The sequence below is a fragment of the Streptomyces sp. TRM49041 genome (assembly GCF_008271805.1).
Lineage (GTDB): Bacteria > Actinomycetota > Actinomycetes > Streptomycetales > Streptomycetaceae > Streptomyces.
In genome coordinates this window covers 1-57,671 of the sequence record NZ_VSRY01000146.1, presented here as the reverse complement: position 1 = coordinate 57,671, position 57,671 = coordinate 1, and the positions used below count along the sequence as shown (strand labels likewise).

General features: G+C 69.6%; 56 protein-coding genes, 1 tRNA gene and 3 pseudogenes. 45 read left to right on the top strand and 15 right to left on the bottom strand.

Annotation, left to right across the window (positions count from 1 at the left end):
* Window positions 1–74: 74 nt before the first annotated feature.
* From FVS66_RS20550 to FVS66_RS20395, 31 genes and pseudogenes are all read left to right on the top strand, one after another.
* Window positions 75–1,547 (top strand): SCO6880 family protein, encoded by a 1,473-nt coding sequence (locus FVS66_RS20550; RefSeq protein WP_149182646.1) that lies wholly within the window; start codon window positions 75–77, stop codon window positions 1,545–1,547.
* Between the two features lie 77 nt (window positions 1,548–1,624).
* A complete protein-coding gene (locus tag FVS66_RS20545; protein WP_149182645.1) occupies window positions 1,625–2,089 on the top strand; it encodes a DUF6238 family protein in 465 nt (154 codons plus the stop codon).
* Window positions 2,090–2,117: 28 nt separating this feature from the next.
* Window positions 2,118–3,632, top strand: coding sequence for an ATP-binding protein (locus FVS66_RS20540; RefSeq protein ID WP_149182644.1), 1,515 nt, complete (start codon window positions 2,118–2,120; stop codon window positions 3,630–3,632).
* 7 nt (window positions 3,633–3,639) lie between these two features.
* On the top strand, window positions 3,640–4,620 hold the full coding sequence (locus FVS66_RS20535) for a hypothetical protein (RefSeq protein WP_262387109.1): 981 nt from the start codon (window positions 3,640–3,642) through the stop codon (window positions 4,618–4,620).
* 212 nt (window positions 4,621–4,832) lie between these two features.
* Window positions 4,833–5,831, top strand: a complete 999-nt coding sequence (locus FVS66_RS20530; RefSeq protein WP_262387108.1) for a hypothetical protein — start codon at window positions 4,833–4,835, stop codon at window positions 5,829–5,831.
* 8 nt (window positions 5,832–5,839) lie between these two features.
* Window positions 5,840–6,388, top strand: coding sequence for a hypothetical protein (locus tag FVS66_RS20525; RefSeq protein WP_149182643.1), 549 nt, complete (start codon window positions 5,840–5,842; stop codon window positions 6,386–6,388).
* Between the two features lie 687 nt (window positions 6,389–7,075).
* Window positions 7,076–7,760 (top strand): annotated as a pseudogene (locus FVS66_RS20515) (glycosyltransferase).
* Window positions 7,753–8,865 (top strand): hypothetical protein, encoded by a 1,113-nt coding sequence (locus FVS66_RS20510; RefSeq protein ID WP_149182642.1) that lies wholly within the window; start codon window positions 7,753–7,755, stop codon window positions 8,863–8,865. The pseudogene FVS66_RS20515 and the gene FVS66_RS20510 overlap by 8 nt, the downstream one beginning before the upstream one ends.
* Before the next feature lie 40 nt (window positions 8,866–8,905).
* Window positions 8,906–9,364, top strand: coding sequence for a hypothetical protein (locus tag FVS66_RS20505; protein ID WP_149182641.1), 459 nt, complete (start codon window positions 8,906–8,908; stop codon window positions 9,362–9,364).
* Window positions 9,361–10,545 (top strand): hypothetical protein, encoded by a 1,185-nt coding sequence (locus FVS66_RS20500; RefSeq protein WP_149182640.1) that lies wholly within the window; start codon window positions 9,361–9,363, stop codon window positions 10,543–10,545. The genes FVS66_RS20505 and FVS66_RS20500 overlap by 4 nt, the downstream gene beginning before the upstream one ends.
* 27 nt (window positions 10,546–10,572) lie before the next feature.
* Window positions 10,573–11,865 (top strand): MFS transporter, encoded by a 1,293-nt coding sequence (locus FVS66_RS20495; RefSeq protein ID WP_262387107.1) that lies wholly within the window; start codon window positions 10,573–10,575, stop codon window positions 11,863–11,865.
* A gap of 29 nt (window positions 11,866–11,894) precedes the next feature.
* Window positions 11,895–12,392 (top strand): hypothetical protein, encoded by a 498-nt coding sequence (locus tag FVS66_RS20490; protein ID WP_187645624.1) that lies wholly within the window; start codon window positions 11,895–11,897, stop codon window positions 12,390–12,392.
* Window positions 12,393–12,492: 100 nt separating this feature from the next.
* The gene (locus tag FVS66_RS20485; protein ID WP_149182639.1) at window positions 12,493–12,918 is read left to right on the top strand and encodes a hypothetical protein; all 426 of its coding nucleotides are present in this window, start codon (window positions 12,493–12,495) and stop codon (window positions 12,916–12,918) included.
* On the top strand, window positions 12,915–13,772 hold the full coding sequence (locus FVS66_RS20480) for a relaxase/mobilization nuclease (protein WP_149182638.1): 858 nt from the start codon (window positions 12,915–12,917) through the stop codon (window positions 13,770–13,772). Before FVS66_RS20485 ends, FVS66_RS20480 begins: the two co-directional genes overlap by 4 nt.
* A gap of 13 nt (window positions 13,773–13,785) precedes the next feature.
* Window positions 13,786–14,484 (top strand): hypothetical protein, encoded by a 699-nt coding sequence (locus FVS66_RS20475; protein WP_187645623.1) that lies wholly within the window; start codon window positions 13,786–13,788, stop codon window positions 14,482–14,484.
* A gap of 22 nt (window positions 14,485–14,506) precedes the next feature.
* Entirely contained in the window at window positions 14,507–15,256 is a 750-nt protein-coding gene (locus FVS66_RS20470) for a hypothetical protein (RefSeq protein ID WP_149182637.1), read from the top strand.
* 268 nt (window positions 15,257–15,524) lie between these two features.
* Entirely contained in the window at window positions 15,525–15,932 is a 408-nt protein-coding gene (locus FVS66_RS20465; RefSeq protein ID WP_149182636.1) for a hypothetical protein, read from the top strand.
* Window positions 15,933–16,213: 281 nt separating this feature from the next.
* Complete coding sequence (locus FVS66_RS20460; RefSeq protein ID WP_149182635.1) at window positions 16,214–16,594, top strand: hypothetical protein; 381 nt, start codon at window positions 16,214–16,216, stop codon at window positions 16,592–16,594.
* Window positions 16,591–17,394, top strand: a complete 804-nt coding sequence (locus FVS66_RS20455) for a DUF317 domain-containing protein (protein WP_149182634.1) — start codon at window positions 16,591–16,593, stop codon at window positions 17,392–17,394. Before FVS66_RS20460 ends, FVS66_RS20455 begins: the two co-directional genes overlap by 4 nt.
* 29 nt (window positions 17,395–17,423) lie before the next feature.
* Window positions 17,424–17,780 (top strand): hypothetical protein, encoded by a 357-nt coding sequence (locus FVS66_RS20450; protein ID WP_149182633.1) that lies wholly within the window; start codon window positions 17,424–17,426, stop codon window positions 17,778–17,780.
* The gene (locus FVS66_RS20445) at window positions 17,771–18,613 is read left to right on the top strand and encodes a DUF317 domain-containing protein (protein ID WP_149182632.1); all 843 of its coding nucleotides are present in this window, start codon (window positions 17,771–17,773) and stop codon (window positions 18,611–18,613) included. The genes FVS66_RS20450 and FVS66_RS20445 overlap by 10 nt, the downstream gene beginning before the upstream one ends.
* A gap of 50 nt (window positions 18,614–18,663) precedes the next feature.
* Complete coding sequence (locus FVS66_RS20440) at window positions 18,664–19,212, top strand: hypothetical protein (protein WP_262387106.1); 549 nt, start codon at window positions 18,664–18,666, stop codon at window positions 19,210–19,212.
* A 2-nt stretch (window positions 19,213–19,214) separates the two neighbouring features.
* Entirely contained in the window at window positions 19,215–20,000 is a 786-nt protein-coding gene (locus FVS66_RS20435) for a DUF317 domain-containing protein (protein ID WP_149182630.1), read from the top strand.
* Window positions 20,001–20,034: 34 nt separating this feature from the next.
* A complete protein-coding gene (locus FVS66_RS20430) occupies window positions 20,035–21,822 on the top strand; it encodes a type IV secretory system conjugative DNA transfer family protein (protein ID WP_149182629.1) in 1,788 nt (595 codons plus the stop codon).
* 65 nt (window positions 21,823–21,887) lie between these two features.
* Window positions 21,888–22,748 carry an alpha/beta fold hydrolase gene (locus tag FVS66_RS20425; protein ID WP_187645622.1) on the top strand — a complete coding sequence of 287 codons (861 nt, stop codon included), beginning with the start codon at window positions 21,888–21,890 and terminating at the stop codon, window positions 22,746–22,748.
* On the top strand, window positions 22,705–23,277 hold the full coding sequence (locus FVS66_RS20420) for a hypothetical protein (RefSeq protein WP_187645621.1): 573 nt from the start codon (window positions 22,705–22,707) through the stop codon (window positions 23,275–23,277). Before FVS66_RS20425 ends, FVS66_RS20420 begins: the two co-directional genes overlap by 44 nt.
* 481 nt (window positions 23,278–23,758) lie before the next feature.
* The gene (locus FVS66_RS20415; RefSeq protein WP_187645632.1) at window positions 23,759–24,622 is read left to right on the top strand and encodes a hypothetical protein; all 864 of its coding nucleotides are present in this window, start codon (window positions 23,759–23,761) and stop codon (window positions 24,620–24,622) included.
* A complete protein-coding gene (locus FVS66_RS20410) occupies window positions 24,619–25,890 on the top strand; it encodes a DNA cytosine methyltransferase (RefSeq protein WP_149182627.1) in 1,272 nt (423 codons plus the stop codon). Before FVS66_RS20415 ends, FVS66_RS20410 begins: the two co-directional genes overlap by 4 nt.
* The gene (locus FVS66_RS20405; RefSeq protein WP_149182626.1) at window positions 25,890–26,999 is read left to right on the top strand and encodes a DnaB-like helicase N-terminal domain-containing protein; all 1,110 of its coding nucleotides are present in this window, start codon (window positions 25,890–25,892) and stop codon (window positions 26,997–26,999) included. Before FVS66_RS20410 ends, FVS66_RS20405 begins: the two co-directional genes overlap by 1 nt.
* 65 nt (window positions 27,000–27,064) lie before the next feature.
* Window positions 27,065–28,432: a DUF317 domain-containing protein gene (locus FVS66_RS20400; protein ID WP_149182625.1), complete on the top strand. Its 1,368-nt coding sequence runs from the start codon at window positions 27,065–27,067 to the stop codon at window positions 28,430–28,432.
* 1,022 nt (window positions 28,433–29,454) lie between these two features.
* Window positions 29,455–30,294 carry a hypothetical protein gene (locus FVS66_RS20395; RefSeq protein WP_187645620.1) on the top strand — a complete coding sequence of 280 codons (840 nt, stop codon included), beginning with the start codon at window positions 29,455–29,457 and terminating at the stop codon, window positions 30,292–30,294.
* On the opposite strand, the gene FVS66_RS20390 is transcribed toward FVS66_RS20395, so the two are convergent.
* The 4 genes and pseudogenes from FVS66_RS20390 to FVS66_RS20380 form a co-directional block, all read right to left on the bottom strand.
* Entirely contained in the window at window positions 30,282–31,091 is an 810-nt protein-coding gene (locus tag FVS66_RS20390) for an aldo/keto reductase (protein WP_149182624.1), read from the bottom strand. The two genes, FVS66_RS20395 and FVS66_RS20390, sit on opposite strands and share 13 nt — an antisense overlap.
* Window positions 31,001–32,212 (bottom strand): JmjC domain-containing protein, encoded by a 1,212-nt coding sequence (locus FVS66_RS20385; protein WP_149182623.1) that lies wholly within the window; start codon window positions 32,210–32,212, stop codon window positions 31,001–31,003. The genes FVS66_RS20390 and FVS66_RS20385 overlap by 91 nt, the downstream gene beginning before the upstream one ends.
* Before the next feature lie 9 nt (window positions 32,213–32,221).
* Complete coding sequence (locus FVS66_RS35145) at window positions 32,222–32,398, bottom strand: hypothetical protein (protein ID WP_187645619.1); 177 nt, start codon at window positions 32,396–32,398, stop codon at window positions 32,222–32,224.
* A gap of 418 nt (window positions 32,399–32,816) precedes the next feature.
* Window positions 32,817–33,704, bottom strand: a pseudogene (locus tag FVS66_RS20380) (DUF5655 domain-containing protein).
* Window positions 33,705–34,051: 347 nt separating this feature from the next.
* Between FVS66_RS20380 and FVS66_RS20375 the strand changes: the two are divergent.
* From FVS66_RS20375 to FVS66_RS20335, 8 genes are all read left to right on the top strand, one after another.
* Window positions 34,052–35,395, top strand: a complete 1,344-nt coding sequence (locus FVS66_RS20375) for a DUF4241 domain-containing protein (RefSeq protein WP_222946961.1) — start codon at window positions 34,052–34,054, stop codon at window positions 35,393–35,395.
* Window positions 35,396–35,592: 197 nt separating this feature from the next.
* Window positions 35,593–36,366, top strand: coding sequence for an NYN domain-containing protein (locus tag FVS66_RS20370; protein ID WP_149182621.1), 774 nt, complete (start codon window positions 35,593–35,595; stop codon window positions 36,364–36,366).
* 614 nt (window positions 36,367–36,980) lie between these two features.
* The gene (locus FVS66_RS20365) at window positions 36,981–38,003 is read left to right on the top strand and encodes a hypothetical protein (RefSeq protein WP_149182620.1); all 1,023 of its coding nucleotides are present in this window, start codon (window positions 36,981–36,983) and stop codon (window positions 38,001–38,003) included.
* Between the two features lie 226 nt (window positions 38,004–38,229).
* A complete protein-coding gene (locus FVS66_RS20360; protein ID WP_149182619.1) occupies window positions 38,230–38,604 on the top strand; it encodes a hypothetical protein in 375 nt (124 codons plus the stop codon).
* A 291-nt stretch (window positions 38,605–38,895) separates the two neighbouring features.
* Window positions 38,896–39,915: a DNA-directed RNA polymerase subunit alpha gene (locus tag FVS66_RS20355; protein WP_149182618.1), complete on the top strand. Its 1,020-nt coding sequence runs from the start codon at window positions 38,896–38,898 to the stop codon at window positions 39,913–39,915.
* A gap of 289 nt (window positions 39,916–40,204) precedes the next feature.
* Entirely contained in the window at window positions 40,205–41,722 is a 1,518-nt protein-coding gene (locus tag FVS66_RS20345) for a hypothetical protein (RefSeq protein WP_149182617.1), read from the top strand.
* 144 nt (window positions 41,723–41,866) lie between these two features.
* Window positions 41,867–42,130 (top strand): CopG family transcriptional regulator, encoded by a 264-nt coding sequence (locus FVS66_RS20340; RefSeq protein WP_149182616.1) that lies wholly within the window; start codon window positions 41,867–41,869, stop codon window positions 42,128–42,130.
* The gene (locus FVS66_RS20335; protein ID WP_149182615.1) at window positions 42,127–42,540 is read left to right on the top strand and encodes a PIN domain-containing protein; all 414 of its coding nucleotides are present in this window, start codon (window positions 42,127–42,129) and stop codon (window positions 42,538–42,540) included. The genes FVS66_RS20340 and FVS66_RS20335 overlap by 4 nt, the downstream gene beginning before the upstream one ends.
* Window positions 42,541–42,637: 97 nt before the next feature.
* Here the strand turns inward: FVS66_RS20335 and FVS66_RS20330 are convergent, their stop codons facing one another.
* The 4 genes from FVS66_RS20330 to FVS66_RS20315 all read right to left on the bottom strand — a co-directional run bounded on the left by FVS66_RS20330 (window position 42,638) and on the right by FVS66_RS20315 (window position 47,898).
* Window positions 42,638–44,557, bottom strand: a complete 1,920-nt coding sequence (locus FVS66_RS20330) for a hypothetical protein (RefSeq protein ID WP_149182614.1) — start codon at window positions 44,555–44,557, stop codon at window positions 42,638–42,640.
* Window positions 44,554–45,132: a hypothetical protein gene (locus FVS66_RS20325; RefSeq protein ID WP_149182613.1), complete on the bottom strand. Its 579-nt coding sequence runs from the start codon at window positions 45,130–45,132 to the stop codon at window positions 44,554–44,556. Before FVS66_RS20325 ends, FVS66_RS20330 begins: the two co-directional genes overlap by 4 nt.
* The gene (locus FVS66_RS20320) at window positions 45,122–46,210 is read right to left on the bottom strand and encodes a dsDNA nuclease domain-containing protein (protein WP_187645617.1); all 1,089 of its coding nucleotides are present in this window, start codon (window positions 46,208–46,210) and stop codon (window positions 45,122–45,124) included. Before FVS66_RS20320 ends, FVS66_RS20325 begins: the two co-directional genes overlap by 11 nt.
* Window positions 46,211–46,527: 317 nt before the next feature.
* Complete coding sequence (locus FVS66_RS20315) at window positions 46,528–47,898, bottom strand: tyrosine-type recombinase/integrase (protein WP_149182611.1); 1,371 nt, start codon at window positions 47,896–47,898, stop codon at window positions 46,528–46,530.
* 258 nt (window positions 47,899–48,156) lie between these two features.
* On the opposite strand from FVS66_RS20315, the gene FVS66_RS20310 reads away from it, so the two are divergent.
* The 4 genes from FVS66_RS20310 to FVS66_RS20295 all read left to right on the top strand — a co-directional run bounded on the left by FVS66_RS20310 (window position 48,157) and on the right by FVS66_RS20295 (window position 51,061).
* On the top strand, window positions 48,157–49,557 hold the full coding sequence (locus FVS66_RS20310) for a hypothetical protein (protein ID WP_149182610.1): 1,401 nt from the start codon (window positions 48,157–48,159) through the stop codon (window positions 49,555–49,557).
* Window positions 49,558–50,396: 839 nt separating this feature from the next.
* A tRNA-Arg gene (locus tag FVS66_RS20305) sits at window positions 50,397–50,495 on the top strand.
* Between the two features lie 56 nt (window positions 50,496–50,551).
* Window positions 50,552–50,776, top strand: coding sequence for a hypothetical protein (locus FVS66_RS20300; RefSeq protein ID WP_149182609.1), 225 nt, complete (start codon window positions 50,552–50,554; stop codon window positions 50,774–50,776).
* Window positions 50,777–50,833: 57 nt separating this feature from the next.
* Window positions 50,834–51,061, top strand: a complete 228-nt coding sequence (locus FVS66_RS20295) for a hypothetical protein (protein ID WP_149182608.1) — start codon at window positions 50,834–50,836, stop codon at window positions 51,059–51,061.
* 637 nt (window positions 51,062–51,698) lie between these two features.
* On the opposite strand, the gene FVS66_RS20285 is transcribed toward FVS66_RS20295, so the two are convergent.
* The 5 genes from FVS66_RS20285 to FVS66_RS20265 form a co-directional block, all read right to left on the bottom strand.
* Window positions 51,699–52,286, bottom strand: a complete 588-nt coding sequence (locus tag FVS66_RS20285; protein WP_149182606.1) for a class IV adenylate cyclase — start codon at window positions 52,284–52,286, stop codon at window positions 51,699–51,701.
* Window positions 52,287–52,309: 23 nt separating this feature from the next.
* Window positions 52,310–52,957: an SAM-dependent methyltransferase gene (locus tag FVS66_RS20280; RefSeq protein ID WP_149182605.1), complete on the bottom strand. Its 648-nt coding sequence runs from the start codon at window positions 52,955–52,957 to the stop codon at window positions 52,310–52,312.
* Window positions 52,875–53,513: a hypothetical protein gene (locus FVS66_RS20275; protein ID WP_262387105.1), complete on the bottom strand. Its 639-nt coding sequence runs from the start codon at window positions 53,511–53,513 to the stop codon at window positions 52,875–52,877. The genes FVS66_RS20280 and FVS66_RS20275 overlap by 83 nt, the downstream gene beginning before the upstream one ends.
* Entirely contained in the window at window positions 53,506–54,408 is a 903-nt protein-coding gene (locus FVS66_RS20270) for a radical SAM protein (RefSeq protein WP_149182604.1), read from the bottom strand. Before FVS66_RS20270 ends, FVS66_RS20275 begins: the two co-directional genes overlap by 8 nt.
* 108 nt (window positions 54,409–54,516) lie before the next feature.
* Window positions 54,517–55,209, bottom strand: coding sequence for an HAD hydrolase-like protein (locus tag FVS66_RS20265; protein ID WP_149182603.1), 693 nt, complete (start codon window positions 55,207–55,209; stop codon window positions 54,517–54,519).
* 98 nt (window positions 55,210–55,307) lie between these two features.
* On the opposite strand from FVS66_RS20265, the gene FVS66_RS20260 reads away from it, so the two are divergent.
* Both FVS66_RS20260 and FVS66_RS20255 read left to right on the top strand, forming a co-directional pair.
* On the top strand, window positions 55,308–56,081 hold the full coding sequence (locus FVS66_RS20260) for a helix-turn-helix domain-containing protein (RefSeq protein WP_187645616.1): 774 nt from the start codon (window positions 55,308–55,310) through the stop codon (window positions 56,079–56,081).
* Window positions 56,068–56,535: an NUDIX domain-containing protein gene (locus FVS66_RS20255; RefSeq protein ID WP_149182601.1), complete on the top strand. Its 468-nt coding sequence runs from the start codon at window positions 56,068–56,070 to the stop codon at window positions 56,533–56,535. The genes FVS66_RS20260 and FVS66_RS20255 overlap by 14 nt, the downstream gene beginning before the upstream one ends.
* Here the strand turns inward: FVS66_RS20255 and FVS66_RS20250 are convergent.
* Window positions 56,523–57,086, bottom strand: a complete 564-nt coding sequence (locus tag FVS66_RS20250) for an HD domain-containing protein (protein ID WP_149182713.1) — start codon at window positions 57,084–57,086, stop codon at window positions 56,523–56,525. The genes FVS66_RS20255 and FVS66_RS20250 overlap by 13 nt on opposite strands.
* 328 nt (window positions 57,087–57,414) lie before the next feature.
* Window positions 57,415–57,671: pseudogene (locus tag FVS66_RS20245) on the bottom strand (hypothetical protein); the annotation flags it as partial.

The following is a 57,671-nucleotide window of genomic DNA, read 5'->3' as shown; positions in this document are numbered from 1 at the left end:
CCCGCTTCCCGGGGGCGGGACGCACCTCCGCGCCCCGCCCCCGGGTTCCCGCCCGCGCCTCCAGGACCCGCCCCATGACTGACCTTTCCGTCGCCCCGGTCACGGTGAAATTCCCGCACCGGTCCCGTCGCGGCATCCTCCTCGGCCTCTCCCTCCCCCAACTCGTCCTGGTGTCGTGCACGTTGGCCCTGCTGCTGATGACGGTGGTCTCCACCGGGCTGCTCGGCGCCGTCGCCCTGACCCCGCTATGGGCTGCATCGGGTGCGCTCGTCGCGATCCGCCGGCACGGCCGCTCCCTGATCGACTGGGCGCCGATCGTCGCCCGCTACGCACAGCGCCGACGCACCGGCCAGACGCTCTGGCTCGCCCGGCCCGTCACCCGGCCCCGGCAGGAAGGCGTCCTTCACCTGCCCGGCACCGCCGCCTCCCTCAAGGTCGTCACGCCCGGCGACTCCGCCAACGGCGCCGCGGCCGTGCACGACCCGCACCGCCAGACCCTGACCGCCATCGCCCGCGTCACCTCCCGCGCCTTCGCCCTCCTCGACCCCGCCACCCAGAACCACAACGTCAACAGCTGGGGACGCGCGCTCGCTGGCATCGCGCGGAGCGGGCACATCGCCACCGTGCAGGTCCTGGAGCGCACCGTCCCCGACAGCGGTGACACCCTCACCCGCCACTGGACCCAGAACGGCCAGCCCCAGACCCCGGTCGCCGGACAGATCTACTCCGAACTGGTCGCCTCGGCCGGCCCCGCCGCCGCCCCGCACGAGACCTACCTCGCCATTTCCCTCGACCTGAAAGCCGCCAAACGCCTGATCAGCCAGGCCGGCGGCGGGCTGCCGGGCGCATTCACCGTCATGGAACAGACCACCGCGTCCATCGCCCAGGCCGCCCGGAACGCCGGACTCATGGTCACAGGCTGGCTGACCGCGCGGGAGATCGCCGCCGTCATCCGCACCGCCTACGACCCGAAGGCCCTCGCCGCGCTCCAGCAGTGGTCCGAGACCGGCCGCGCCGAGGCGGACCCCGCAGCCGCCGGGCCCATCGTCCAGGTCGAGGAGTACGACCGCCTCGCCACCGACTCCGCCCGCCACGCCACGTACTGGGTGGAGAACTGGCCGCGCACCCAAATGGGAGCGGGCTTCCTGCACGGGATCATGTTCACAGCCGGAGTGCGGCGCAGCCTGTCCCTTATATACGCGCCCCAGGGGCTCGAGTCCGCACTGCGGGATGTCCAGCGGAAGAAGGCCGCGATCATCGCCGACGCGAACGAGCGAGCCCGCCGTGGACAGGTCGACAGCGAGCAAGACTCCGTCGAGTACGCCGACGTCAAAATGCGAGAGCGCCAGCTCATCGCCGGGCACGCGGACGTGGCCCTGACCGGCCTGGTCACCGTCACGGCCGAAACCGACGCCCTCCTCGACGCCGCCTGCGCGCAGATCGAGACCAGCGCCGTCACCTCCGGCGTCGACCTGCGACGGCTCAACTACCAGCAGCCCGACGCCTTCACCCTCACCGCTCTGCCGCTCGCCCGCACCGCCCTGTAACCAGGACGCGTACCTCCGCCGGCCCGAGCGGCGCCCCCTGCCCGCCGCCCCTGCCTCGGCAGGAAGGACCACCACCTTTGACCCCTCCCACGCGTCCACAGGACGCGCACCCCTATCTCCGTGCCGCGAGCGCCGGGGTCCGCCACCACACCCGTGCTCTGGCACGGCCGGACGCGAACTTGCCCACCCCGGCGGACCGCCTGCACCTTGACGTGCTGCACGCCCACCTCACCGCCCTGCACCAGCTCCTCGACCGGCTCGCCGAGTCCACCCGGCCACCGCACCCCGCCGCCGGCCGCCACCTCGCCACCGCCCACACCCGCATGTGGCAGGCCACCGCCGAGATCCACTCGGCCTTCCACCTGCTGCCCAGCAACGCAGCGGCAGAAGGCGCCGAGGCGAGCGCGTGCCACCCGGAACGGCTGCCCGAGGGGCCGCCCGTGCTGACCATCTGCCAGCGCCACCTCACCGCCGGACACATCATCCGACGCAAAACCACCCCCACCGACCTCCGGACGCACACCACGGCCTGCGCGCGATGAGCACCACCCGCAGAATCGAGGGCCCCCGATGAGCCACCGGCCCGCCCGCCGCGCCCGCCGCGCCTCCGCATCTCCGCTGTTCACTCCCCACGGAACCGACCGGGCCAGCCGCAAAGCCGCCCGCCGCCAGCTCGCCGAAGCCACCGCCAAGGCCCGCGCCGAAGCCACCACCCACCAGGCAGACAGCACACACGCCGAGCACGAGACGCCCGCTGCCCTCTACCCCCCGAGCGGACGCCCCGGCCCTGCCTCGGCCCGCAAGAACCGGCTGAAGCTCCCCGCCCACCGCATGACCACCGCCGTGGCCGCCGGCGCGTACCCCTTCCTCGCCGAAGGCGGCCTCGGCGCGGAGGGCATTTACATCGGCCGCGATGTGCACGCCGAGGCGTCGTTCGCGTTCGACCCCTTCGCGCTGTACGGCAAAGTCGAGGGCTTCACCAACCCCAACATCCTGCTGGCCGGCGTGATCGGCCAAGGCAAGAGCGCCCTGGCCAAGTCCTTCGCGCTGCGCTCGGTTGCCTTCGGATACCGCGTCTACGTTCCGTGCGACCCCAAGGGCGAGTGGACACCAGTGGCGGAAGCCCTCAGCGGCCGATCCGTCGCCCTCGGGCCCGGACTGCCCGGCAGGCTCAATCCCCTGGACGCGGCCCCGCGCCCGACGGGCGTCACGGAGACCGACTGGGTCGGCGAGATCCGCAAACGGCGCCTTCTCCTGCTCGGCTCACTAGCCCGTACCGTCCTGGGCCGGGACCTGATGCCCATGGAGCACACAGCCCTGGACATCGCCCTCGACGCCGTCGTCACCCGCGCCGCCCACACCGGCACCACCCCGCTCCTCGGTGACGTCGCCACCACCCTCAACAACTCCGGCGCGCTCGACAAGGCCGCCGGGATGGTATCGGGACAACTCGGCGACGCAGCCCGTGACCTGGCCCACGCCATGCGCCGCCTGATTCACGGCGACTTGGCCGGCATGTTCGACGCCCCCTCCACCGTCGCCTTCGATCCCAGCGCACCGATGCTCACCATCGACCTGTCCCGACTCGGCGGCTCGGGCGACGACACGGCGCTGGTCCTGGCGATGACGTGCGCCTCCGCCTGGATGGAATCCGCCCTCTCCGACCCGAACGGCGGCCGACGCTGGATCGTGTACGACGAGGCGTGGCGCCTGATGAGGCACGCCGGCCTCCTCCAGCGCATGCAGGCCCAGTGGAAACTGAGCCGCGGCCTCGGCATCGCCAACCTCATGGTCATCCACAGGCTCAGCGACCTGCTCACCGCCGGCGACGCCGGCTCCCAGGGTCGCGCTCTCGCCGAGGGCCTCCTCGCCGACTGCAGCACCCGCATCATCTACCGCCAGGAGACCGACCAGCTCCACGCCGCGGCCTCCTTGCTCGGCCTGACCTCCGTCGAGATGGACGCCATCGCACACCTCAACCGCGGCAGGGGCCTGTGGAAGGTCGCCGGACGATCTTTCATCGTGCAGCACCTCCTGCACAGCCACGAGCTGGCGCTCTTCGACACCGACGCACGCATGCACTGAGAGGCTCATGGATCCCGACATCCAGCGCGAGTTGATACCTCGCGACGGTGACGATGAGGACACACCGGACACCCCCGACCCGGGCACCCGCCGCACGCCTGTCGCGGCTTCGCTCGCTCCGCTTCCTGACCACCGCAACGTGAACACCAGCTGGTGGCAAGAACTGTGGCGTCGCCACGCGCACATCACCACGCCCCTGCGGCAGCGCGGGCTGGAGTGCGACATCGAGTTCGGACTCAGCGCGTACATCGTGCACGTCGCGCTCCCCGACGGCAGCTACCTGATCATCGGCCCGCCACAGGAGCCCTCCTCCGACCGTCCACCGGGGAACCCCGAGGGATGGATCGTGACCCGCCAGCGCCCCGATGACCATGCCATGTTCGAGGTGATCTACGACTCGACCGCCTCGACCGGCCCCGGTGCCCCTGAGCGGCCCGAAGCACGTAACGGCGGCAACGCCACCCACGTGGTCGAGGCCATCGACCAGCGGCTCACCCAGCTCGGGCTGCTGCCCGTTCCTCGCTCGTCCATTGGAGGCCCGCCCGTGTCCTCAGCCCCACAGCCCCGCGCACCAGAGTTCCCGGACCGCTCCCGCAGCGCGGACCCCACCCCGTATGTCTACGGCGACGCCCTCCTCGCTCTCACCGACCGGCTCAACGGGACCGAGTCGCATGCGGACGCCGCCGCCCTTCTGCACCAGATCCTCGAACCGACCGAGGGCCTGCTGGAGCGGCTCGGCGAGTTCTTCGAAGCAGCCGGGGAGAAGGCCAAGGAAGCCAACCAGGACGACGGCTTCGACTTGTCGTACGACCTCGCCGACGCCGCAGCCGAGATCCGCAACCTCGGGGAAGTCCTGCACGTTGCCGAGGACCGGATGCGGGCGCTGAACCCTCCACCCTCGGCACCCCGGCCGTCAGCGGCCCCGCCCCGTACGTCGCGCCTTCCCCTACCTGTCCTCCCGCCGGCACAGCCGCGGCAAAGACGCTGATGCCCGGGTGCCTCGCCGCGAGGCGGGCCGGTGCACCCCCCGACGTGGTCGCGCACTGCGTCAGCGACCGCGCCTCGCCCCTCGTCCCGCCGTACCGCCAACCTCGTCCACCCGTACGCGCTGACCTCCCCGCCCCGAGCACCACTGGAGCCCCCATCCGCATCACCCGCCACACCCTGCCGCTGATCGCCGGTGCCGCCGCTTGTGTCACCTTGGCCCTGACTGGCTGCACCAACGACAGCGGCACCGCCGAGTCGAAGCAGGCCCCCGGAGCCAGCACTGCGCCGAAGCCGACGCGGGTCCCTTCCCTCACCCAGGCGCAGGCGCGCGAGGCCATCACCCACTACTCGCAGACCAACAACCTCGCTCACCAGAGCCAGGACCGCGCCCTTCTCGACACCGTCGAGGGCGGGCCCCGATACGCGATGTCGCTGGCCGACATCAAGCAGGACGAGGCCCTGCCCAAGGCCGATCGTGAGCCGTATCGACCGTGGTCGTACGACCTGTCCGCCACCGACCTCTACATCCCGCGCCTGGCGGATGGACAGCAGCGGTGGTTCGCCGCCGTCACCCGGGCCGGCAGCCAGCAGCAGTACGCCCGCGTCCTGATCCTGGCGGAGAGTACGAAGTCCAAGCAGCAGTGGGAGATGGTCGCCACCGTCGACATCGACGATCCGAAGCAGCTCCCGCAGATCGTGCTCGACAACGATGGGTACGCCACCGCGGTCGACGCCACCTCGCAGTCCCTGGCCGCGCCGGTCGGCGTGCTCCGCTCCGCCGTGACCGACAACTTCGCCACCGGAGGCGAGACAACCGGGAAGAAGGTCTTCAACCCGTCGAAAGCCTCCCAACGGCAGATCAAGGTCCACGACGAGACGACCCGGAAGTTCGGCCCGCGCGGCACCACCCGCTTCGCCACCGCCGACCCGCAGTTCGCCGACGCCTACGCGCTGAAGACCACCACGGGCGCACTCGTGATCTTCTCCCACACCCACACCCAGCACGACGCGGTGACCGCCCCGGGCCTGGGGATCGTGCCGGAGAAGCAGGACCGCGCCTGGCTCGGCACCAGCCCCAGCCTCGCCTTCACCTACACGTTCACCTGCTCCGACATCGCCGCCGTCCCGAGCGTGCCCGAGCCGTCCAGCCTCCTGGGCTACGGCTGCCGCCGCACCGACGCCAAGGCCGCTGGCTCCAGCACCTCCGTCTAGAAGGACCCGTGCCCCAAGACCCCGACTTCGAGCTGTACGACAACGTCGGCCGCGACGCCGAGCAGATCGCCGCCGCACGCTACGGCATCGCCACCCGCGGTGATCTGCTCCGGTGGGCGAGGCGGGACTCCGAAGCGTTCCTCGCGGAGCATCCGCTGCCGGACAAGCCCCTGCCCAGCCCTGACCTCGCCCCCTACCTGGCCGCGCTCACCGCAGCGGAGACCCCTGCCGAGGTCAGCGCCGTCACCCAGCGTCTTCTGGATGCCGCCGAACCCGCACTCCGGGCGGTGAGCGACTACCTCTTCGCCGCCGCCCAGTGGCGCGGCCAGCACCGCGGCGCGGCGAAGGGCTCGCCGCCCAAGCTCCTGATGGAGGCGGCCAGCCGCAGCCTGTCCGTGGCGGCCATCGCGGACGAGGCCGATCTCAGAACTCTGCGCGCTGCGTACGACCCGGCGCCGACGCTGGACCTCCCGCCGCCGGGTCCGGCACGAGCCTCGACGGCACTCCCCCCAGCCCCGCCGCACGTCCCGCCCGCCGGCCCGACACCCGGCCGGTGATCCTGAAACGCCCTGGAGGCCCCTCCTGTCGACCGGTTCCTTCATCGCCCGCCCCACCGAGACCGGCTACACCGGCATATACGTCCATCTCGACGGCCAGCCGAGCGAGAAACTGCCCATCCTCCTCGCCGCCCACCGGTACCGGTTCGGCCGTGACGTCGAGGCCATGGTGCGGCATCTCGTGGACGGCGTCGCCGTGGGATGGGACGAGCTGGGCACTGATCTCCTGGACGGTGCCCGCCCGAGATCCTCTCGGCGCTGACCGGCGGTGAACAGTGGTCCAGCAGCACCCTGGACCACCTGGTCACCCCCGACGGCTCCCCGCCGGTCCGCATGACGTCACCGAGAAGACCGCCGCCGATCAGGACGTGCAGTGGGGGTACATCCTTCGCCCCCACGGGATCGAAGTGATCAGCGTGCTGCACGCCGCCGCCGGTCCCGTCGTGGCGTGGGGCACCGACCCCCGCGCCCGCTTCAGCAACCACCCGGCGCACTGGTCAGCCCCCGCCCCGGCCGCGGCGCCACCGGCCCGTCCCGCCCCCACCTCGCCTTCGGTTGGTCCCCGCACCGCTGCCCGCCGCTGACCCTTCCCGCCCGCGCTTCCCGGAGATTTCCCTGTCCACGCCCCCGATCACAGTCGTCATCGCCAGCCGCCTGCGCGAGGACCGCCTCGATTACCTGACCGCCATGCACGCCAGCCTCACCCGGCAGTCCGTGCCGTGGGAGGCAGTGATCGCTCTAGACGGCGCCGACCCGAGTCGTCTGCCCGCCCCTCTCGCGGCGGACCCGCGCATCCGTACCCTCACGCTTCCCCGCCCGGTCGGCGCCGCCTGCGCCCGCAACCTCGCCCTCACCCAGGTCCGCACCAAGTTCGTGAACTGGGCAGACGATGACGACGAGTTCACCGACGGCGCCATGACGGCACGGCTGTCCGCCCTCGAATCCACAGGGGTGGGCTGGTGCGCCGGCTGGAGTGAGGACCTGCACCCCGACGGCTCGACCACGCTGTGGCGCTGCCCGACGCCGCCAAGCCGACACGAGGCCGGCGACGTCATGAACTACTGGGCACGGCCGCAGGACACGATCCCGATCGGGCCGACCACGATCCTCGCCCGCACCGACCTCGTACGAGCGGCCCCGATGGGCGGCCTCGTCCAGGGCGAGGACTACATGGCGGCCGTCGGCGTCACGGTCCTCGCCCCGGGGATCCTGCTGCGCCTGCCGGTGTACCGGTACCGCAAGCACCCGGGGCAGATGACGCAGCAGGCGTCGTACGACCAGCTGGAGGCGGCGGCCCGCGAGCACGCGCACGGCTACGGGACTCAGCCTGCGGGCCGCCCTTCGTAGCCGCGAGGCCCTCGCCCGTGGCTGACGCGCACATCGTCCTCGCCTACAGCCGGGATGCCGGCATCGTCGCCATCGTCGGCGGCGAGCAGTACCCCTGGGCCCACACCGCGCTGGAGGAGTCCGGCTTCCGCCGTGGCGAGGCAGGCGTCTACCGCCTTCCGGCCGACGACGCGGATGCCTCCCGCGCCATTATGGCGGGCCTGATCAGCTGCGCCGAGCGGCACCGCACCAGCGTGTCCACCAGCAGCCGGCGCTTCATCGGCGACGCCGCTCGCGACATCGCGCGCCTTCTGCCCGGCCAGTGGAGCGCGACGGTCGAGATCTACTCCCACCCCGTCTGGCAGGAGGACCTCGTTCCCTGGATATGGGACAGCGGCGAACTCGGCCGCACCCTCCAGACCGAGCGGATCCCCTACGCCGCCACGCTCACAGACATGGTGCACGGCACCACCCTGTTGCTCACCGAGCGCCCAGGACGCCAACTCGACTACCTCATCGGGGCCTTCGCACCGAAGGGGCTGGAGGAGGGCTACGGCGATCCGCACGCCCCGCGCAGCATCGTCCTGCCGCCACTCCCCGGACGCGCGGCCCAGGCCGTCGCCGACCGGTACCTCCCTTCCTACGAGCAGGCCGTCCATGCCCGCCGGACCGCGGCCATCTCCGCCGTGCTCCAGCACATCCGCTCCGAGCGCGACACCTGGCAGGCCATGGCCGCCTCCGCCCGCTACAGCGACGCCACCCCCCTCAGCGTCAATGCCCTCGGCACCGCGACCGAGGAGTTCCTCGACCACTCCTGGCGCAGCTTCCTCACCGTCGTGGACCACGCCCCGACCCTGCTCGACCGCTGCCGACCCGCCCGCAGCCCATGGCCACAGGACGCCGCCGCGCTCTCCCGCCTGGCCGACGCCCTGGCCGACGCCGAGGTCCTGCTGGAGGAGGCGGTCCACAGCGCGCCTCTCCCACCCCGGGAACGCCAGGCGCGGGCGTGGTCAGCCATCGAGACCTGGCTCACCGATGGAGAAACCTTCCTGCGCCAGGCCCGCGTGAGCGCACCTCACCGGCACCCGGCCCTCGCGGTGTCCGCGCCGCCGCGTCCCCTGCCTGCGGCGCGTCCGGCACCCCGCCGCTGACCTGCTCCACCACCGACCTCGTGAGGAGTTGCCCGCCCTCTTGGAACCCGGCACCCACTTCGTCTTCGGCACCCACAAGGAACACGGCTTCGTCGCCTCCTTCACTTCCTCCATGCCTTCGCACCTCGCCCAGTGGTTCCTGCTGCGCGAAGAGTTCGAACCCGTCCCCAACAAACCCGGGCTGTTCAAGCTCAGCGAGCCGGAACGGGACGGCCCTCGCCGCACCCGCCAGGCCGTCCACGATCTACGGCGCCAGGGCTACGCCGTGCACGCCGACATAGCTCTCGACCCCGCCGCTTCGGCCAGCCCGCCGCGCCCCGTCCTGCCGAACGGGCTCCTGGAACGCCGCAGCCGTCTCGCCCAGGCCGCCGCCGGCCGCACGACACAGCGCGGCACGGCGCCCACCACCTCACCTCCGTCTGCCCGGCCGATTCCGCCGAAGCCCACCTACGCGCCGACCGTCCACCTGACGGCCTCCGGTGGCGGGCGATCTCGATGACGCCCGGAAGCGACCCGGCCCCCGAAAGCCCGCTGCCCGCGGCACCCGACCTCGCAACTCACGCACGCAACTTCCGACTACGGATGTCCGTCATCGCCCGCGAGACCGAGGGCGCGCTCGACATGACCCGCGACCGCTACGGCCGCACCGTCCACGAAGGCGCCGCGGCAGCCGCACGCGCGCACCGCGACAAGGCGGCCGTGGAGGCGTACGCCACGCACCTCGCCCCGTACGTCGATGCACTGCTCGATGCCGCCCGCCGTGCGCTCGACGAGCTGCCGCCCGCCCGGCACCTCACCGGGTGGCGCACCGTGCTGGACGGCCTCGCCGCGTCCGCGGCCGAGATCCGGCAGGCGCTCGACCGGCCCGCCGCCCCCGGTTCCGCCGTACGCACGCAGCATGCGGCCTTGTGGCCCCACCTCGCCGCCTGGGCGGACCACGGCTCCATTGCCGCCAACCTCGCCGATCAGAACCAGCACCAGCACCACAAGGCCCCGCTGACCGACGAAGAACAGCAGGCGTGGACCGAGCGGGCCCAGGCCGCGCAGAGGCGAGGCGAGCTAGAGCTGACCGAGTCGTGGTACGCCACTGACGGGCATCCCATCACCCTCGCCCATCTGATCGAGGACGACGACTCGAGGGTGGTCGCCCTCAGAGGTGACCCGGACGCCCCCGGCTGGCAGGTGATCGGGCACTTCGCCCACGAATACGAGGCCGGGCAGGTGCTGCCCGCCGCGGTCCCGCCCGGCGTGCTGCGCGCGGACGTCTCGGAGTTCAACCGCCCCGTGCCCGCCCCCGAGGTATCGCTGCAGGAACTCATCCGGGACGTCATCGAGGCCCAGCACGCCGGCGACGCGTCCAACGCGCTCCTCGGCGCCACCCAGCGCGGTTACAACGCGGGCCCGATGATCCGCCTCCAGGAACTCCTGGAGACGGCAGGCCAGTTCGCCAGCGCACTGGAGACCGTCCAGGGCCGGCAGATCGCCGCCCGGCTCACCGCACTCGGCCGGCAGATCGACTTCCTCACCCGCGAAGTGCACGACGCGGCCGAGGACCTCGGCGCGACCGTCGCCGTCCTGCCGCCGCACCGCACCCCCGCCCTACGGGTCCGCCCGCGCCCCGCCGTGGACACCACACCGCCCACGCCGCCACCCCGCACCACCCCCGCCCGCCACCGCTAGGCACCGCTCCCCGAGAGAAAGCACCCGTTGTCCCTGACCGCACCCCCGGCCCCGGCACCGCGCATCACCTATGGCGCGGTGCTGGGCAGCCCGTACGTCGCCCGCCTGCTCGGCGGCACCCTCACCGGCCGCCTCCCCAACGGCATGGCGCCCGTCGCCATCCTCCTGTGGGCCACCGCGACCGGAGGCAGCATCGCCTTCGGCGGACTGCTCAGCGCCCTGTACGGGCTGTCCTCCGCACTGTCCCAGCCGGTCAAGGGACGCCTGATGGACCGCCACGGACAGACCGCCGTGCACCTGCCCGCCGCCCTGCTCAACTCCGCCCTGCTGGTGACCCTGCCTGCGGTCGGACCCCAAGGAAGTCCGGCCCTCACCACGGCAGTCGTCGTCGCAGCCGGCCTGACCACGCCGCCACTGGAGGCCGGGCTCCGGGCGCTGTGGCCCAGCGTGCTGCCCAACCCCCGGCTGCGGCACGCCGCGCTCGCCCTCGACACCGGCACGCAGGGCCTGCTGTACATCGTCGGCCCCCTGCTGGTCGCCGCGCTCGCCTCCGCGTACGGCCCGTCCCTCGCGCTCGCCGTCACCGCTGCCCTCGGTCTCGTCGGCACCGCAACCGTCGCCTGTGCACCGCCCTCCCGGCGTTGGCGTCCCGCGCAGGCGACGAGCAAGGACGGCGGGCCCGGGCGGCGGCTGACCATCCCTGGCCTGGTGCTGCTCTTCGTCTCCCTCGCCGGCGTCGGGTTCGCGATCGGGTCCATGAACGTGTGGTCGATCGCCATGGCCGAGCACCACGACCAGGACATGCTGTCCGGGATCCTCCCCGCCGCGTTCTCGACCGGCAGCTTCCTGGGGGGCCTCGTCTACGGACGCCGCACCTGGACCAGCACCACCACCGGCCGACTGATCGCTGCCGGGGCCGCGTTCCTGGCCGGGTGGCTCACCCTGCTTGCCCTTCCGGGACCGTACGCGGCCACCTTCGCGGTCATCGTGCCCGGTGCGTTCCTCACCGTCGTGGTCGCCTGCGCCTACGTCACCACCGACGCTCTCACCCCCGCGGGCCGCACGAGCGAGGCGTACGCGTGGCTGATCCTGTCGATCGGTGCCGGCCAGTCCGCCGGCACCGCCCTCGCCGGACGCCTCGCCGAGCAGCCCTTCGCCAGCGCCGCGCTCCCCGCCGCCGGCGCCGCGTTCGCGGTCACCGTCCTGCTCGCCGCGCGCCCGCACCTCGGCCCCGCTGGCCGCCTCCCCCGGGCCGGCAGACACCGCCGCCCACACCGGGGCCGGCACAAGGCCCCCATGAACAACACCGCAAGCCTCTGACTTTCATACCTATTTGAGGAGATTCATCTATGGCTGTCCGTACGCAGTGGACTGTGGAGCACTCCTGCTCCCACGAGGTCGTCCATGACCTGTCCAACCGTCCCGCCGACAAGCGCGCCGGATTCGCCCGCTGGCTCGCCGGCCGGGACTGCACCGACTGCTGGAAGGCGGCTCGCGATGCCGACACAAAGTCCACGAAGGAGTGGCTCGCCGCCAAGCGCGCCGAGGAGCAGCAGGCTGCCGTCGAGTGGGCGGAGAAGTTCGACATGCCGCAGTTGGAGGGTCCGGAGAAGGCCCTCGACTGGGGCGGGCGATCCCGCCACCAGCTGATGACCTCCTCGCACACCGCGCTGGTCGTCGAGGGGTCCTGGGACGAGGCGGACTGGGCGGAGCTGGAAGAGAAGGCGCGCTCCATCACCCGCGCCGGATGGTGGATCGACCAGCGGGACGCGGAGGGCACCGACCTGCTCGAACTCCTCGACGCCGCCGGCGAAGACGACCGCGGGACGGAGAACCCGTTCCGCTGACTGGGGCGGAACATAGCCGAGGATCGCCGGTTAGCCAAACCGGCGATCCTCTGGACCATTGTTCCTCCCACCGCCACCCGCCCCGCGTGGAAGGAACCGCATGTCCCAGCCCCCGCCCACTCCGGCGTTCGCTCCGACACCCGACCCGCTCACCCCCAACCGGGACATCACCCACGCCCACTTCCAGGCCGGCGACACGGTCGTCGTCCTGAAGGGGGTCGCCGGCGGAGAACTGTGGGGAGACGCCATGCGCGTGGTCGCCCCGTCCTGGCACACCCCGACCGACGAGGACGGATGGCGGCTGCGCGATGCGACTGGCGGCGCACAGACGTACATCACCGCCCACCCCCGCTACCTCGTGCACCTCTCGCGTCGCTGCCCGGACTGCCTGATCCATCTCCGGGCCATGGAAGATGCCCTTCTGTCGAAGTACACCGACGACAACACCCTGATCGACTGCGGCTGGTACACCACCACCGCCCTCAACCAGTTGGTGCACATCGCCGATGCCCGGGGCAGCCGGTGATTCCCCGTCTCCACGAGCGGACCCACACGCCGAACGACGTGCTCACCGAGGCGCTGGGACGTCCGGTGTCGCCGGACGAGGGGCTGACCGAGCACACCGTCGTCGCCCACTGGCCGGGCCTCGACTCCTACACCTTGGACGACGAGCAGAAGATCTGGACGTCCCTCCAGTGGGCTGAGCACCTCGAAGAGCCGCTCATGGAGCACCCGTTCGCCGCCAGCGCGAACGGCGACCGGCGCGCGATCTTCCACCTCGACGTCCGGCTCCGCCCCGACGACCGTGAGCTGACCGGCCCCGAATGGGCTGAAGTTGCCCACCGGCTGGCCCGCGCCGCGGGCATCGAAGTCCCCGGCGAGCCGAACGGCTGCCGGTGGATCGCCGTCCATGCCCAGCCTGGACGCCTCGACCTGATCGCCAACCTGATCCGCCTCGACGGTTCCTGGCACACGCAACCTGCCGCGGTCCTGCGACGCCTCTCGGCCGAGTCCCGCCGCATCGAGCAGGACCTGCGCCTGATGCCCGTACGAAGCACTCCAAGGCCGCCAGCCCTCGCCCGGTCCGCCTCCACAGCATCAGCCCAGCTCGCGGCCATCCTCTCGCAGCTCGCCGACGAGCAGACCGGCCCGTTGGCCACAGTGCGCGGACTCGTCGAGCACACCGCCCACCGCATCGCCCACCAGCCCGATGCCGCCAGCACCGCCATGGCGCACCGCCTGGAGCTGATCGCCCGCCGCCTCTACGGGATCCAGCAGGACCTCGACACCACCGCGACCCACCTGAACGCACCCACCCGGCCACGCACAGCCTTCCTGGTACTGCCTAGCATCACGGCAGCCGTACGGCGATCACCGTAGGAGAAACGTCTCTTTGCCCCTGGCCGACCGATTCCTGACCGTCCGCCGCGACCCGCACTCCGAGGAGGTCCTCGCCCGCGGCGGAGACCCCGAGGCCCACAGCGTCCTGCAGCGTACGGGCTTCGTCCCGGTGGTCCGCGTCCACGAGACCTACCACCGCGCCCCCACCAACCTCATCGAGGACGACGACACCCGCCTCGGGATCGAAGCCGTCGCCCGGCTTCGGGCCGTCGGATACCACGTCGACTGCGACGAGGACTTCGACACCGACCGCCGACCGGTCCACGATCTGCCGCTGGGCGCCTCAGTCGCCCATCTCGCCCAACGCATCCGCGAAGCCACCACCACCTGGGATGCGGCCGGCGTACTCACCGAGCTGACCGCCTCCCACGACGGCCTCCTGGCCGCCCTCGAAGAAGTCCTCATCGCCACCGCTGAGTTCCACGACGGCCTTGGCGACGCGGCCGACCCGCACATCGCCCGCCGTCTGCGCTACCTCGCCGACGAGCGTCTGCAAGCCATCCGTAGCGACCTCTCCCACACCCGTAACGCCCTCGCCGACCGGCACGTCCCGCACCCCGGCCGCAGCAGTTGCGCCGAAGAGGTCCCCTCCACCGAACCCGAGCGCCCCGCCGTCTGCGCCTGCCCACCACCACCGCGCACCGCGCCGGCCCCGCCACCGCCTCCCGTGGCCGCCGGGCTGCGCCGCTGACCCCACCTCGCTCAAGGACACCATGCACGACTACGACAACTCCGAGCGCCTCGCCTCGTACGCCGACGTCCTCGCCGGCGAACTCCCGGGCGCCTGGACCGGTTCCTACCACCCTCCTGAAGACAAGGACGACCTCGCCGAACTGGCCGACCGCATCTGGGACCTGGACCTCGTCGCCGCCTCCCTCGCTGAGCACCCACTCCAGCAGGCCGCCGTCCTGAGCCGCCCGGACGGAGCCCGGCTCGTCGTCCTGGAACGGCACGACGAACGCGACGGATTCCTCGTTGCCGCCGTCGCCCCGCGCGCACTGCCCGACGAGGCATACCGCGCAGTACCCGAGCCCAACGGCATCGCGCTCGCGGACGATCCGTTCCTGAGCGCCGAGCAGGTCGCCGGCGACCTGCTCGCCCGCTACGACACCGCGCTCGCCCAGGTCAGGCACAACGCCCTGGGCGGCATCCAGCCGTCCCAGCCGGATCGGGTCGTTCTGACCTGGCAGCAGGACGGCAGCGTCGCCGCCGCGCCCGTGGATGACACGGCCGGCGCCGTCCTCGTGGCTCACGGCTTCATCCAGGATCCGCAGACCGGTATCTACCGCCTCGACGCAGACGACACCAGGGCCCAGGCCCGCGCCCTGCGCGCGATCGGCCCCCAGCTCGACGCCCTCGGCATCGGCACGGCGCTCCAGCACCCGGCGGCTCGGACCGCCCCCACCGCCGCCATGCCGCCGGCCCCGGCCGCCACACGAACGCCGGCCACCAGGGCTCGATGAAGCAAGGGGAACCCGACTTCCTGGTGCTGGAGTACGTCACCACCACCAAGGACGTCCCCGCGGGGGCCGGGAGCGGAGTCCCGCCGACCAGCTCATGGACCTCACCGGACGCTTCTGCCAGGACACACGGCAGATTGAGTACCTCCGCAACCTGGCCTGGCGTACTCCCTCGGCGGGCAACAGCGCCCCCGCCGGAGCACTACCCGCGCCCCCGGCATCCGCGCCGTCCCGCCGCCGCTGACCCGCACGACGATCAGGAGCACCGCACTTGGGTAACCGAGCCGACGACTACGGGACGGACGTCGAGTTCTACGTCAAGGCACTGACCAGCACCATTTACGCAGCCACGCCGACCGGCGCGTCGGAGAAGCTCCTCGCGCTGCTCGACCGCCTCGGCCTGGAGCGCCAGGAGGTCCGTACCGGCGGCCCCGTCTACGTCTGGCACACCGTCCCCGACCACCTGTCCGAGGTGGAACAGAAGCGCCTCGCCACCCGCGCGATCCCAGCCCTCCTCGTGGCCGGATACAAGGTCAACATCGATCCGGACCTGTTCGACGAGGCCACCTACCAGCAGGCCGCACGCGAGGTACGCGCCCGCCAGCCCAGGGCCGCCACGCGCAGCCCCGCCTCGCCTGCTGCCTCTCCTCCCACAGCGGCGGCCCACCGTACCCCGTAAGCCCGAACGGCGGCCCCGGTGCCCTCTTGCCGGGGCCGCCCCCGACCGCACCACCGACTGGAGTCCCCGTAACACCCCGCACGACCACCACGCCGATCTCCCGGCGTCTCACGCCCCGTCTGGCCACCGCTCTATTCCGCCGCTACCTGCGCGCCTGCATCCCCATCGGTCCCGATCGGACCGTTCCGCTGGCTGGCGCGCGCCCCGAGGCCGGTCCGAGCGAAGCCCGGCGGATTGGCCACCGCCACCACCACTGATCCCGACCCTCGTCCTGGAGGAGCATGCCCCACCCCAACCCGCACGTGCACCTGGCCGACGAGATCGCCCGTCAGCTCGGCCAGCTCGGCGACAAACTCGCGACACTCCCCCCTCACGAGGCCACGCAGGTCATCGCACGCGTTGTGGACTCTGCGGACGGCGTCCTCGCCGGGGTCACCCACCTCGTGTCCGTCAGCAGCATGTTCGCCAAGGTGCAGGCCGAGCGCGGCGCTCTGCCGGCCGAGGTGTGGCTCGCCCTGGGGCGCGCCTCGAATGAGCTCGACGCCATCGGCGGGGACCTGGACGAACACCGCAAGACCCTCCAGTACGTCAGCGACCGGCCCAACACCGGACCGGCGAAGCCCTCGGCCCCAGCTCCACTCGTCGTCCGGCGGCACCGGTGAAAAAGCAGCAGTGGAAGGGCTGGGGCCCCGGCGAGCAAGCCGAGCAGCACTACCTGGTTGAACCCCGTGCCCTCGCCGGCGGCGGCGATCTCCGGCACGTCTCCGAGTTCCTGCGCGCCTGTGGGTGGCGGGACAAGTCCAAGGCGGGCGGGCCCCTTGCCATGGAAAGCCCGGACCAGATGGTCGGCATCGCCTACGACCCCTTCGTACTGCCCGGCGGGTGGACGATCCACGGTGCCGCGAGCGGCCATCAAGACGAGTGGTGGGCGCATCTCGGGCGGCAAACGCCGGTAGAGATCGTCGCCGGTCTCACCGACGCCCTCACCCGCCCCCGCTCCGCGCACGCCCCCAACGTCTGGGCACCTCTGCAGGACCAGGGGTGGCACCGTCCGCCCAACGCCGAGCATGTGACCGCGACCAGCCCCGACGGCAGCGCCTGGATGCAGTTCCACCAGGGCCCCGACGGCGAGGCGATGTGGTGGTCCGGGGCGAAGGACAAGCAAGGCAACGGCTGGACCGCCCAGTTCGCACCCAGCACCCCGATGCACCTCGTGCAAGCCTTCTCGACCGCGCTCGCCAGTCCCGAACCCGTGATGCGCCCGCTCGGGCGGGTTCCACACAGCGCCCAGATCCGCACCACGTCCGTGTCCGTCCTGCCCTCCGAGCTCAGCGCCTGGCAGCAGGCCCGGATCGCCGCCGCCCGCACCGCCACCTGGGCTCGCAACGCCGCCCGGAGCAGTCGGCCCCGCACCACAGCCCGCCCCCACGCCAACGCCGGTGGCGCCCGCACCTACCGCTGATCCCCCACACCCACCAACTGAGGAGCTTGATGCCCGCACTCACCCCGGACACGATCCGCTCGGCGACCGAGACCCTGTCTCTTCTTACCGACTACCTGCGAGAGAGCCCCGACCCCGAAGAGGCGCTCGCCCTCGTCGAGCCTCTGCTCGATGAGTACACGGGCCTGCCCGTCCAGCTCGCCGACACCTTGCGCGCCCTCGCCCGTGCCCTCCAGGACCACCCGGACGTCCCGCGCACCCTGGCTGGCGACCTGCTGATCAGCGAGCTGCGCATCGCCGCGTGGGAGCAGGCCGACCAGCACTCCCTCCACGGCGTGCTGGACGGCCTCCAAGAGCTGTACGGCAGTGCCGCCGGGGGCGTGCAGGGGTGCGGCCGGTGCCGGTGAGCGAACGGCAGCTCGCTGCCTTCGCCGACAAGCACGCCTGGCGGATCCCGTTCGACACCATCCCCCGCCACCTCGCCGGCCCCGGCGACGCCCGCCACGTCACCCATGGCCTTGCCGCAGCCGGATGGACCCGCACGTCCGACCCGCTGAGCGCCGAGATCGTCCTGCGCAGCCCCGATCACCGTCACAGCCTGCAGTTCGACCCGCAGTCCGCCACCTCCGCGTGGTGGCGGCTGCGGGCCGAGCCCACCGACACCGAGCCGGGCTGGTACGCCGAGTTCGGCGAACTCGTCCCCGCCGAGATCCTCGGCAGCCTCACCGACGCCCTCGTCGCGCCGCCACCCACCCTGTCGGCGGACCCTCTGAACACCCTGGAGGACGCCGGATGGCTGATCGACGGCCGCAGATCAGCCTTCTCCGATCCGCCGGGGTGCACGGTGGAACGCCGAACGGAACAGGGCGACGCCACCGTGCCCTGGGGCGTGTCGGCCCGCGTCTCCTGGCACGTGGAAGCGCACGATCCCGAGCACAGCTCCCGGGGACCACGTCTGTGGCACGCCTGGTTCGACGGCCACACCCCCACCCACCTGGTGCACGCCTTCGTCACCGCGCTCGCTGACAGCGCCCCGCTCCAGCGCGGCATGTACGACCGCACCGCCCACCACGGCGTCGTGCAGAAGCCGAGCCCGCTCACCCCGGAGCAGGTCGTCGAGGCGCACACCGCCCGACTCGCCGGCATCCGCAGGCAGGCCCACCTCGCGCGGCGTCGCCGGCCGGAAGCCGTGACGCCCCCGGTGAGGGAAAGCACCACCCGTTCCACCGCTCGCCGCTGATCCCGATAGGACACCTCACCATTTCTCCCGATCCCGCCGCTCACCGCGAGTTGCTGCGTCACCTCGACGGCTTCGTCGGTGACAGCAAGAAGATCCTCGACGCCTGGGACGCGTACTCCGACGAGCACACCGGTCTCGACGGCTGGCCGTACGACGACCACGCCTACGGGGTGCGCAAGAGCCAGCGCGACGCCGACACGGCGGCTGCGTTCGAGACCGTGCGCGCCGGTGCCCGCTACCTGCTGGCCACAGCCGAGATTCAGCTCGCCCACCTGCCCGCCCACGCAGTGCGGAGCCACTGGGGGTGGCAGCTCGGCGTCCTGCGTGACGCGCTCGACCGCCTGGATGAGCTACACGGCGAGTGGGTCCAGACCCGTGAAAGCCTTCCCGCCGCCGCCCGGTCAGGTACCCCGGCCTTCGACGACGTCCTCGCCGAGCACCACGCCGAATGCTGGAGCTATCTCGACACCTGGGCCACTCACGGCGACGTCGTCCGGGACATCAACTCCGCAGCCCGGCACGCGCCCACGCCATCGGTCCCGTCGCCGACCGTGACCGCGGTCCCGGCGTCCAACCGTGCCAAGCCGGGGCGGAGGTGACCGTGCCCAAGTCCCCCGACATCGTGGACGTCGACTTCATCGCCCCTCGCCACCTGGCAGGCGGCGGAGATCCCGCCTGGATCACCGTCCCCCTCCATCGGGCCTGCGGCTGGAGCTACGGCCACGACCCCCTGATGCCGCGCGTCATCTTCTCCAGCCCCGACCAGAAGGCTCTCCTCCGGCTCGAGCCCGACCCCGACGGCCAGTGGTGGACGCTCCATCACGCCCACCAGCCGGACCGGCCCGCCTGGTACGCGAGCTTCGGTGCACGCACCCCGGTCGAGATCATCGCTGGATTCATCGACGCCCTGACCGACCCCGCCGCGACCGCATCTGCCGAGGCCGACCCGTATGAACCGCTCCAGCGGCTCGCCTGGTCGCCCCCCACCACCGGGGGCGACGGCCTCGTGTCGCCCGACGGCACCGCGTACGTCGAGCGCCTGGGCAGCGCGCAGGAACCAGGCGCCTGGTTCGTCACCGCCACGCTCGGCCCGGACCGGCAGCCGGTGTGGCAGGCCCGCTTCGGCGAGCACACCCCGCCGCACCTGATCACCGCGTTCACCACCGCGCTCGCCGATCCGAACCCTGTGCTGCGCACCGGCAGCATGCGCAGTCTCCCGACGCGCAGCCCGGACGCGGTCACCCGCACGCGCCGGGAGGTTCCGGCCGTGCAGGTCGCCTCGGCCCTGGAAGAACGCGTCCACGCCCTCGCCGCCCGCCGCGCCAGCACGTCGGCGAGTCCGAGCGCCCTGCGACGGTCACCGGACAAGAACCGCCGCAGCCGCTAACCCCTTCGTCCCCCGCCCGGAAGCATGGAGCCCTTTGCCACCCTCCTCCAACAGTTCCTCCGACGGGTACGACATCGTCTTCCGTCTCCTTCTCGGAGTGCTCGGCGTCGTCGTCCCGCTGTCCCATCTCGCCTGGCTGTCCGGCAACATCACCGCGTGGCTGACCGTCGACCACTGGGCGCCTTACCAGCCGACCGCCGCCCTCCTCCACCCTGATCAGCTCTGGCCCCAGGTGGGAGAAGCGTCCCTGCTTGTCGGCGCTCGGATCGTCCCGATCGCAGCGCTGCTCGCGCTCGGCGCTGCGGCCGGCGTCCTGTGGTCCCGCTACAAGACCAGCGGCAGCGGCCGGAAGAAGATCACCGGCATGGCCAAGGCCAGGGACATCGAACCGCTGATGGCCAAGGCGATCACCGCCAAGGCCCGCTCCCTGCGCCCGAGCCTGAAGGCCGCCAAGCACATCGACGCCAAGGACACCGGCATCCTCCTCGGCAACCTGCAAGGCACCCGTCACGAGGTTCGCATGGGATACGAGGACGTCGCCGTCGCGATCATGGCTCCACGATCCGGCAAGACCACCAGCCTCGCGATCCCGTCCATCCTCGCCGCCCCCGGCCCGGTCCTACTCACCTCCAACAAGGCCGCCGGTGACGCCTATACCGCCACCCTGGACGCCCGAGCGGCCGTGGGACAGGTCTGGTCGATGGATCCGCAGCAGATCGCGCACGCCGCTCGGGAGATGTGGTGGAATCCCCTCGCCGACGCCAAGACCCTCGACGGCGCAGGCCGGTTGGCCGGCCACTTCCTTGCCGCCTCCGTGGACGCGAGCCAGCAGGGCGACTTCTGGTCCAAGGCCGGCAGCAACATCCTCTCGCAGCTCTTCCTCGCCGCCGCCCTCGACAACCGGCCGATTACGGACGTGATGCAGTGGCTGGCCTTCCCCGCCGATCGCACCCCGCTCGACGTTCTGCGCGACCACGGCTTCGCCGCGGTCGCCGCGCAGCTCAAGGGCACCGTGGAAGGCCCGCCGGAGACACGGGACGGCATTTACGAGACCGCCCGCCAGTACGCCGCCGCGCTGCTGAACAGCGAGATCGCCGCGTGGGTCACCCCACAGAAGGATGTCCCCGAGTTCCGCCCGTCTCAGTTCGTCGCCTCCACCGACACGCTCTATCTGCTGTCGAAGGATGGCGGCGGCGGTGCCTCGGCGCTGATCGCCGCGTGCGCGGACTCCGTGATGCGGGCCGCCACTGCGCAGGCGGAGCGCGCTGGCGGACGCCTGGATCCGCCGATGCTGGCGATCCTCGACGAGGCCGCCAACGTGTGCAAGATCAGCGACCTGCCGGACCTGTACTCCCACCTAGGGTCACGCGGGATCATCCCGATCACGATCCTGCAGTCCTATCGCCAGGGCCAGAAGGTCTGGGGGGACGCGGGCATGGACGCCATGTGGTCGGCCTCCACCGTGAAGGTGATCGGCTCCGGTATCGATGACCCGGACTTCGCCGACAAGCTGTCCCGGCTGATTGGCGACCATGACGTCGAGACGACCTCCACCTCGCACTCCGAGTCCGGCAAGTCGACCTCCGTGTCGATGCGGCAGGAGCGGATCTTGCCCGCCGACGCGATCCGCGCCCTGCCCAAGGGCACTGCCCTGTGTTTCGCCACCGGTATGCGCGCGGCGATGCTCGACCTGCGCCCGTGGTACCTGGAGCCCGGCGCCGCCGAACTGACCGCCGCCTCGAAGCGGGCCTCCGACGGCATCACCAAGCGGGCCGTCGCCAAGCACACACCGCGGCAGACCGACTTCGGGGCCGCCGCATGATGCCGATACGGCTCCCGGATGGTGCCCGGCTCGCCACCTACATCGACGGTCCTCCACAAGCACCCGTGACGGCAGTCCTCGCGCATGGTCTCTCGGTCACCGCTGCCCTGTGGCGCTCGCACATACCGCTCCTGCTCCGTGAAGGGATGCGCGTCGTGCGCTACGACCAGCGCGCGCACGGCTACTCCACCCGCGGCACCGCCCCGCTGGACCTGAACCAGCTGGCCGACGACCTCGCCCAGGTTCTTGAGACGACAGCGCCACGGGGACCGCTCGTGCTCGCCGGCCACTCCATGGGAGCGATGACGCTCATGCGCCTGGTCGCGCGCCACCCCCACCTCGCGCCCCGTATCCGCGGGCTCGTGCTGATCTCGCCCCCGTACGGCGGCATCAGCACCCGCACGGGCACCGGTCCGGCCCAGTCCTTGCTCACGCTGGGCCGCAACCTTCTCGAATCCGCGTGCACGCACGCGCCGTACCTGCTCGACGCGGTCCGGCGGCGCCTTCCCACCACCAGCCGGTGGGCTCTGCTTTCCCCCGCACAGCCGACGTCCGGTGCGCTGCCGTTGCCGTGCCGGCAGGGCCTGCACACCATGGCGACCGGAGACATCGCTGCCCTGTGGCACAACCTCGCCGGCCAGCAGCCCGACCCCGGTCCGCTGCAGCAGCTCGGCGGCCGGGTCCACCTTCTGGCCGGAAGCCTCGACGCCCACATCCCGCCCGAGCAGACCGGTCGTCTTGCCGCCTGTCTGCCCGGCGCCCAGCTGGAGACCATCCCGGACGCCACCCACGCATTGCCCCTGCGTCACGCCCAGCTGGTCACCGACCGAATCTCCCGCTGCGCCTCCATCTCCAACCCGATCTCCCGGAGCACACCGCCCCATGCCTCCGCTCAACCTCCTAGAACAGGCAGAACAACTCCGTGACCTGGGTCGCGAGTTCGAAGCCCTGCACGCACGCGTCCGGGACGTCTCCTACACCCCCGGCACCGACGCGCTGCGCCGGATCAGCCCGCTCCTGCTCAAGGTCCAGGACCTGATGGCCACTGCCCTCGTACGCCTGGGCGCGCTCGACGGCGGCGCGTACGCCGACATCGCCGGCAGCCGCGCCAGCCTGGAGTGCCTAGCCTCGGTCGTGGCAGCTTCCTCCCTGGCCGGCAACGACCTCGCCAGCGCCCTGTACGCCAACCCGTGCGAAGGCGCGCCGTTCGCCGGCTACCCAGCAGACGACGAAGCGGTACGCACCGCTCGCCACGCCGAGGCCATACCGCGCATGACCGGCCACCTCGCCGATGCCGCCCACCAGCTCGACCTGAGCGCGATCGGGTGCCACTACGTCGCCACCGGAATCACCCGCGACCTCGCCGCCGCACAAGAACAAACGAAGTCCGTGCAGCGGACGACCGGCCCCACCACAGCCCCCTCAGCGTCCCGCACACCCCGCGTACGGCGTTGACGCTGCCCCAAGCCGCCGCTAGCCGGACACGCTGACCTTCTCTCCCGCCGAGGACACCGTTGCCTCCTTTCCACCTGTTCGCCCTCCAGCTCGCCGACCGTCTACCCGGCACCTAGACGGCCCTCTACCGTCAGTGCACCCGCGCCGCCGACCAGTTCGCTGACACATGCCGCGTGTGGACGCCGCTGGACGCCCGGCCGGCCATCGCCTTCCGCAGCCCGCGCCGCCTGGCGGGTCACCGACCGCGTCCTGCCCCACTACACCGCTGCGGTCACCAGCGCCCGCGAAGCCACCGCCGCCCTCGCCGCCCGGCGCTCCTCCATCCCCGCACTCCTGCCCGTCCCGCAACCGGACAACTCCCGATCCCGCGCCCGCTGACCGGGCCTCCTCCCCGCCTCCACGCTCCGCCCAAGGATTTCCCATTCGCCCCTCCCCCCAGTTCCGCGCCCTTTCTCTCGGTGCCGGCGTCCAGTCCAGCACCCTGCTCGCCCTGTCCGCCGAAGGCATCCTCCCGAAAATCGACTACGCGATCTTCGCCGACACCGGATGGGAGCCCAAATCCGTCTATGACCATCTCGATCGCCTCGAACGCGAAATAGCCACGCCCGCCGGTATACCTATTCTCCGGGTTTCCTCCGGCAATATTCGCGATGACGCCCTGAACCCGGATCGCCGTTTCGCGTCCATGCCCCTGTACATCCTCAACACGGACGGGCGTCCTGGGATGACCCGGCGCCAGTGCACCGGGGAATACAAGGTGAAGCCCATCAAGAAGAAGATCCGCGATCTTCTCGGCTACCCTTATCCGACTCGGGTACCAAAGGGCGTTTTCGTCGAGCAGTGGATCGGCATATCCACCGACGAATTCCACCGCGCCAAGGACGCCGACGTGAAGTACATGCAGAACCGGCACCCGCTGATCGACATGGGCTGGTCGCGTTCCGACTGCGTCCGCTATCTCACCTCCCTCGATCTGGCCGAAACGCCGAAATCGAGCTGCCTGGGCTGCCCTTTCCACGGCAATGCGCAGTGGCGGCACATCCGCGACAACTCCCCCGCCGAGTGGCAGGACGTCGTGGAATTCGACGCGGCCATCCGCAAGGGCAATGCCCGCGCGAACGCCAGCGGCAATCGGCTGCTGGGCGAAGCGTTCCTGCACCGCTCCCGCGTCCCCCTCGGCCGGGCCCCGATCGACCACGTCACCGCCTCGGAGTGGGCGGCCCTCCAGCAGGAGCTCGCCGACGAGGACGAGTTGGAGCGCGGTGTCGCGGACGGCTGCTCGCCCTGGGCGTGCCGCGGGGATGCGGACGCGCCGGCGCAGGAGGACTTCGGGCTGGCCACGTGATACTCGACCTCTTCGCGGGGCCGGGCGGCTGGAGCAGGGCACTGGGTGTCTTCGGCGTGCGTGACGTGGGGCTGGAGTGGGACGAGTGGGCTTGCAGGACCCGTGCTGCCGCTGGGCAGTTGACGATCCGGACCGACGTGGCGATGTATCCGACGTGGCCCTTCCTTGGCCGGACGCGCGGGCTGATCGCCTCTCCGCCGTGCCAGGCGTGGAGCATGGCCGGCAAACGTCTTGGCCTGGTGGACCAGCCGCTGGTGCATGCGGCGGTCGAGGACCTCGCCGCCGGACGCGACACCCGCGAGCGCCTCCTCGCCGCCTGCCGGGACGAGCGCTCTCTGCTCGCGGCCGAGCCGATGCGCTACCTCCACGCCCTGAACACGGTCGGCGAGCCTGAGTGGGTCGCCATGGAGGAGGTGCCGGACGTCCTGCCGCTGTGGAAGCAGTACGCGGCGATCCTGCGCGGCTGGGGGTTCTCGGTCTGGTACGGGATCCTCAACGCGGCCGACTTCGGTGTTCCGCAGACGCGCAAGCGGGCGATCCTGCTCGCCTCCCGAGTCCGTACGGCGCAGCCTCCCACGCCGACGCATGCCCGGGTCGCCGAGCCCGAATCGCTGTTCGGTCCGGGACGTGCCCGCTGGGTGAGCATGGCCGAGGCCCTGGGGTGGGGGGCGACAGACCGGCCCGTTCCCACCGTCTGTGCCGGGGGCGGGCCCGGCGGCGGCCCCGAACCGTTCCCTTCGGGCTCGCGCAAGACGCTCTCCGATGCCCGGGAGCGGGGCACCTGGATGCCGCGAGCGGACGGAGTGGTCCTGCAGTCCCGCCGCGAAGGCGCGGGGTGGGCGGCGCGGCACGGCGCTCGTGAGAACCGTGCTGCGACCGCCCCGGCGCCGACGTTCACCGCCGAGGCGCATCGCTGGTCCTGGTCTCTGCGCAGCAACAACCAGGCCAACGCCACTGTCCGGTCCATCGAGGAGCCGGCAGGCACGCTGTTCTTCGGGCACCGCGCGAACGAATGCACCTGGGTCGCCGAACCGGTCTCGGCGCCGACGAAGGACACGGACGCGCCGGCAGTGCCGGAGCCGATCCGGATCACCGCTCGCGAGGCCGGCCTCCTGCAGACCTTCCCCGGCGATTACCCGTGGGCGGGGAACAAGGGCCAGCAGTTCTCGCAGATCGGCAACGCGGTCCCGCCGTTGCTCGCCGGCCACCTCCTCGCCCCGCATCTCGGCGTCACCCTCGACCCGAACGACTTCACCCTGGCTGCCTGATGTCCCTCAGCCCCGAACCCGACGAGGACGACCTCGACACGATCCCGGCGCCGCAGCCGGTGTTCCACGTCGAGCAGGCCCTCCTCGGTGCGCTTCTTCTCGATCCGCACCGTCTCGGCGAAGTGACCGGGGTCTGCGCCGGCTCGTTCTCCACCGCCGCGCACTCCGCCCTGTTCGCCGCGATCAGCACCCTGCCTCCGCCCGACCCGGCCGAGCACGCGAAGAACACCACGTGGCTCAACCAGGTACTTGCCGCAAGTCGGGAGCAGGCACGCGGACTGACCGCTTCCTATCTGCACACCCTCATCCAGGTCTGCCCCTGGCCCCGCCACGCACCCGCCTACGCTCGGATGGTCGAGGCCGAACACGCCCGCCGCCGGCTGCGGGCCGCCGCCGAGCACCTCCTCCAGACCATCCAGGACGGCTCCCTCCCGCACCCCGTCCAGACGGTGCTCGCCGAGGCCGACACGCTCGCCGCAGTCGTGGACAACATCGCAGCACGCTTCCCGCCACGCGCCGGGGTCCTGCCACGCACCCCGCCACCCCCGCCGGCCATCGCACCCGACTATGCCGAGGCGGCGCAGGAGGAGCAGTTGCTTCTCGCTACCGCCACCGCCCACCCCGCGGGCATCGAGTCCGTACGGTGGCTGCTCCCCGAGGACTTCACCCAGCCGCTGCACGCCGGCCTGTGGCAGTGCCTGACCGCCCTGGACCGCCGCCACGAGCCCGTCGATCCCGTCACCGTCCTATGGGAAGCCCAGCAGCGCGGTCTTCTTGAGCACGGCAGCGAACCCGGCGACGTGCTCCGTCTTCTCGCCGAACCGGCCGGCTCCGTAGAGCACTGGGCTGAACGCGCCCTGCAGCGCTCCCTCCTGGCCACCGCCGACCACGCCGGCCGCCGCATCGAGGCGTACGCCGGCGACCCGGCGAACACACCGTTCCAGCTTGTCGTCGGTGCCCGCCGGTCCCTCGCCGACCTCGGCGCCATCCGCGCCCGCTGGCAGCACGCCACCGGACGGATCCTTCCGCAGCGCCCGCGCCCCGCGCCTACCACCCGCGCGGGCCCCCCGACCACCACGGCCGCCCGCACTGCTCGCGCCACCCGATAGCCCCCGCATACGCCGGTGGCCGGGCCCGAAGGCCCGGCCACCGGCACAGGAGACGACACCCACACGTGACCACCGCCCTGCTCATCGACGCGCACGTCCGCCTCGACACCCACCCCACCCACCCCAGTGCCGTGACCGCCGTCCTGACCGGCTCCCAGGCGCACATCCCCCACGTGGGCCTGGAGGCCGCCAACTGGACCGCCGTGGCCAAGAACACCCTGGTCCTGGCCCGCATCGATCACGAGGAGCCTTACTGGGCCGAAAAGGCGGCCCAGCAACTGGCCGCTGACGGGGTCAGCGTCGAGATCACCCCCCGGCTCCGGGAAGCCATGGCCGAAGAATGGACCTGGGCCGACTATCCGATGCCCTGGTGCACCCGCAGCGAGATCCGCGAGGTCTCCGACGCGGCCCAGAAGATCTATGACGACATCCGCCATGGCCAGCTCCTCATCCACGCTCACGCCGAGGACGGCCACACCACCGTCGCGGTCGGCACCTACCTCGGCAGCGGCAAGAGCGTCTATCTCCACGGCGAGAACCATCTGCGGCAGGTCGCCGACTCCTTCGACTCGCCCGCCCAGGCCCTGGTCGCCTTCGAGAAGGTCCACGGCGCCGCCATGCGGCCCGGCCCCGCGCCCATGACCGACACCGAACGCGCCGCCGCCCAAGCCCGAACGTCCCCACCCGCCACCGAACCTGAGCCTCCACGCCCACAGCCGGAAACGGTCCCCGCATACGCGGCTGATGCCGGCGACCACGATGCTCTGCTGGAGGCATTCCTCGACGCCCACGGTGACTGGGAGAAGTGGCGGACCTGGTCGGACGAGACGACCCACGCCATCCACGAATCCCAGACCCTGCGCATCGAGCGCGTCCACGAAGCCCACCCCCGCGAGACCGCCTGGACCATCGCCGCGTACGAGACGCCCGTCTCCGACCGCATGTGGGTCCTCACCGCGACCGGCGCCACTCCGGCCCCCGTACTGCAGGAACTGCTGGGTCACCTCGCCGACGGCGACGGCTGGGACACGGCCGTCGGTGCCCCGGTGGACGAGAAGACCGTCGCCGCCGCCACGCAGCCCCTGTCCGAGGCCGGGTGGAAGCACACGGTGGACGGGGAATGGATCGGCTGGACGTCCCCTGCGGGGGACGCAGGGGTCCGGTTCGACGCTTTCGCCGCCCAGCACCCGAGCCAGAACCTCGCCACCTGGACCGTCTGGGCCGGTCCAGATCCCGACCGACCCACCTGGGCCCTCACCGCATCCCCGCACACGCCCAGCTCGCTACTCGCCGACCTCGCTGAGAACCTCGCCCACGCAACCGGCACCCGCCAGAGGCAGCTAACGAGCCGCGAACGCAGGACGAGCCTCGACACGGCCCTGCAGGCCATCCCGGCGGTCCCAGCCAGCCCCGCTGCCAGCCGTACACCCTGATCACCGGTAGTCAGGGCGCCGCACCGCCTCGGCGGAGTCGAGTCGGCGGCATAGGTGGTCCAGATGCGGCGGTTGGCAGGACCGCCGAGTGCCACCGCCATTGCTTAATTGGGTTTACAACTGTGCGTTGAGACCTGAGCGAGGAGTGCAGCCGAGCCCCGCGCGCGCGGCGAGCGCACGTCGCGACCTGGCTAGGTTCGGAATAACGGCAAGAAGCGCGGACCACCCCCACGCGCGCGGGGAGCGCGCTACAGTGCTTGAGGTGGCGACCCTATTAACTTGACGCATGCCTGACCGTTGAACGGGCAGTGGCGAGTTCATAGTTTGCCGCCAACGAAAGTGCGGGATCACGCCCGGGCAAGGCGTGACCCCCAAGGACGGGTTCGTGAGACCCGGCCAGCTGGCCGCGTATGCGGTCAGCGAAGGGCGACTAGGGACCGGCTATAGGCCGTGGCGCCTCCTCCAGTCGCTGAACCAGTGGGCAACAGCTCGACCGGCCAGCGCTGACAGGAAGGTGAGCAAGACCTTTGCTGGTCCCTTCCCCTTGTCGCGAGACTCCCCGTCGTTCATGTGTGCCTCCAATGCACCAATGGGGGTGGCATGGCCACGAACTCATGTGCCGATGCTTGGAGTTGCACGCGCCGGACGGGCCGACATCGCAGAGACGACGATATGCCTTGTGGTCGAGCCGGAGAACCGCCTTCCCGAGAAGTCTGAAATCTCACTCCTTCCCCCGTATGCAGTCATAAGGACCGTTGGATTGCGCGCCCAGCGCGCCACAACGCGCATACAGCGCGCAATGGAGAGCCGAGGCCATCCCCCCGGCCGGGAACTTTCACAAGCGGATGAAGCCCGTCCGCCTTTTGTCGAATGTGCGTTCAGAAGGGGGGTGCGTCGTGGCCCGCCTGTAGCACCCAAGGGCGCGACCGGCAGAGGCGAGCACCCTCGTACGACGGCGCCTTCGATCAACGTCCACTCCGGGACTCGGCGCGTTGCGGCACGGACTTGGTACTTTCGGGCGCATGACGCTGCGTTCGGTCGATCTGCGTAGAGAGCCCGTGGAAGCCGTACTGGACCGCGTGGAGCGGTCGCTTGGGGTACGCCTGGATCACGAGCTTGTGGTGCGGAAGCGCCGTTCTGTCGGGGCACGTACGGACCGCGGTACGTGGGTGCGCATCGAGCGGCGTGGGCTCGACCGGATCGGGGTTCAGGGCGGGGATGGCACCGCGTCCGCCGAGGCCCTGCTCGGGATCGCGAAGCCGGCCTGGCTTGCCGGCGTCGCGTGGCGGGACGAGAAGGAGCCGGTGATGTGGCGAGCGGACGAGACGGAGCTGCTGCCCGGGGCGCCGGTGGGCAGCGCCGTGGTGACGGAAGATCCGCGGCTGACCGAGGAGTGGTGGGCCGCGATGAACGCCTCTCTGGATGCCCTCGCTGCGCAGCACACGAACCGGATCGCGACACCGGATACCGAGACGCTCACGCAGGAACTCATCAGGGGAACCATCCACAGCGTCTTCCCCGGTGTTGATACGGCCGTCGTGGAATGGTGTCCGGCCCATGCCGATTTCAACTGGGCGAACATGACGGCTCCGGTGTTCTGCGTGTTCGACTGGGAGGACTGGGGCATGGCCCCGCGGGGCCTGGACGCGGCGAATCTGTGGGGCGCCTCCCTCGCCGTCCCGGCCCTGGCCGACCGCGTCCGCAGCAAGCGGCGTGACGATCTGGAGAGCCGGGACGGCAAGCTGATGACGCTGTTCGTCGCCGCGAAAGTCCTCGGCCCTTACGCCCACCCGGACGACCCCCGGCTGGGGGCCGCCCGGGAGACGGCGCAGCGAGTGGTGATGGAACTTCAGGCGGGCTGACGGCGGGCCCGGAGGAGCTGCCGGTACTCCCGCACCACTTGGTCGTCGACCTCGTACGCCAGGGCGCTGGCCAGTTCCCGTAGGTGATCGACGTTGTCCGTGCCGACCGCGACCGCGTCGGCACTCGGCAGGTCGTAGGCGGAGCGGAACGCGGCCTGAACCCTCGTGGCTGGCGGGGAGCCCCGTAGGAAGATCTGCGGGTCGAACTTCCCCCACACCGCCTCGGTCGTACTGCCGCCGAAGGGGCTCATGCCCCACACCTGCGACGGTCGCCACCGCGCCACCAGGGCCTCGGCCGCTTCAAGGACATCGACACCCACCAGCAGCCCTGCCCGGACCATGAGGACATCAGGGCGGGGTGCGTCCAGGTCCACGAGCGGGCGGGGGTCCCAGCTGGATACGCCCCATCCCCCGCACAGTCCACTCTGCGCGGCGTCGGACAAGACCGCGCACGCCTGCGTGAACGTCTCGGCGTCTGGGTGGGAGTGCTCTGGGTTGTGGAGGAGTACCGCGTCCGGCTCCCGTCCCAGATCCTTCGCGGCCTGCACCACTCCGGCGCGCAGCCGGGCGGGGGCGAGGGAGTGTTGCCCCGGGAAGTATCCGACCTTGGTGGAGACCGAGAACTTCGGTAGGAGGTCGCCGGCCACCGTCTTCAGGGCCTCGTGAGAGCGATGGCGGAGGTAGTTCGAGGCGGTGTCGAGGCGTGCTACGCCGAGATCGGCGGCTGCTTCGAGTACGTCACGGGCGTGACCAGACCGGTATAGCCCGAGGACGATGTTTCCGTCAGCGGTTCGCACAGCCCCTCCGTGATCAGCAGGTCGGCCAGGGTGGTGGTGTCCTCGTCGGCGCCGTCCAGGTAAACCGGGTGACCCGACAGGAGTGCGCGCAGACTTGGTTCCGCGCGCTCATGGAGGGTCAGCCGCTTGCCTCCACCGCTGACTTGGATCGCGTCGCCGGCGCGGACGATGGAGGGGGCGAACTCGGTGACGGCCGCGACCCCCTCCGGTCGGCCGAAGGCGCTCACGTAGGGCATATGGCGTGCGGGCGGGGTGTTGGATCGCAGTTCGCCCAAGTATCGCTCGGGGCTGTAGTTGGCGGCGAGAGCGCTGAGCTTGTCTGTCAGCAGCTTGTGATCGGTTGCTTCGGCGCCCCCCAGGTCGCGGCGGAACGCCTCGTCGGCGCGTGCGGCGTCAGAGAGGAAATTGGCCCACGTGACGCCGGTCCGTTTGGTGAAACCGAACGTCACGTGCAGCGAGTGGCCACCGCTGTCGGAGCCGAGGCGTGTAGCGGTGTGCCAGAAGCCCCGGGGGATGTGCATGACGTCCCCGGCCCGCATGGTGCCCTTCCACAGCACTTCCTCCGAGGGCGTGCGATTACGCTCGGCGTCGCGGTACATCGGCGCCGGCCGGGACGGGCCGCGCACCTCCCACGACTTCTCGCCGGAAAGCTGCACGGCGATGACCTCGTGGTCGTCCCAGTGCAGGTGGAATCCGTCGGTTTCACCGACCGCCAGATACGCGTTGGCTGAGGTCAGTTCACCGGACCACCAGCCCAGGGCCCGGCATGCGACTTCCAGGGTCGGGTCGAAGAAGTCCACGTGGTCCAGGACCACGGTGCCACCGTCCTTGAGGATCCGCCCAAGGGCCGCCATGTCCGCCTGGCTCACGGTCTGCCTGCGCCGGTTGACGTTGGTGGACAGGAACGTGGACGGATGGATCTCGTTGCCCTCGGCGTAGCAGCGCAGCTGCGGATTGGCCAGGTGGCGGCGCTTGATCAGGTCCAGCAGCTTGTGCGGGGTCAACAACCGTATGGGCAGATCCGGGTCCGTGAGACGACCGCGTGCGAACGCGGTCCCCACGGAACCCGGCCCGTCCCAGCCGAGAGCTTTCTCGATGTGGGTGACGAGCCGGTGCTCCATGGGTTCCCCTTACTCCTTCGGGAGGTTCAGGTCACGGTTGTCACCGTCATCGCCCGCGCTGTTCTGCGAGCTGGTGACGTCGGACCGCTCGGACTCGCTGCGGTCGTGCGCCGTCGCCAGTTCCTCCACAGCGATCAGAAGCGCGGGGCTGGTCCCCGATACCTGTGTGGACGCCCTGTCTGCCATCGAAGCTCTCCTCTCAGCCGCTACCGCCCAGCTCCGGGCGAAGGTCTGAGTTAACCCGCGTGCAAGGGATGCCAGTAGAGGCGGATTCGGACAGATGTACGAGATGCGTGCGTCCCAATTGCCGGTTCGGTGGATCACTCAAGGTCGAATCGGCACAGACCAACACATGCCGCAAGGACTCTCTGACGCTGCGCCATGCGCGCCGGGCGGGCCGTGCTGCGCCGGGCCAGCCTTGCTCCTCAGTGCGGGAATGAGCGCGGGCGTGGCGCAACATAGCGCGGGATCGCCGGTTAGCCAAACCGGCGATCCCGCGCATCATTGATAGTCCACCGCCACGACCTGCCCGTACGTCGAAAGGCACTACCCAGACGACCAAGACCAAGCGCGAAGCACTCATGGCCAAGGTGGCGTCAAGCGATCACGCCGCTGCGTAGCTCGCCCGGAACAGATCCTGCGCCCGCTCCACGTCCCTCGGCGTGCGGAGCTGCACCTCCAGGTCACCCGTCCCGTGATGACCGAGACCGGACACATCCCGGGTAAACCCGGGAACGAGTTCTACGTCCTTCGGGTCGACCTTCAGGTAGACCAGGAGCTTGCTCAACTGAGGCGGACAGACGCAGGCGAAGTTCCGCAGACGCTGATACGCCCGGTACGTCTTGCGCTCAACGCGGTTCACGCCGTCCCCGAGACCGAGCAACACCTCGTCGACCGCGTTCGCCAGCTCCACCATCGACGCACCCTGGACGTCGGCTGCCGCCCGCGCGACGGCCTGCCGGTGCACCCGACCGGCTACCTGCATGCCGCCGCTCACGGACGCCACGGTCTCAAGCCCGAGCAGGTCGCTGCCGAAGAGTCGGTAGCGGACCAGATCGATCGACCTCCGGTGCTCGCGCACGGCGTATACGTCTTAGCGGGTGAAGTCGCCGGCGACGCAGATCAGCCTCGGTCCGCGCCACAGGACCTGGGCCGCGGCCGTGACCCCGAGCCGGTCGGCGACCAGGTATTCGAACTCCGCCCGGTGGTCCATGAGCCAGCTGAGGTAGAACAGGCCCTGGTTGATGACGCCCGAGTCGACGCCTCGCTTGTATTCGACGATGACCGGCGACCCGCTCTCGTCCAGCCCGAGCGAATCGATCCGGCCCCCGTGGACCGGCCCCGTGCTGTACTCGCTCGCCAGGAACCGCACCCCCAGCAGCGTCTCCATGTGTGCCTCGACGAGGCTCTGCACATCGGCTTCGATCTCGGCAAGACGCGGCGTGACCTCAGTCACGCCGCCTTTCGTGCTGTAGAGCTTCAGGTTCGACACCGCCCCTCCCATGCACCCAGTGTGGCCGGGACTGAACAGCGGAAGCAGTCGGATTATTTCCGAAGGGGCCCGAACCTGGACCTAGGGACTGGTGGGTCGTTGCCGCTTCGGCTTGGAGTGTTGACAGCAGCCTCACAGGGCGCGAGTCGAGCCATTCGTCACTCCAGCGCTGCAGTAGATCCCGCCGCGTATAGGAGGGCCTGTCCCCATGGCTTCGTATGTTGGCAACGGCGGAAGAGTAACGACCGGCACGGACACGCCAGGGCCGGACTTCGCACCCGACGGATCCGCAGCAAGCAAGGCGGACACCCAGCCGGCGCCACGGTGCGCCTGCACCGATGCACCGCGTGGCCGGAAGACGCGAGCACGGCTGTGACAGGGCCGCCCTCCCCGGCGCTGAGATCAGCGTGATCATTGACGTGACGTACGGGGAGGGCTGGGACGCCGCCTCCCGCATGGTCCTTGGTCCCATCAGCCGGGAGCACGCCGCGAACCGGGACGCTACGGGCGAGCGGTACGCCGTGGTGCTGCGCGAGCGAGGGCGCCCGCAGCCGGTCGCCGTGCTGACCATCGCCTGGGCGCACGACTACCTGGGCGTGTGGGCGTACGACGATCAGGGCCGTCGCACCCGTGAACTCGATCTGCGCCGCTTGGAACCCGATCGGCTCCTCCTCCGCCACATCGCTCAGTGGAGGTACGACAGCGACGACATGGCGGAGTTCGCAGACCGCGCGGGGCGCGTGCTCATCGACCTCTACCCGGACGGCAGGGGCCGGAAGGTGTCCGAACCGAAGGGGATCGGGGGCGGCTCGCTGCACACCCTGGCCGATGTTCCGGACGAACAGCGCTGGGCGTCAGCTCCCGCATTCGGCGACTGGGCGTGGGCGGTGGCCATGGCGACCGACGGGCACGTATCCGGCGTCTCCCTGCGGGACGCACCGGTACAACGTCCTCCCCAGGACGGTCCGGCGGAAGACCGGGAGCACGGTCATGCCACCGCCCCCGGGTGGTGTCCGCCCAGCCCCCTGCGCCCGAGCTACCTCGACGAGATGTTCACGCCCGGCACCCGCTTCACCCCACCGGACACCCAGGCCACCGGCCCGTATGTCGTCGAGCGCGTCGTCGACGCAGGATCGCTACGGCTGCCGACCGGTCGGATCGTCGCCTGCGATCCGGGTTGGCTGGATCCCGGCGAGCCGTTCACGGTGGCCGTACCGCCCGGCAGCTACCGCATGCAGATCGCGACTGCGGCCTACCGGACCGAGCACTGGGGCAAGACACTGGACATGCAGGATTTCACCGCCGCGCGCATCCTCATCTCCGGCAAACCCACGGCGACTTGGGAGCTGGCGCTGCGTCTCGGGGAGGACCCGCGGACGCTGCGCGACGGCGAGTTCTACGGATTCGGCGTGGACACAGGCACCGGCTGCTTCGTCGACGCCGCGGCGGCCGACAGGCTCACCGGCGGAGAGAACACTGTCCCGGACGACGACAGCCCCGACGGCATCGTCGTCCTCGACGACCCGGAGTCCGGCGGCAACCTCATCGTCTACCCAAGCGGCATGGGAGACGGCTCCTACCCGGTGTGGATCGGCCGGGACGCCGACGGGGAGGTCACGTGCCTCGTCGCCGACATGCTGATCCTGCGCCATCAGGAACTGCTGCCGAACCGATCTCAGCAGGACTCGTAGCGGAACTCGCCGGCGCCTCGGCGCGACGGACCGTCGGGCACCCCTCAGGCTCGCATAGCTCTGGAAACAGTGGCCGTCGACGTAACGGGCGGTCGAAAAGGGCTGGTGCGGTTCCCTGCGCCGCAGGGCGTTGGGCTTGGCTTGGACTCGGTGACTCCTCCGCGACTGCGAGATCGTCTGCGCTACCGTCGGGTGCTGTGGAGAGCACTGCGAAACTGGCGGTATTGATCGACGCCGACAACGCCAAGCCCTCGGCTCTGGAGGAGCTGCTGGCAGAGGTCGCCAAGTACGGGACCGCGCACGTCAAGCGGGCCTACGGCGACTGGACCGGAACTCAGCTGAAGGGCTGGAAGGACCAGTTGCTCGCCCAGTCGATCCAGCCGATCCAGCAGTTCGCCTACACCACCGGAAAGAACGCCACCGACTCCGCCATGGTCATAGACGCCATGGACCTGCTGTACTCGGGGCGCTTCGACGGGTTCTGCATCGTCTCCAGCGACAGCGACTTCACCCGCCTCGCGGCCCGCATCCGCGAGTCCGGCCTGACTGTATACGGATTCGGAGAACGCAAGACCCCTAAGCCGTTCGTCGCGGCGTGCGACAAGTTCCTTTACATCGAGAATCTCAAGAGCGCCACCGCCCCGGCTGAGGCGAAACCGGCCGCGCGAGCCACGGCGGTCAAGCTGAAGGGCGACACCGCGCTGGTCAACCTCCTTCGTCAAGCAGTGGAGGCAGCCTCCGACGACGACGGCTGGGCCCACCTCGCGAACGTCGGCCACATCATCACCAAGCAGCGCTCCGACTTCGACTCCCGCACGTACGGCTACACCAAGCTGAGCGACCTCCTGGCCGCCACCACTCTGTTCGAGATGGACCGCCGCACACCCGGCGGCGGAAAGACGGCCGTCATATACGCTCGCGACAAGCGCCACACCGGCAACGGTCCCAAGGAGACAGTGTCAGGGGACTGATCTTCCGGCGCTGCTCAAACCCCTGTTGCCGCCCGCGACATCCGGGTCGACCGACCGGCACACCAGTCGCAGAACGTCACAAATCACCAGTTCGGTGACAGCTTCGCACCCGGCCTCTGATACCGGACGTTGGTCCGGTGGTGCCTCGCACGGGGCGAGAGCCACCGGCTCGTCCACGCTGGGGGAAGGCGCCGATTTTGAGAGGGCGCGATGACGTTCGCTCAGCCGTCGCGCCAACCGGGACCACCGCGGCGGCGCGCCGAAGCTCGACTATGTCATGGCCACGCGGGGAAGGCAGGTGACGGGGGAGAGCACCTACCTGCCTCGGATACGGGCGTACCCGCTCACGAGGGGAGGAACGGGCATCACGGGACCTTTGCATACGGTCCACCTGCTCCAGCGTCCCGGCCCTCCGAAGCGTCACACCCCCGCACTCCCGTGTCCGCCGGATCGGGGTCGGCCATCCGCACCGGTTTCTTGGGCCGCAGCCTGTTGCCTCCGGAGCGGGAAGGCCCGGAGTCTGGGTCTGCCGCCATGTGTCCGCATCGTCTCCTGTCCGACGGTTCGTCCATGACCAGGGCCCACTGTCAGTGCCCGGCGGCACAATCGACCTCATGCGCGACCACCGCAACTTCAGAATGGCCGAGGGCGCAGAAATCGTCGGCCGCCAACGTGATGCGTACGAGATGCGGATCAGCATCCCGCTCGACGAAGACGGCTTCCTCGGACGCCAGTGCCCGGCCTGCTCGCTGCTCTTCCGCATGGACGCGCAGCAGTACGAGGCGCTGCCCGACGACCTCACCCTGTGGTGCGTCTACTGCGGCCACCACGCCGAGCACTCCGAGTTCGTGACCGCCCAGCAGCGCGAACGCCTCATGCAGGCCGTGGGCGACCTCGGCATGCAGATCGTGAGCCGGGAACTGAACCGCGCCTTCAGCGGCCTGTCCCGCCGAAGCTCCCGAGGGAGTGGGGTGTCAATCACCTATCGGTCGCAGCCCTACTACCCCCGTCCCCTGCCAGGCATCAGCGAAGAACGCCTCGCCCGCATCCGCACCTGCCCCGGCTGCCAGGGCCGGTATGCGGTCTTCGGGGAACACCGGTACTGCCCAGTCTGCGGACAACTCCCCGCCGGTTCCGTGGCGTTCGACGCCCTGGAGGCCGACAAGGCGCGACTGGACGCCTTGGAGGCCCTACCGCCCGAAGCCAAGGCGCCGCTGCGCGAGCAAGGGGTCTTCACCCGCAACTGGGTGGACACCATCGAGAACATGGTGGGCGCCGTCGAGTCGCTTGCCTCCGCCACCTTCCGCGCGGCCGTGTCCAATGCGGAGGACCACCTCAGGGGCAAGGGCAACGTCTTCCAGCGCCTCGACGACACGGCGGACCTGTTCGTCGCCGCCGGACACGCGGACATCCGCACCGCTGTCGGGCCCGCGACCTGGCAGCGGCTGACGGAGACCTGGGCGACCCGCCACGTCTTCACGCACAACGACGGGGTCGTGGACGCGCGATACCTGGCCAGAGTCCCCGCGTCCACTGCCCGCGTCGGGCAGCGCCTCGTCGTCACCGGCGAAATGTGCCGCCAGGCGCTCGACGACACCACCACCCTCTGCGAAGCCCTCGTGGCGCTCGCACCCTGACGAATGCGAAGGTGCAGCGATGGACAGTGGGGTGGCTGCCCTGCTGGGTACAGCCGTGGGAGGACTCCTCGGAGCAGGCGGGACACTAGGAGCCGCCGCCCTGACGGGACGGTCTCAGGGACGCAGTCAGCACTCGCAATGGCGACGTCAGGGGCGACGCGAGGTATACAGCAGATTCCTTGAGGCCATCACGGCCCACCAGGAAGCTCTGGGACGTCTATCGTCCATGGCCTACGCCTCCGTCCGGGGAGACCACTCTTCGGAAGAACTCGACACCGCGTGGCAGGAGGTATCCGCGCTCCTGCCGGCAGTGCGCGCCACCGGCCCCATCATCATGGTCGAAGGACCACGCGGCATCGCAGACCTGGTCGCGGCCATCGTGGAACTTGCGACCACCGCCACACACAACGCCAGGTCATATTCCTTGATCCACGCCAAGCGCGCGTACGACGATCCAGCACTTGGCCAACGCTCGCGAGCGGCGTCGATGGCTGCCTCCGAACTCAAAGAGAAGCTTTCAGCCTTCGCAGAGCGGGCGCGAAACGCCCTGGACGCTCCGGACGGGCTTCTCGACGACATCGGCCTCCCAGCACAGCGCTGACCCCGCGCAGGGCCTACAGAGGCCCTGACTTTGCTTTGATCGGGACCGTCGAACGGACCTCCGTCGTGGGGCGGGCTGGCTTCTGACTGGGTCCCGCGCTGCCCAAGAGCCTGGACCACGATGCGAGCCGGGGTCTACTTCATAACCGCCTCGTACCGGTCGAGCACCAGGGCCATCAGCTGGTGCGCGCCTTCAGCCATCAGGTGCGGTGAACGACCGCCCGTATCGCACGTACCCTCGTGGTGTCTACGGCGTCACATAGCGGGCGCCAAACACTGGAGGCAATACCTCGTGCTGATTGCTCAGCGTCCTTCGTTGACCGAAGAGGTCGTCGACGAGTTCCGCTCCCGGTTCGTGATCGAGCCGCTGGAGCCGGGCTTCGGCTACACCCTCGGCAACTCCCTTCGCCGCACGCTCCTCTCCTCGATCCCGGGTGCGGCGGTCACGTCCATCCGTATCGACGGTGTCCTGCACGAGTTCACCACCGTGCCGGGCGTCAAGGAGGACGTCACCGATCTGATCCTCAACATCAAGCAGCTGGTCGTCTCCTCGGAGCACGACGAGCCGGTCGTGATGTACCTGCGCAAGCAGGGCCCGGGTCTGGTCACCGCCGCCGACATCGCGCCTCCGGCCGGTGTCGAGGTACACAACCCCAACCTCGTCCTCGCCACGCTCAACGGCAAGGGCAAGCTGGAGATGGAGCTGACGGTCGAGCGCGGTCGCGGTTACGTCTCCGCCGTGCAGAACAAGCAGGTGGGCCAGGAGATCGGGCGCATCCCGGTCGACTCGATCTATTCGCCGGTTCTGAAGGTCACGTACAAGGTCGAGGCCACGCGTGTCGAGCAGCGTACCGACTTCGACAAGCTGATCGTCGACGTCGAGACCAAGCAAGCGATGCGTCCGCGTGACGCCATGGCCTCCGCCGGTAAGACCCTGGTCGAGCTGTTCGGTCTCGCCCGCGAGCTGAACATCGAGGCCGAGGGCATCGACATGGGCCCGTCCCCCACGGACGCCGCCCTTGCCGCTGATCTGGCGCTGCCGATCGAGGAGCTCGAACTCACCGTCCGTTCGTACAACTGCCTCAAACGTGAGGGCGTCCACTCGGTGGGTGAGCTTCTGGCGCGTTCCGAGGCGGACCTGATGGACATCCGTAACTTCGGTGCGAAGTCCATCGACGAGGTCAAGGCGAAGCTGGCCGGACTGGGCCTGGGCCTCAAGGACAGCCCGCCCGGATTCGACCCCACGGCCGCGGTCGACACCTTCGCCACCAACGACGCGGACACGAGGTTCGTCGAGACCGAGCAATACTGAACGCTCTTCGCTGCCCGCCCAAGCCAGTGTGCCCGGGCGCATTCAGTCGCGCCGGCGTACCAGCTCGGCTGCGACCCCGGGAGCCGTGAGGGGAGCTGCTGCTCTGGGCCAGGCCGACGCGGATGGCCCGCACCAGCTCCGCACCGAGCTTGCCCGCCAAATCCGCGACGCCAAGGCGCGAGAGAGGGCAATCCAGAGCAATCGGACGCGGCCGGGAGTATACGCACGTTCAGCGCTGGCCCAGGAGAAACCACTCGATCATTCCCTCCGCAGCGAGGATCATGGCGGAATGGCTGCGTACCTGTATGACCGGCTGGTGACGGAGGACGAATACCGCCAGCGCATCCGGCGGCACCGTCCCAGCTCACTGCTGCCCCTGATCGCTGCGGCGGCGGCCCGCTACAGCTCGCCCGAGCAGCCACAGCCGTGGCTGAAAAGCCCCTCAATGAAGTACACGCCCTGGGCGCTGGCTGACGCGGCCCGCGTCAGCCTGGCCTACGGAACCGAGCACCTGCGCTCCGAGGCCACCGAACGCGACCTGCTGGAGATCCTGGCCGCGTACTCCAGCCTGAAGGAACCGACCCTTCACGGCACCGACGAGGGCCCGGTCCGCCTGAGGGACTTCATGATGCGCCTGGGCGGCGAGCAGATGGCCTTCCAGGCACCGGAGTTCTTCAGCCTGGCTCGTACGGCGGCGCTGTACCTTCACACTCCGTTCCCCGCACACCGCCAGCCCCGCTGCATGGTCCCCGGCTGGGACACCGAGGTGTTCGGCTGCCCGCTGCCCGACTACGTCGGCACCGCACAACTGCTGTGGGGATGTGCGCTGTTCAACACAGGGCGTTTCGATCCCGCGCTCTACGACGGCCCGGACGGGGAGAACTTAAACCGCACCGTCAGCCGGGACACCGTCCTGCGCGTCGTCGAACGGCACTTCGCCACCGACGTGGCCTCTATCAAGGCAGCCGAGAAGCAGGCCACGCGGAACCTGGCGAGGGTGGCTGGCGGCACAGCGGCACAGCTGCGCCGCTTCACCTACAACCCGCTGCTGGGCCGGCCGGCGGTCACCGGCTTCGGACCTGGCCTGCTGTGTCCCTCGCCCCAGCTGGTCTGGCGCAAAGCGACCCCGTCTGGCATCTACCACACAGGACGCGAGCACTTCGGACCCGACTTCCTGCAGGAGACCGGCTACCTCTTCGAGGAGTACGTCGGCCGCCAGCTCCGCCTGATACCGGACGCCGACGTGGTCTCGGAGATCACGTACCGGGTCAAGCGGAACGAACTGCAGAGCGTCGACTGGATCGTCGTCTTCGACGACCTGGTGCTGCTCGTGGAGGTCAAGTCCATGATGCCGACCGAGAACGCCCGGCTCGGCCTGGAACTCGGAGTCGCCGAGACCGACAGCAAACTGGCCCGCGCCTACCGCCAGGTCAACGCCACCTCGGCCCAGATCGACCAGCGCCATCCGGCATTCGCCGGCATTCCGGCCGACCGGCCACGCCAGGCGCTGATCGTCACCCTTGAGCCGTTCCCCGTCGCCAACGCCAACCTGCCCCACCTCGGGCTGCCCACCGTCGATGTCCCGACCACGGTCGTCGCGGCCCACGAAGTCGAACGCCTGGTGACCCTGACCGACACCACCCCCAGCTCTCTGCTCCTGGAACGGGCGGCCGACCCCCAACGCTCCACCTGGGCCCTCAACGAGTGCCTGAACGGGCACGAGAACTCCCTGAACCCGGTCCTCGTCCAGGGATGGGCGTCCTACCCCTGGGCCAGCGGCCGGCTGTCGGCCCTGAACACGCCGTAGTCCGTCTCCCCCGGCCGGGGCGCCAGGTCGTCTGGGGACTCCCACAGGGACGGATCACCGGCGGGCCGGTGGCCGCCCGGCCCCGTACGGTCGGGTCCGAGTTCCCCACACACAGGTAGGAGGATGAGCGGTAGGATAGGTAGCATGAGTGAGCCTACCGGCAAGTACTCGATCACCATGCCGCGCGACATCGCCGAAGCCGCCAAGGCCCGCAGCGGCCCCTCCGGCCTGTCCGCCTATGTCGCCGCCGCCGTCGCCCGCCAGATCGAACGCGACAACCTCAACGAACTCATCACCGTCGCCGAAGCCGAACACGGCCCCGTCACCGACGAGGAGATCCAGGCCCTGCGCGACCAGCTCCACCAGGCCCGCGACAACCAGGCGACGGGCGGAGCGAACGCCGCGTGACCCGCTCCCCCGCCACCCCCGGCGGCACCCTCGTACTGGACAGCGAGGGACTGGCCAAGGCCGTCCTCCGCGACCGCACGGTCACCGCCTGGCTCGCCCTCGCCCGAGCCGACGACCTGCGGGTGATCACCTCCGCGGCCACCCTGGTGGAAGTCGTCCACCCGCGGATCAACCGCCCCGCCCTGGAGTGGACGCTCTCGCGCCTCGTCGTCGAACCGGTCACCGAGCCCATCGCCCGCCACGCCGCCGCCCTCCTCGCCGACGCCGGCCTGCACGGCCACAAGTACGCCATCGACGCCATGCTCAGCGCCACCGCCCTCGCCGCCCCCGGGCCGGCCACGATCCTCACCTCGGATCCCGAGGACCTGACCGCGCTGTGCGGTGGGCACGCCACCGTCATCAAAGTCTGATCCTGCTCTCGACTTATGGCTGAGTCATGGCCGCTCTCTGCGACGCCCGTTCAAGATCCACCTTGGGATCCGTTACACCGGGAGTGAGGGTGTCTACCTACGGCGCTTCGTACTCCTTGGGCATATGGATTTGCCGGATGGTGGCCGGGTCGCGTGGCACCGGAACGGCTTGGGTGCTGATGATCTGGGTGCCCGTGGCCTGGGCCGCGTTTGCCAGATCCTGCAGGACGTCGTCGACCACAGTGGTGCCGATGCCCTGCTGGTAGGGGTTGTCCAGGAGCAGCAGGCCGGGGGCTGCTGCTCCTTCGTCGAGGTCAGAGGCCAGGAACAGGGTGGCGTAGCTGTAAGCCAGGAAGAAGAGCACCTTCGTCTCTGCCCCCAGGGCTTGGTCCCAGGGGCGAGTGCCGACGTAGAAAGTGAGGTCACTGTCGTTGATGGTGATGGCGCCCTTGACCCAGCCGCGTTCGCGGTAGCGGTGCAGGAATTCGTTCATTCGCTCGGCGAACAGGGCGCATCGTTCGACGGAAGTGAGCGTAGCTGTGGCAACTGCGGCGGGCTCTTGGGCGAGTGCGTCGACGGCTTGTTGTGCAGCGGTGACGGCCTGGCTGGCTACGGCGCGGCGTTGGAGGATCTCCTCGATGGCGGGAAAGGCTGTCATCTTCTGTTCGAGCTGGGCGATCTGGGCGGCGAGGTTTTCGAGGCTGGCCATGAAGGGGGCCAGCTGCGCGGCGCGTTCTTCGTTGATGCGATGCGCGAGCCGTGCCTGTTCGCTTTGAAGGTCTGCTCGGCGGGTGCGGGCCGTCTGCAGATCGGCGGCGGTGCGGGCGGTGACATCTTCCAGGTCGGCAAGTTCTGACTTGAGTGACCGGATCTCCACGTGTGCCCGTCGGCGGCGCTGGTCGTCGTCGACCGGTTGGAAGCACAGGTAGCAGGCGTCTTCGCCATGCTCTCGGTGCGGGTCCACGCGTTGTTCGCATGCTGGGCAGAGTCGTACGGGGAGGGCGTCGAAGGTCTCCACGGAGGCGATGAGGCGTTCCATGCGGGTCACTTCCGAGGTGACCGTCTGGGCGGAGTAGGCGTGTTCGTTGCTGAGTTGTTCGAGCGCGACGACCTCGTCGACCGCCAGTTGCAACCGCCGGGATATGTCTTCGTAGGCGCTCGTCAGTGACGAGTCGTATCCGGCTGCCGTCTCGGTGGTGGACGTTCCCTGCAGGAGGCTGTTGATCTCGCGCGTCAGTTCATGACGTCGTTGGCGAACCGCGTGCAGTTGAGCGGTGACCTCTTCCCGTGCGGTCGCTACCTGGTCGAGGGTGCGGGCGACGGGAATGCGGAGCCGTTCGGAGATGGCGGTGACGGCCTGCAATGTGCTGTCCTGCACGTCCCGCTCCACTGCCTGGGCTTCGGCAAGGCGCCGCCTGGCCTGGGCGACGGCGAACTCCTTGGTGTCGTAGCGGGAGCCGGCAAAGCCGAGGAGCATGCTGACGACGCCGCGCCGGATGAATTCATGCTCCTTGTTGGCGAAGCTCGTCCAGGACTCCTCGTTGCGGTAGAAGTGGCGCAGCAGGTTCCGGAAGGACAAGGGCGTCAGTTCACTGGCCGTGGCCGGGTGGAGACCCTTGGGGATGCGCAGGTTGGGCCAGCCCAGTTCGCGCAGGATCCAGTCGGAGAAGTCGGCGTCGGTCAGCTCGTCTCCGTCGACGTACACCTTGTTCATGCGCCCGTGCTGGAGGAGACGAGTCAGGGTGCGGGGGTGGCCGTTGAGCCGGATCGCGGTGGAGACCTCGATGTACTCGTCGGAGACGGCGGCACCGAGAGCATCGATCATCCCGCCGCGGTCGCCGAAGCAGTAGTCGATGACCTTCAGCGTGGTGGTCTTGGAGCTGTTGCGGGGCCCGCTGAGGATGTTCAGCATGCCGGTTCCGAAGGCATACTCGTCGATTTCTGCGGTGTTGTGGACGAGCTTGACGGAGTCGATCCTGATCCCGCGGTCGGGGTGGGCGGTCACGGGTTTTGTCATGGCCGGATCTCCTGGCGGAAGGGCGCGTTGCCGACCTCGTCTGGGAACAGGTCGTAGATCAGGTTCTTCAGGTCGGTGCCCGACATGGCAGCCAGATTTCCTCGCATAGCCTGACAGCGCCGGACCAGTGGCTGGAACTGAGGGGCCTCGGTAAGGCGTTGCGCGGTCCTCTTGCCGGCGGCTTTGAGTTTCACTCGTTCGACCCGGTGGGTGGTGATGGTCACGAGGTCCCGAGAGACGAGGAAGGCGAGGAATTGCCGGTAGCGCTGGTCCCAGGGTCCGTAGCGGTAGCGGATCATCGGTGCCTCGACTTCGGACGGGTCACGGGCGAGAAACGCGGTTTCGGTATCGACGGCTTCCGGCATCGCGGCGTGGGCCCGCTCCAGGAATCCTGGATAGCGCACGAAGAAATCAAGTTTGGCGAACTTCGTCCGTCCCTCGATATAGGGGCCGGGCTCCTCGCCGCAGAGGTAGATGAGCAGCAGGAGCCGTGTTGCGTGGAAGTCAGGGGAGTCGTCCGGGTCCCAGGCGCGATACAGCGGGGGCACCACGCTGCTGCCGATCTTATGAGGCATCGGCGTACCTGTTCTGGCAGCGTGCCGTGATGTCGGAAAGCACTGCGTGGGCCTCGGCGAGGGTGAACTGCCGGCTGGTCACCTCGGGCAGCTCGCTCACGGCCACAAGCGTCTCGAAGTACGCCGCCGAGCCGGCGGCGAGGCGTCCGGCGCGTCGTTTCGCCATCGTGAGCGTGCAGATGGCGTTGATCTGATCGGCCAGGTCGTCGTACGCGCGGCGCCGGGTGCCGACACTGGCGCGGTAGGTCCGACGGTAGGCGAGCATGGCATCGTGCTGGGCTTCCGCCTCGGGCTCCGGTATTTCGGCAGCTCGCAGCTTGAGCTTGAGTTTCATCAACAGTTCGGTGGAACCGTCTCGCCGTCGCCCGGTTGCTCTGCGCACGCTGTCGTCCAGGGCCCGGCCGAAGTCGTCCGCGGTGAAGGTTGTCGGTCGCAGCTCAAGGGCGCTGCGGGCTATGTACTTGGAGATCAGCCAGATCATGACCTCCTCGACTTCCTCGTACAGCGGTTTCTCGCCCAGGCACGCTTCCACCAGTGGCGCCAGTCGCGCCATGGCCTCGGCCTCGACCTGGTCGATGGTGCGCGCCTCCACCAGGACGTCCAGGCGGTCGACACACCATCCGATGTCCCTGCCGTCTGGCAGTTGCACCCCGCTGAGCCTCTTGACGATGTCCGCGCGGGCGTCCGCGCTCACCGGGCCGCGAGGACGATCACGTTCCGCGACGAACGCATACAGGTCCCGCTGGGGCGTCTCGTTGACGATGAAGGTGAACCGTGTACCGTCCGGCAGCGGCTTGCCCAGGAACAGCTTGCCCAGATAGCTGCTGTCTGCGGCCTTCTTTTCCTCCGGCTTGCAAACGTTGGCGATACTGTGCCGCGTACCGGCTTCCTCGATCGTCTTGACCTGCCGGTATACGGGGGCGCCATCCCGATGACACAGGATGTCCTCCAGGTCCTCCCACGAGACCGCCGTCCACCGCCCTTCGAGCATGTCCAGGCAGTCCAGCAACGTGACGGCATCCTGGTAGGCGAACCCGCGCCTGCTCCGACGGCCGCCGTCAGCAGGCGCGAGAGTCACGGCTGCCTCGTGCGCGCTGGCGCACAGCGCTGAACCCTCGATACACGGCAAAATGGCCTGTTCGCACAGTTCCCCCATAAGCCACTTCGGAGCATGCAGTAGATCACCGCATCACCCAGAAGAGCAACGGTCGTGCAGAATATCAACCCCGCTCCGTGTCCGCGCCGCTACACCTGCGGCACGGCAGGAGATGTGACGGCGGCTCAAGCGCGAGCCACGGACATGCGCAGGGGAACCGTCGGGGACGCGCACGCACCCGAGCGCACGCCGCAACGGTCGGACCGCGTACCCAACCACGCCATGTCCGCGATCCCAGGCTAATCGTGCGCCTGGTCAGGCTCAGGCGGCTGGTCGTAGGAGCTCAACAGCCCTTCGATGCGCTGGTTGTTGATGGACTGCCGGTCATACAGGCACTTCGCGTACCGGGACAGCAGAACCTCGACACTGTTGCCGGCCCGCTGGGCGACCTCGGCCGGGTCCGCGCCCGCGCACAGCCACGTGGACAGCGCCGAATGCCGCAGATCGTACGGCCGCTTCGCGAGCGGCGTGCTGGTGAGCGCCGGAGACAGGGCAAGGTCACGGCTCTCACGCCAGACCCGGTGGTAGGTGGAGTAGCTGACGACCCGGCCCTGCTCGGTGAAGAACAGCCGCCCATCGTCGGCCGTGCCGAACGTGGCAACATGCTCCCTCCACATCGCCACCAGATGCGGAGGCAACGGCACCACCCGCGTCTCCCCGGGCGGGCGGTTCTTCAGCCCGCGCTCATCATGGAACTCGCCGGTGTCGGTCCACCGTTTACCCGCCTGCGGCCGAGTACGGTGCAGGATCAGCCGCCCCCACCCAGTGCGGGGCAGCCGGCAGTCCGGCAGCGCCACCGCGACCGCCTCCTCCGGACGCAGGCCCGCGTAGTACATGCCCGCGAAGAACCCGACCAGCCGACGGCCCCGAGCCCTCCGGTAGCCGCCCACGTAGGAGACGGCGTCCAGCAGATCCCGCGCCTGGTACGGGTTGGCCACCACCCGCGGATCCACCGCCACCGCCGGTTTAGGCACCCGCCAGCGAACCCTGTTCAACGGGTGGCTGCCCAGCTCGCCCCGCTCCACGGCGTAATGCAGCGCGTGCACCAGTACCTTGCGCTTACGGCGCATCGTCTCCACCGCCGCCTCACTCCCGTCCAGCTTGCGGCGCAGCGACTCCAGCACATCACGTGCCAGGACCGGATCATGCAGATCCACCAGGGGACGGGATGCCTTGGCGACCCACTGCAGCACCAGCCGGTCCTGCGCCGACATCTCCCCCTGTCCGGGCCGGAGCGTGACGAACGCCCAGTGCCGCAGGGCACGGCGCAGCAGGTGCCCGTTCGGCCGGCCCGGCAGGTCCCCCAGCATCGCCATCGTGACGGCCGTCAGCGCGTCGCTTCCCTCGTCCCGGGTCTTCGCCGCCCGGCCTGGCCAATGGGCTCGCGCGTACTCGGTCGCGAAGGAGTACCAGCTCATGTGCGACGGCCCCTGTGCCCCCTGGCCGGAGTTGCTCACCTCGGCCAGTCCCACGCGGATGGCCCGCACCAGCTCCGCCCCGAACTCTCCGGCCAAGCCCGCGACCGCGCTGCCGCCGTGCGGCTGCGCCGGGGTTCGGTCCGCAGGCTGCTCGGGCTGAGATGCGACGCCGTGGTGCTCGTTCAGGTCCATACCCGCCTCCTTCTGATCGGCGGGAGAATGGCTGCCCGGCACATCCACACCAACATCCCCTCGCAAGAGGGCACTCGAGCGCGTCATGTTGACGAGCGCGGATTGTCGGACGTTCGACCCGGCTTCCGTCACCACTGGTCATACCTGGTCCCGGTGTGGCCAGTTGTGGTCCTTGCCGCACTATGCGCACTTGCACGCGCCCCGATGTCCCGAACTACCGTTCCCGGCGCGCCAGAGCACGGACACCGTGGGGGATGCATGGCGAGAACCGCGCGACAGATCCTGAACGCTCTCAGCCGCTCGACGAGCGTTCACATCCACTCGACGACAGAACTGGCCGCGCACGTGGACTCCGCGGCGGCGGCCATCGACAAGCGGCGCCGACAGAAGGGCCAGGAGGCAGCGCGCAGGAAGCCCGACCTGCGGCCGGTCGCGCTGGCCGAGCACGGGCGGTCCATTGACCTGACGCCGTGGCAGGTGCTGCATGCCGTAGCCCGCGGCTACGTGCTGGCCGGCCAGGGAATGGGGCGCGGGCTGGCGGAACACTGGCTGAGCCTGAAGTTCTGCGAGGCGCTGGACGGCAATCGCGCCGGCGCCATGGATCTCACCGACAAGGGCCGCTCTTCCGAAAGCTGGTATAAGGGCATGCAGGCCCGGGAGCTGGCCGTCGGCTTCGGGCTCGCCGTGGCGGAGCACATCGTGCAGCAGCGCTACCCCGACCACATCGTCTCGGTCGTCGATACGAACACGGTGCTGCGAGCCGGCTGGCCCCTGAGCGTCTCCCAACGGAACAAGGGCTCACGGCCCCGGCCCGACTACATCATCGAGGCATGGAAACCCGGCGAGCCGTCGAAAGTCACCTTCGTGGCCTGCCGCGGAAACCACCAGAAGCCCAGCAAGCGCACCGGCCGAACCCGCAGCACCACGATCCAGCAACTCGTCAAGGGAGCGGAACTGACCGAGGGCATGCAGATCGGCCCCTGGAACACCACGCCCTGCCTGATGCTGTCCACCGAACTCATGGGCCAGGGCGGGGTCGTGGTCAATGTGCTGCAATCCCCAGGCGAGGCTCTGCTCCCCCTCCGAATACCCGGCGCCCTGAATGACGCCGACGAGGAGATCAGGGACAAGCCCGGAATCCCCTACCCCAACGCCATTCGCGTACCGGCCCGCGACGGTCGACGGGCGCGGACGGTCGACGGCTTCCAGGTGGGCGAGGACGATCTCGCCTGGTTCGGCCAGCTCCTGGCCCGTACCGCAGCAGCCGGCCTGACCGCTTTCTCGGGCGGACGGAAATACACGGCCGGGTATCTCACCGCCCGCCAAGGGCGAGAGCACTACGACGTGCCCGCCTTCGCCGCAACATCGAGCGTCGACGACGCGGACATCGAGGTCGGCGACACGAAATTCGTCGGCACGGACAACGTCTTCCGCATGGGGACCGCACGCATCGAGGCATTCTCCGGAGTGGACTCAGAATTGTACGAACTGATCAAAGACGGCCGCGTGGAGGAGTACCGGCAAGCGGCCTACGAACTCCGCTCCAAACGGCGTGACTCCCATGAAGCCGGGAAATGGAACGACCCGATCTCGTTCCAGGACGACAGCACCATCATGGCCCTGAGCATCCTGCCCATCCGCAAACGGCGCCCGCTCTGAACCAACAACTCAGGAAATCTTGGCTCTCCTGCGCTCACCGCTACGGGCAGCGCAACATAGCGCGGGATCGCCGGTTGGCCAAACCGGCGATCCTCCGGATCATTGACAGTCCACCGCCACCACCTGCCCGCACGTCGAAAGGCCGCATCCCTAATCTCAGCCTCACAACTTCACACGACCGGCCGCCTGTATTCACGACCAGGCAGCCCGAACAGCACTTCCAGGACGCGGTCGACCCACCGCGGTCGGCCTTCCCAGGGCATTACGCAAGAGCGTCGCGCCGACGCCGAGCGCTGCTGGGCGAAGGGAGATCGGCGCCGTCTTGGCCTTGGTGCGCGCCGGCTGGCCTTCGCCTGCCGGTCTGCGGCTGCCGGCAAAGCCGCCGGCATCCGACTCGCACGTTCGCCGTCGCGGTTCGTGAGATCACACCCTCCGGCCAACACCGTCTACCGCGCAGACCTGCGGCTCGGTGCCCACGCCGGCACCAAGTCAGGGCGGGTCCCCCTCAGCCCGCCGGAGGCTGGAGAGCCAGCCGGGACACACACACGCCAAGGTCATGCGGATGAGAAGCGGCGGGACGCGCCCGTCGGCCACCCTTCACCCCGGCACCGCGCGTAGGCGCCCCCACCGAGCCAGGCGCACAACCCGCTCTTTTGGCCTGCCCGCACGCTCCGGGCAGCCACCTTGTTCGATTGAGGGGCGCACCATATACCCCTACGCTTGCCCGAGGAAGTCGTGATCTACGTCATGGCGCATGGATCGACTACCGCGGGGAATGATACGGACAAGGCGAGCAAAATAGGCTTTTTCATTCTCGCGGGACATGTGCGGGACGGCGGGCCTGGCAACCTGTCAGGTATGCCGCTGACCTGCGAAAACATGCGGGAAGCCGACGGCCTCCGGAGCCGTGTGCGCAGGTTCGAATCCTGCCGGGGGCACTCGAAAGATGGGAACGGACAGGTCGGCTTTGCCGCGATTGTCTGTCCCGAGTGCCATGATCGGGTTCCAGCACTTCGGTGCGGGAGCCCGATTTTTTGTTCCACGGCTCCAGCTCACGGGTGACGGACACCAGTCCGTCCACCATGTGCCCCGGGCTCGTCACCCGGAGGGTGAGTTCTTCGCAGGGCTGGCTGTAGCGGACCTCCAGACCGAACGCGGGGTAGAGGCGGCGCTGGATCTCCTGCGGGACGAGGGAGAGATCGACGTCGAGGTGCGGTAGGGCGTCCAGCAGGGCTGAGGGGTCGACGGCATCGTCGGTGGCTGGCAGGGCGTTGAGTTGGGCCAACTGATCGACGCGAGCTTTGCGTTGTGCGCCCAGCGTCGCATGTTCTTGGCGGATGGCGTCGCGGAACTCCTTCTCCTGCTCTGGATCGAAGACGACGTCCTGGTCGTCGTGTCCCGTGCCGTCGGCGAGCGTGCGGATGAGGCGGGCTTGGCGCTGGCTGATGGCGCTGATGGCCTGCTCCAGTCGGCCCCGGACTGTAGTGGCTCGTACTGGCTCTGACCTGGACCTTTACCACCCCGTGGGGCGTCGCATCCAAGCACGTACATGGAAGCGACGGGGGATCCGACGCCCGAAACGACGGGGAAAACGACATGGAGTGGCAGACGCTGACCACTGGGATAGGCGATCAGCGCCCCATCTGAGTACCGCTGGTTGTGCCTGCCGACGAACGCGGCTTGGGCCCGCCCCAGACACAGGGCTCGTGTCACTAGGGAACGCGTGGCCTCTCCTGTGTCCGGGGCGGGTGGCTATCGGCGGCGCGGGATCCTGGCCTGGGCTCGGTGCCTGCCGGTACGCCTTGTAGCCGGCGTCTCCGTGTCGCGTGGCTCCTCTTGCCGTCTCTGCGCGGCCGGGGCGTCGCCGAGGAGGATGGCCTGCCAGACCAGTTCGTGCAGCGTCTTGATGCAGGGGCCGCATGCGTACATGGGTGCCTGGGCGCCGGCGACGCTTGCGGGGCCGATCCAGAGGACGCGTGTCCAGCGTTGACCGCAGTAGAGCCAGCAGAAGCCATCCACCCACTCGCTGCTGTCGTCCGTCGCCGCTGGAGCGGGGAGACCACCGCGGGCGAACTCGGCGATTCCGGGAATCACCCGCGGCGGCAGGGCAAGCCGGGTGAGCGCCGCTCCTGCCCCTGGGGTCACCGGGCCTCGACGGTCGCGGGGCTCGTCTCCTTCTTCTCCGCTTCGGCGAAGAGGAGGGTGGGCTCGGCGAGAATGTCGCGGCCGGCCTCGCTCTTGTAGATCTCGTCGACGCTGCCGAACCTGGCCTCGGTGTAGTCGAGGTCGAGCAGGGCGGCGGCCTTGCGGACCGACGCCTCGTCGGGGCCTTCGATCTCGACGAACGTGGGGAGGTCGGGCCAGGTGTCGAAGTCGAACGCCACCTCGCCGAGGTGCCACTCCTCGCGGTAGTTCTCCTGGTACCGCACCTCGCGCAGGCCGATGCGCCGGAGGATGTCCGCCATCGCGTGCAGGTCGGTGACCTCGGTCTCGATCTCGGTGGTGCCGTCGATGGTGGTCGAGTCGGTGACCTGCTTGAGGGTGAGCGTGGAGCGGGTGCCCTCGTCGCGGAGGCGGATCCACTGGCCGTTGTCGAGGGCGTCGTTCTCGAAGATCTTGCGCGTGAGCAGGGTGCGGGGGAAGGTCTGGGTGGCTCCCAGTGCGGCGAGCTTGGCCTGGAGCGCGGCGACGTCCACGGACAGGAACTTGGCCTCGTATTCGTGCTTCATAGTCCTCTTCCTTGAGGTGGCGGTTACTTGCCGGTGCGGGCCGCGAGCAGCAGGCCCATGCGGTGCGTGTGGTCGTGGGGCTGGCCGATGTGGGGGCGTTCGGTGAACTGGCTGGTTCGCAGCGTGAGCAGGACGTTCCAGCCGGCCGTGAAGCTGCCGCCGAGATTCTCTGGGGACGTGTAGTGCTCGATCAGGTGGTGGCGCCGTTCGACGGGCATCATGAACTCCGCGCCGAACAGGCCGCCGACACGTACGAGTGACTGCATGCGCGTGACGAAGTCGGCGAGCGGGGTGTGGTGATTGGCACTGTAGTGCCAGGAACAGCTCGTCCAGACGGCGTCGCAGCGCGCCTCGGGAAGGTCGGCCCGCAGGAAGTCCTGCTCGATGACCTGTACTTGGTTGTCGAGGTCTTCGCGCTTGAGGCGATCGGTCAGGCCGAGGGCGTGGGCCGTGGTGTCACCCGGAAGGCTGACCTCCCCGCCGTGCAGGGCGAACGGGTCCTTCTCGATGGCGATGACGCGGTGGCCGGCGGCTGCGAGCGGCAGGACGAACTTGCCCTCGCTCGCGCCGATGACGGCGACCGTCGCCCTACCGGAGGCGTGCTCTTTCAGGGCGGCGAGGAACTGGGGGAAGAACGTGAGGGTGTGCTCCCACAGGCTCTGCGTCTGCACGGTGGTGTCCTTCCTTTTCGATGGTGAGGATGGCTTCAAGGACGCGGTCCGGTGCGAGGCCCGTGGTGTCCACCTGGTGCATGGGGAACTCGCTGTACGCCTCGGTGATCCGGTCCGCCGCTTCCTCGCTGAGGGCGTCCCACCGGCTGGCGGGCTTGGACCTCTCGCTGAGCCGCCGCTGCCGTTCGTCCTCCGCGCACAGCAGGTGGTACGTGGTGGGTTGCGGTAGGTCGGCCGGGAGCGTGACACCGAGCCGGGCCCCGAAGGCCCGGTGGTTGGCGATGCACCTGGGGAAGTAGCTCTCCACAACGACGGGGATGTCGGCGGTCAGGTAGCGCCGGATCTCCTCGGCGGCGGTGAAGAGGGCCGAGAGGTAGAAGCACATGCGGGCCTCGATGTTCTCCCGCGTGTCCACCTGTCGTCTCAGGGCCTGGTAGAAGAGGGGCACGGTGGGGACCAGTACGGCTCCCCGCACTGCGGCGAGCATCGGCGCCATGGTCGACTTGCCGGTCCCGCGGAGTCCTTCGAGGCTTTCGAACAGTGGTCGATCAGGCACGGGCGTACACCACGTCCGGCACGGCGAGGGTGAGCTCGTCGGTGGCGGAGGGCTGGTGGACGATGCGGTTCGCGGTCTTCTCGTACCAGAAGGCGTGCGAGTCCTTGCCCACGGCCTTGCAGGACATGGTCAGGGCTCCCCGGGGGTCGGCCTCGATGCGGTCGATCTCGCGCGGGCCGTCGGTCGGGGCGCAGATTTCCGGGGCGCCGTTCTCGGACAGGTCCTTGTCGACGATCACCTCGATGGCGAGCCCTGCCTGCTGGAGATCCTCGCGGAGGCGCGTGTAGGCGGTTGGCTCGGTGACCTGCAGCTCGGGGTGTTCGGCGGCGTTGCCGACCGGGCGGAGGCAGTGGAGCTTGAGCTGGCGGACGCCGAACCGCTGCATGGTGCGGGCCAGGGGAAGGACCTCGTCGATGTTCTGGGAGGTCACGGTCATCGTTGCGCCGGTCATGACGCCGAGGTCGCGAGCGAGGTTCAGGGTGCTGAGGGCGGCGAGGTAGCTACCGGACCTGCGGATGGCGTCGTTGGTCTCCCCGAGCCCCTCCAGCGAGACGCGCAGCAGGTCGAGGTAGGGGGCGACCTCGGTGAGGTGGCTCTCGATGCGGTAGCCGTTGGTGCAGATCTCGACCTGCATGCCCAGCTCCTGCCTGGCGTACTGGACGATCTGCGGCAGGTCCCGGTGGAGGAAGGGCTCGCCACCGAGCAGAGTCACCGCCTCCGTGCCGTACTGGTCGTGCATGAGCCGGATGAGGTTGATCGCCTCGTCGGCGCTGAACGCGTCGCCCTGCTTCAGGCGCTTGCCGTGGAAGCAGTGCAGGCAGTTGAAGTTGCAGCGGTACAGAAGCTGCAGGTACAGCATCCGAATCCTGCGGATGCCGGTGACGTCCCGGATCATGTGGGCCTCCTGAGCCAGTTGTCTGGTGGGGAGAACCCGATGGTGTCGGGATGAGGGCGGACACCATCACCACGTAATCGGACGGTACGAGGACGTCCTGGGACGTTTTCAGCTCACAGCTGCCTTTGCCAGGTGGACCAGGAGTTCCGCCGTGTCCGACAGGTCCGGCAGCACGACCGGCGCACCGGCGGCAGACAGCTCGTCCCTGCTGTGAATTCCCGAGGCGACCGCGACGACCTGGCAACCCGTCGCCAATGCCGCTTCGACGTCTCGCGGCGTGTCGCCCACCAGGACGACGGGCACGTCCTCCCCTACCCCGTACCTGCGGCGAATCCGCTCGCGCGATACGCCTACGAGGTCGGGCCGCTGGAGGGCATCGGCCCCATAAGCGCCTACGGTGAGATCCACCAGGGAGTCGAGGTCGAACGCGCCCAGCTTGACCTGAGCGTTCGGCGCGATGTTGCCCGTCAATACCGAGGACACCCAAGTGTCCTGCCCGGCCACCCTCTTGAGCGCGTCCCGTGCACCGGGGAGAGCCATGCCTCGCCTCTGAAGCTCCCCGAACCTCTCCCGCCCTGCCTGGGCAAGGGCCGCCTCGACATCCCTCCAGCCCGGCTCGGGCACGCCGTGCCGAAGGAACATGTCCCTCATGATCGAGCGATCGGTGCGTCCCTCGGTCCGCGCCGCCCGGGCAGGCGAGAAGCCGGCGAGTGCCGTGAACGCAGCGGCGTAGATCTCCTTGCTCACCCCCGCGTTGTCAATCAGTGTGTGGTCGATGTCCCACAGGACGATGAGGTGCATACCGCCAGCGTAAGCACCACTGTCCAGCCGTCCGCCGGCCCGTGAACGTCCCACAACGTCCTTGCTCGTCATCGCCCGACTGGGCTTGTATGACCTCTGTGAACGAGCGACTTCACTCCGTACTCGCCCAGCGTGGCGTAACTCCCGAATCGCTCGCCGAAGCCTGTGAGGTAGACCCGAAAACCGTCAGCCGCTGGCTCGGCGGACGCGTACCCCATCCGCGGCACCGCTTCCGTGCCGCTCAGCACCTACGGGTCGAGGAGACATTCCTCTGGCCGACACCGCCCTCCCGCGGCGGACGGTCCGGCACCGGGTTAGGCACCGAGATCGTCGGGACCTACCAGAACCGGGCCAGCGTCCCCCGCGACACATGGCTCGCCCTGATCCAAGGCGCACGGCGGCAGATCGACGTCCTGGTCCTTTCCGGCACGTTCTTCGCCCAGACCAACCCGCACGTCGCCAAGATGCTCGCCGAGCGCGCGGCCGGTGGTGTCCAAGTCCGCCTCTGCTTCGGCAACCCGACCGGCCAGGCCGCCGCCCTCCGGGGCCGCGAGGAAGGCATCGGCGACACGCTCGCCGCCAAGATCCGCGCCTCCCTCACGTACTACCGGCCGCTGCTGTCCGAGGCCGGATGCGAGGTGAGGCTCCACGACAGCACTCTCTATAACTCCCTCTTCCGCTACGACGACAATCTGCTGGTGAACCCGCATGTGTGGGGGCAACCAGCCAGTGCCAACCCGTTGTTGCACCTCCGGCGGGTGGATGTCGCCGGCTGGTTCGACAACTACGCTCAAAGTTTCGACGCAGTCTGGGCCGGCGCGCGGCCCTGGACACCCGACCAGGAGGGGACCGCCACGCATGGGCAGGACTGAGTACTACAACGACCCCGATGCCCCCAAGGCGAACACCCTCATCCCGGCCAGCAACCTGCTCGTCGTCGACGACAGCGGCGCCATCCTCCTCCAGCGCCGCCGCGACACCGGCCAGTGGGCCCTTCCCGGCGGTGCCCAGGACATCGGCGAGACCGCCGCCGAGTGCGCCGTACGCGAATGCCTGGAGGAGACCGGCATCGTCGCCGAGATCACCGGTTTCCTCGGCGTCTACACCAACCCGAACCACATCGTCGCCTACACCGACGGCGAGATCCGCCAGCAGTACGAGAACACCTACATCGGCCGCTCCGTCGGCGGGCGGCCCACCATCAACGACGAAGCCGACGGCGTCCGCTTCGTCCAGCCCGCCGACCTGGACAGGTACGACATCCACCCCAGCATGCGCCAGCAGATCGGCGACTACCTCGCCGGCACCTACCCCTACCTCGGCTGACCTGCCAACGCCGCCTCCACCCGCTCCACCGCGGCGAAGATCTCCGGCGAAGCCCGACGGATGAACCGCCCCACAACGCTGTCGGCCCCGTAGCGCCCCAGAATCTCCGCGACCCGGTCCTGTGCGGTGGTACGCGTACCGTCGGGCGTCGTCGTCATGTCGCAGTACACGAGCGCATCCACCAGCAGCGGCTCCTCCACCAACGGAAACTCCGCCTCCAGCACCTCGCGAAGCCCACGCTCCTCGGCCTCCAGCAACGCGAAGGAGTGGTTCGCCACGAGCCGCACCAACCGCTCATCGGCCCGGTGCTCATCACGAAGGAACCGTGCCCCGTCGAGCGGGTGGAATCCTGTCGCAGCCAGCCGGGGCGTATAGCCCACGTCATGCAGCGTGGCGGCGGCAACCAGCAGGTCAGCATCCTCTCCGAGGACGCGCCCAAGCCCAGCCGCACGCCCGGCGACCCCATGCGAATGCGCCCACCGACGCGGAAGCTCAACCGACAGCTCCGCTTGCCCCACACGCCGGGACCACTCCACCATCGACTCGTTCATGGCCTCGTCTTTGCCCATAGCAGTGAACCGATACACGACGTAAAGAAGACTGCTGCCCGACAGACAGGCTGCATCCACCCGTCTCTCGGCCAACGGCCCTGATGGCGACGGGCTCCTTGCCCGATCAGGCGACGGATGTTCATCGGTGGACTCCCGGCTGCATGACGGCCGCGCGCGACACGCCTGCGGTCCTCCAGCCGAAAGGCAACGCCCACCAGGGGCTTCATGTCTGTCCGCGGCCCGGGTGCCGCACCGCCAGCGACGCTGCCGATCGCTGCGGCCCCGCAGAGATCATCTCGCTGAGAAAACCTCACTGAGCATTTCCGATCTACCCTCCGGCGAGTGATGCTCGCTGGCGCATGATGACGAACACGGCGTGGATTGCGGTGGTGGCCCGGCTGGGGCTGATGCGGAGTCGGTCGAGGACCCGCGAGCGTTTCAGCGCGGCGAAGGGCCGCTCGACCGGGGCACGGAGCTTGGCGATCGCGGAGTTCGTCTTCTTCTCCCCAGCCGTTGTGGCCCTTGCCCTGCGGGCGTTTGATCGGGGTGCGGGTGGTGCCGCCGGCGCCCTGGTAGCCGGAGTCC

What these genes read in the sequence shown, in the direction of transcription:
- FVS66_RS35145 (WP_187645619.1), bottom strand. Translation starts at nt 32,398, where the DNA reads ATGGCAGACAGGGCGTCCACACAGGTATCGGGGACCAGCCCCGCGCTT.
- FVS66_RS20405 (WP_149182626.1), top strand. Translation starts at nt 25,890, where the DNA reads ATGTCCCTCAGCCCCGAACCCGACGAGGACGACCTCGACACGATCCCG.
- FVS66_RS20500 (WP_149182640.1), top strand. Translation starts at nt 9,361, where the DNA reads ATGACGCCCGGAAGCGACCCGGCCCCCGAAAGCCCGCTGCCCGCGGCA.
- FVS66_RS20460 (WP_149182635.1), top strand. Translation starts at nt 16,214, where the DNA reads ATGCCCCACCCCAACCCGCACGTGCACCTGGCCGACGAGATCGCCCGT.
- FVS66_RS20450 (WP_149182633.1), top strand. Translation starts at nt 17,424, where the DNA reads ATGCCCGCACTCACCCCGGACACGATCCGCTCGGCGACCGAGACCCTG.
- FVS66_RS20265 (WP_149182603.1), bottom strand. Translation starts at nt 55,209, where the DNA reads ATGCACCTCATCGTCCTGTGGGACATCGACCACACACTGATTGACAAC.
- FVS66_RS20250 (WP_149182713.1), bottom strand. Translation starts at nt 57,086, where the DNA reads ATGAACGAGTCGATGGTGGAGTGGTCCCGGCGTGTGGGGCAAGCGGAG.
- FVS66_RS20255 (WP_149182601.1), top strand. Translation starts at nt 56,068, where the DNA reads ATGGGCAGGACTGAGTACTACAACGACCCCGATGCCCCCAAGGCGAAC.
- FVS66_RS20385 (WP_149182623.1), bottom strand. Translation starts at nt 32,212, where the DNA reads ATGGAGCACCGGCTCGTCACCCACATCGAGAAAGCTCTCGGCTGGGAC.
- FVS66_RS20490 (WP_187645624.1), top strand. Translation starts at nt 11,895, where the DNA reads ATGGCTGTCCGTACGCAGTGGACTGTGGAGCACTCCTGCTCCCACGAG.
- FVS66_RS20300 (WP_149182609.1), top strand. Translation starts at nt 50,552, where the DNA reads ATGATCGGGTTCCAGCACTTCGGTGCGGGAGCCCGATTTTTTGTTCCA.
- FVS66_RS20340 (WP_149182616.1), top strand. Translation starts at nt 41,867, where the DNA reads ATGAGTGAGCCTACCGGCAAGTACTCGATCACCATGCCGCGCGACATC.
- FVS66_RS20540 (WP_149182644.1), top strand. Translation starts at nt 2,118, where the DNA reads ATGAGCCACCGGCCCGCCCGCCGCGCCCGCCGCGCCTCCGCATCTCCG.
- FVS66_RS20270 (WP_149182604.1), bottom strand. Translation starts at nt 54,408, where the DNA reads ATGATCCGGGACGTCACCGGCATCCGCAGGATTCGGATGCTGTACCTG.
- FVS66_RS20535 (WP_262387109.1), top strand. Translation starts at nt 3,640, where the DNA reads ATGGATCCCGACATCCAGCGCGAGTTGATACCTCGCGACGGTGACGAT.
- FVS66_RS20315 (WP_149182611.1), bottom strand. Translation starts at nt 47,898, where the DNA reads ATGGACCTGAACGAGCACCACGGCGTCGCATCTCAGCCCGAGCAGCCT.
- FVS66_RS20365 (WP_149182620.1), top strand. Translation starts at nt 36,981, where the DNA reads ATGCGCGACCACCGCAACTTCAGAATGGCCGAGGGCGCAGAAATCGTC.
- FVS66_RS20395 (WP_187645620.1), top strand. Translation starts at nt 29,455, where the DNA reads ATGACGCTGCGTTCGGTCGATCTGCGTAGAGAGCCCGTGGAAGCCGTA.
- FVS66_RS20330 (WP_149182614.1), bottom strand. Translation starts at nt 44,557, where the DNA reads ATGACAAAACCCGTGACCGCCCACCCCGACCGCGGGATCAGGATCGAC.
- FVS66_RS20325 (WP_149182613.1), bottom strand. Translation starts at nt 45,132, where the DNA reads ATGCCTCATAAGATCGGCAGCAGCGTGGTGCCCCCGCTGTATCGCGCC.
- FVS66_RS20470 (WP_149182637.1), top strand. Translation starts at nt 14,507, where the DNA reads ATGCACGACTACGACAACTCCGAGCGCCTCGCCTCGTACGCCGACGTC.
- FVS66_RS20310 (WP_149182610.1), top strand. Translation starts at nt 48,157, where the DNA reads ATGGCGAGAACCGCGCGACAGATCCTGAACGCTCTCAGCCGCTCGACG.
- FVS66_RS20550 (WP_149182646.1), top strand. Translation starts at nt 75, where the DNA reads ATGACTGACCTTTCCGTCGCCCCGGTCACGGTGAAATTCCCGCACCGG.
- FVS66_RS20360 (WP_149182619.1), top strand. Translation starts at nt 38,230, where the DNA reads ATGGCCTACGCCTCCGTCCGGGGAGACCACTCTTCGGAAGAACTCGAC.
- FVS66_RS20485 (WP_149182639.1), top strand. Translation starts at nt 12,493, where the DNA reads ATGTCCCAGCCCCCGCCCACTCCGGCGTTCGCTCCGACACCCGACCCG.
- FVS66_RS20345 (WP_149182617.1), top strand. Translation starts at nt 40,205, where the DNA reads ATGGCTGCGTACCTGTATGACCGGCTGGTGACGGAGGACGAATACCGC.
- FVS66_RS20285 (WP_149182606.1), bottom strand. Translation starts at nt 52,286, where the DNA reads ATGAAGCACGAATACGAGGCCAAGTTCCTGTCCGTGGACGTCGCCGCG.
- FVS66_RS20420 (WP_187645621.1), top strand. Translation starts at nt 22,705, where the DNA reads ATGCCTCCGCTCAACCTCCTAGAACAGGCAGAACAACTCCGTGACCTG.